44 protein-coding genes are annotated in these 43,741 nt (G+C 72.6%); 25 read left to right on the top strand and 19 right to left on the bottom strand.

What is annotated here, in order from left to right; translation table 11 throughout:
• Positions 1-123: 123 nt before the first annotated feature.
• From paaE to paaA, 5 genes are read right to left on the bottom strand one after another with little or no spacing between them, the layout of a single operon-like run.
• Positions 124-1,185, bottom strand: a complete 1,062-nt coding sequence (paaE, locus tag K8U61_RS23255; protein ID WP_224125397.1) for a 1,2-phenylacetyl-CoA epoxidase subunit PaaE — start codon at positions 1,183-1,185, stop codon at positions 124-126.
• Positions 1,186-1,671: a 1,2-phenylacetyl-CoA epoxidase subunit PaaD gene (gene paaD / locus K8U61_RS23250; RefSeq protein ID WP_224125396.1), complete on the bottom strand. Its 486-nt coding sequence runs from the start codon at positions 1,669-1,671 to the stop codon at positions 1,186-1,188. It lies immediately after the preceding gene.
• A complete protein-coding gene (gene paaC, locus K8U61_RS23245) occupies positions 1,668-2,402 on the bottom strand; it encodes a 1,2-phenylacetyl-CoA epoxidase subunit PaaC (protein WP_224125395.1) in 735 nt (244 codons plus the stop codon). Before paaC ends, paaD begins: the two co-directional genes overlap by 4 nt.
• Positions 2,399-2,686: a 1,2-phenylacetyl-CoA epoxidase subunit PaaB gene (gene paaB, locus K8U61_RS23240; RefSeq protein WP_224125394.1), complete on the bottom strand. Its 288-nt coding sequence runs from the start codon at positions 2,684-2,686 to the stop codon at positions 2,399-2,401. Before paaB ends, paaC begins: the two co-directional genes overlap by 4 nt.
• On the bottom strand, positions 2,683-3,597 hold the full coding sequence (gene paaA / locus K8U61_RS23235) for a 1,2-phenylacetyl-CoA epoxidase subunit PaaA (protein ID WP_224125393.1): 915 nt from the start codon (positions 3,595-3,597) through the stop codon (positions 2,683-2,685). The genes paaB and paaA overlap by 4 nt, the downstream gene beginning before the upstream one ends.
• An 85-nt stretch (positions 3,598-3,682) precedes the next feature.
• On the opposite strand from paaA, the gene K8U61_RS23230 reads away from it, so the two are divergent.
• The 4 genes from K8U61_RS23230 to K8U61_RS23215 all read left to right on the top strand — a co-directional run bounded on the left by K8U61_RS23230 (position 3,683) and on the right by K8U61_RS23215 (position 5,521).
• On the top strand, positions 3,683-4,237 hold the full coding sequence (locus tag K8U61_RS23230; RefSeq protein WP_224125392.1) for a GNAT family N-acetyltransferase: 555 nt from the start codon (positions 3,683-3,685) through the stop codon (positions 4,235-4,237).
• A gap of 81 nt (positions 4,238-4,318) precedes the next feature.
• Entirely contained in the window at positions 4,319-4,525 is a 207-nt protein-coding gene (locus K8U61_RS23225) for a hypothetical protein (RefSeq protein WP_224125391.1), read from the top strand.
• Positions 4,526-4,535: 10 nt separating this feature from the next.
• Positions 4,536-5,225, top strand: a complete 690-nt coding sequence (locus tag K8U61_RS23220) for an AzlC family ABC transporter permease (protein WP_224125390.1) — start codon at positions 4,536-4,538, stop codon at positions 5,223-5,225.
• Positions 5,222-5,521, top strand: coding sequence for an AzlD domain-containing protein (locus K8U61_RS23215; protein WP_224125389.1), 300 nt, complete (start codon positions 5,222-5,224; stop codon positions 5,519-5,521). The genes K8U61_RS23220 and K8U61_RS23215 overlap by 4 nt, the downstream gene beginning before the upstream one ends.
• Positions 5,522-5,534: 13 nt before the next feature.
• On the opposite strand, the gene K8U61_RS23210 is transcribed toward K8U61_RS23215, so the two are convergent.
• Positions 5,535-7,553 carry a PTS mannitol transporter subunit IICBA gene (locus K8U61_RS23210; RefSeq protein WP_224125388.1) on the bottom strand — a complete coding sequence of 673 codons (2,019 nt, stop codon included), beginning with the start codon at positions 7,551-7,553 and terminating at the stop codon, positions 5,535-5,537.
• A 212-nt stretch (positions 7,554-7,765) separates the two neighbouring features.
• Between K8U61_RS23210 and K8U61_RS23205 the strand changes: the two genes are divergently transcribed.
• A complete protein-coding gene (locus K8U61_RS23205; RefSeq protein WP_224125387.1) occupies positions 7,766-8,824 on the top strand; it encodes a zinc-dependent dehydrogenase in 1,059 nt (352 codons plus the stop codon).
• Positions 8,825-9,113: 289 nt separating this feature from the next.
• Here the strand turns inward: K8U61_RS23205 and K8U61_RS23200 are convergent, their stop codons facing one another.
• Together K8U61_RS23200 and dapB are read right to left on the bottom strand one after the other, a co-directional pair.
• On the bottom strand, positions 9,114-10,727 hold the full coding sequence (locus K8U61_RS23200) for a M4 family metallopeptidase (protein ID WP_224125386.1): 1,614 nt from the start codon (positions 10,725-10,727) through the stop codon (positions 9,114-9,116).
• 133 nt (positions 10,728-10,860) lie between these two features.
• A complete protein-coding gene (gene dapB, locus K8U61_RS23195; RefSeq protein ID WP_224125399.1) occupies positions 10,861-11,604 on the bottom strand; it encodes a 4-hydroxy-tetrahydrodipicolinate reductase in 744 nt (247 codons plus the stop codon).
• Between the two features lie 39 nt (positions 11,605-11,643).
• Here dapB and K8U61_RS23190 point away from each other — a divergent pair, with 39 nt between their 5' ends.
• From K8U61_RS23190 to K8U61_RS23180, 3 genes are read left to right on the top strand one after another with little or no spacing between them, the layout of a single operon-like run.
• On the top strand, positions 11,644-12,159 hold the full coding sequence (locus K8U61_RS23190; RefSeq protein ID WP_224125385.1) for a class I SAM-dependent methyltransferase: 516 nt from the start codon (positions 11,644-11,646) through the stop codon (positions 12,157-12,159).
• Between the two features lie 54 nt (positions 12,160-12,213).
• On the top strand, positions 12,214-12,813 hold the full coding sequence (locus tag K8U61_RS23185) for a SatD family protein (RefSeq protein WP_224125384.1): 600 nt from the start codon (positions 12,214-12,216) through the stop codon (positions 12,811-12,813).
• Positions 12,810-13,367, top strand: a complete 558-nt coding sequence (locus K8U61_RS23180) for a hypothetical protein (RefSeq protein WP_224125383.1) — start codon at positions 12,810-12,812, stop codon at positions 13,365-13,367. The genes K8U61_RS23185 and K8U61_RS23180 overlap by 4 nt, the downstream gene beginning before the upstream one ends.
• Positions 13,368-13,374: 7 nt before the next feature.
• Here the strand turns inward: K8U61_RS23180 and K8U61_RS23175 are convergent, their stop codons facing one another.
• The 3 genes from K8U61_RS23175 to rpsO form a co-directional block, all read right to left on the bottom strand.
• On the bottom strand, positions 13,375-14,733 hold the full coding sequence (locus K8U61_RS23175) for a M16 family metallopeptidase (protein ID WP_224125382.1): 1,359 nt from the start codon (positions 14,731-14,733) through the stop codon (positions 13,375-13,377).
• A 7-nt stretch (positions 14,734-14,740) separates the two neighbouring features.
• Positions 14,741-16,981 (bottom strand): polyribonucleotide nucleotidyltransferase, encoded by a 2,241-nt coding sequence (locus K8U61_RS23170; RefSeq protein WP_224125381.1) that lies wholly within the window; start codon positions 16,979-16,981, stop codon positions 14,741-14,743.
• A gap of 246 nt (positions 16,982-17,227) precedes the next feature.
• Positions 17,228-17,503 (bottom strand): 30S ribosomal protein S15, encoded by a 276-nt coding sequence (gene rpsO / locus K8U61_RS23165; RefSeq protein ID WP_224125380.1) that lies wholly within the window; start codon positions 17,501-17,503, stop codon positions 17,228-17,230.
• Between the two features lie 161 nt (positions 17,504-17,664).
• Here rpsO and K8U61_RS23160 point away from each other — a divergent pair, with 161 nt between their 5' ends.
• Positions 17,665-18,372: a L,D-transpeptidase family protein gene (locus K8U61_RS23160; RefSeq protein WP_224125379.1), complete on the top strand. Its 708-nt coding sequence runs from the start codon at positions 17,665-17,667 to the stop codon at positions 18,370-18,372.
• A 19-nt stretch (positions 18,373-18,391) separates the two neighbouring features.
• Here K8U61_RS23160 and K8U61_RS23155 read toward each other — a convergent pair whose 3' ends face one another.
• A complete protein-coding gene (locus tag K8U61_RS23155; RefSeq protein ID WP_224125378.1) occupies positions 18,392-18,634 on the bottom strand; it encodes a DUF6458 family protein in 243 nt (80 codons plus the stop codon).
• 182 nt (positions 18,635-18,816) lie between these two features.
• Here K8U61_RS23155 and K8U61_RS23150 point away from each other — a divergent pair, with 182 nt between their 5' ends.
• The gene (locus K8U61_RS23150) at positions 18,817-19,209 is read left to right on the top strand and encodes a hypothetical protein (protein ID WP_224125377.1); all 393 of its coding nucleotides are present in this window, start codon (positions 18,817-18,819) and stop codon (positions 19,207-19,209) included.
• Between the two features lie 53 nt (positions 19,210-19,262).
• Here K8U61_RS23150 and K8U61_RS23145 read toward each other — a convergent pair whose 3' ends face one another.
• A complete protein-coding gene (locus K8U61_RS23145; RefSeq protein ID WP_224125376.1) occupies positions 19,263-21,389 on the bottom strand; it encodes an MMPL family transporter in 2,127 nt (708 codons plus the stop codon).
• A 179-nt stretch (positions 21,390-21,568) separates the two neighbouring features.
• Between K8U61_RS23145 and K8U61_RS23140 the strand changes: the two genes are divergently transcribed.
• The 10 genes from K8U61_RS23140 (at position 21,569) to K8U61_RS23095 (ending at position 32,909) form a co-directional block, all read left to right on the top strand.
• A complete protein-coding gene (locus K8U61_RS23140; protein ID WP_224125375.1) occupies positions 21,569-22,717 on the top strand; it encodes a sensor histidine kinase in 1,149 nt (382 codons plus the stop codon).
• Entirely contained in the window at positions 22,669-23,310 is a 642-nt protein-coding gene (locus K8U61_RS23135) for a LuxR C-terminal-related transcriptional regulator (protein WP_224125374.1), read from the top strand. Before K8U61_RS23140 ends, K8U61_RS23135 begins: the two co-directional genes overlap by 49 nt.
• Positions 23,311-23,645: 335 nt before the next feature.
• A complete protein-coding gene (locus K8U61_RS23130) occupies positions 23,646-24,959 on the top strand; it encodes a hypothetical protein (protein WP_224125373.1) in 1,314 nt (437 codons plus the stop codon).
• A gap of 58 nt (positions 24,960-25,017) precedes the next feature.
• Positions 25,018-25,983, top strand: coding sequence for a hypothetical protein (locus tag K8U61_RS23125; protein ID WP_224125372.1), 966 nt, complete (start codon positions 25,018-25,020; stop codon positions 25,981-25,983).
• Complete coding sequence (locus K8U61_RS23120; protein WP_224125371.1) at positions 25,967-27,304, top strand: hypothetical protein; 1,338 nt, start codon at positions 25,967-25,969, stop codon at positions 27,302-27,304. The genes K8U61_RS23125 and K8U61_RS23120 overlap by 17 nt, the downstream gene beginning before the upstream one ends.
• Before the next feature lie 2 nt (positions 27,305-27,306).
• Positions 27,307-27,828, top strand: a complete 522-nt coding sequence (locus K8U61_RS23115) for a hypothetical protein (protein ID WP_224125370.1) — start codon at positions 27,307-27,309, stop codon at positions 27,826-27,828.
• Entirely contained in the window at positions 27,825-29,843 is a 2,019-nt protein-coding gene (locus K8U61_RS23110) for a hypothetical protein (protein ID WP_224125369.1), read from the top strand. The genes K8U61_RS23115 and K8U61_RS23110 overlap by 4 nt, the downstream gene beginning before the upstream one ends.
• Position 29,844: 1 nt before the next feature.
• On the top strand, positions 29,845-31,089 hold the full coding sequence (locus K8U61_RS23105) for a hypothetical protein (RefSeq protein ID WP_224125368.1): 1,245 nt from the start codon (positions 29,845-29,847) through the stop codon (positions 31,087-31,089).
• A gap of 18 nt (positions 31,090-31,107) precedes the next feature.
• Positions 31,108-32,493 (top strand): M20/M25/M40 family metallo-hydrolase, encoded by a 1,386-nt coding sequence (locus K8U61_RS23100; RefSeq protein WP_224125367.1) that lies wholly within the window; start codon positions 31,108-31,110, stop codon positions 32,491-32,493.
• A 2-nt stretch (positions 32,494-32,495) separates the two neighbouring features.
• Positions 32,496-32,909, top strand: coding sequence for a helix-turn-helix transcriptional regulator (locus K8U61_RS23095; protein ID WP_224125366.1), 414 nt, complete (start codon positions 32,496-32,498; stop codon positions 32,907-32,909).
• 21 nt (positions 32,910-32,930) lie between these two features.
• On the opposite strand, the gene ptsP is transcribed toward K8U61_RS23095, so the two are convergent.
• A complete protein-coding gene (ptsP, locus tag K8U61_RS23090) occupies positions 32,931-34,613 on the bottom strand; it encodes a phosphoenolpyruvate--protein phosphotransferase (RefSeq protein WP_263427630.1) in 1,683 nt (560 codons plus the stop codon).
• Between the two features lie 89 nt (positions 34,614-34,702).
• On the opposite strand from ptsP, the gene K8U61_RS23085 reads away from it, so the two are divergent.
• From K8U61_RS23085 to K8U61_RS23070, 4 genes are read left to right on the top strand one after another with little or no spacing between them, the layout of a single operon-like run.
• The gene (locus K8U61_RS23085) at positions 34,703-35,470 is read left to right on the top strand and encodes a DeoR/GlpR family DNA-binding transcription regulator (RefSeq protein ID WP_224125364.1); all 768 of its coding nucleotides are present in this window, start codon (positions 34,703-34,705) and stop codon (positions 35,468-35,470) included.
• Entirely contained in the window at positions 35,467-36,426 is a 960-nt protein-coding gene (locus K8U61_RS23080; protein ID WP_224125363.1) for a 1-phosphofructokinase family hexose kinase, read from the top strand. Before K8U61_RS23085 ends, K8U61_RS23080 begins: the two co-directional genes overlap by 4 nt.
• 2 nt (positions 36,427-36,428) lie before the next feature.
• Entirely contained in the window at positions 36,429-38,456 is a 2,028-nt protein-coding gene (locus tag K8U61_RS23075; RefSeq protein ID WP_224125362.1) for a PTS fructose transporter subunit IIABC, read from the top strand.
• Between the two features lie 13 nt (positions 38,457-38,469).
• On the top strand, positions 38,470-38,730 hold the full coding sequence (locus K8U61_RS23070; RefSeq protein WP_224125361.1) for an HPr family phosphocarrier protein: 261 nt from the start codon (positions 38,470-38,472) through the stop codon (positions 38,728-38,730).
• Here the strand turns inward: K8U61_RS23070 and K8U61_RS23065 are convergent.
• Positions 38,716-39,423, bottom strand: coding sequence for an aspartate/glutamate racemase family protein (locus tag K8U61_RS23065; RefSeq protein WP_224125360.1), 708 nt, complete (start codon positions 39,421-39,423; stop codon positions 38,716-38,718). The two genes, K8U61_RS23070 and K8U61_RS23065, sit on opposite strands and share 15 nt — an antisense overlap.
• Before the next feature lie 80 nt (positions 39,424-39,503).
• Here K8U61_RS23065 and K8U61_RS23055 point away from each other — a divergent pair, with 80 nt between their 5' ends.
• Positions 39,504-40,454, top strand: a complete 951-nt coding sequence (locus tag K8U61_RS23055; protein ID WP_308043320.1) for a LysR family transcriptional regulator — start codon at positions 39,504-39,506, stop codon at positions 40,452-40,454.
• Here the strand turns inward: K8U61_RS23055 and K8U61_RS23050 are convergent.
• Genes K8U61_RS23050 through rbfA form a run of 4 tightly spaced genes read right to left on the bottom strand, consistent with a single transcriptional unit; the run spans position 40,387 to position 43,641 of the window.
• On the bottom strand, positions 40,387-41,361 hold the full coding sequence (locus K8U61_RS23050; protein ID WP_224125359.1) for a hypothetical protein: 975 nt from the start codon (positions 41,359-41,361) through the stop codon (positions 40,387-40,389). The two genes, K8U61_RS23055 and K8U61_RS23050, sit on opposite strands and share 68 nt — an antisense overlap.
• Positions 41,358-42,290, bottom strand: coding sequence for a bifunctional riboflavin kinase/FAD synthetase (locus tag K8U61_RS23045; RefSeq protein WP_224125358.1), 933 nt, complete (start codon positions 42,288-42,290; stop codon positions 41,358-41,360). Before K8U61_RS23045 ends, K8U61_RS23050 begins: the two co-directional genes overlap by 4 nt.
• 20 nt (positions 42,291-42,310) lie before the next feature.
• Complete coding sequence (gene truB / locus K8U61_RS23040; RefSeq protein WP_224125357.1) at positions 42,311-43,171, bottom strand: tRNA pseudouridine(55) synthase TruB; 861 nt, start codon at positions 43,169-43,171, stop codon at positions 42,311-42,313.
• Positions 43,168-43,641: a 30S ribosome-binding factor RbfA gene (gene rbfA / locus K8U61_RS23035; RefSeq protein ID WP_224125356.1), complete on the bottom strand. Its 474-nt coding sequence runs from the start codon at positions 43,639-43,641 to the stop codon at positions 43,168-43,170. The genes truB and rbfA overlap by 4 nt, the downstream gene beginning before the upstream one ends.
• Between the last annotated feature and the right edge of the window lie 100 nt (positions 43,642-43,741).

The raw sequence follows: 43,741 nt of genomic DNA, 5'->3' as shown, positions 1-43,741 counted from the left end.
GGATCCTGGCCCAGGGCTGGACCAGAATCCTCTGGCGATGCTGGCACGACCACGTGCCCTACAACCCCGACCTACACGGCCGGCTCAACACCCTCCTACCGGAGGCTGCTTGACATAGGGCTCTCAGCCGTCGAAGTCCAGCTCGACCTCGGCGGAGGTCGGGTGGGCCTGGCAGGTGAGCACGTAGCCGCGCTCGACCTCATCGGGCTCGAGCGCCCAGTTGGCGTCCATCGCGACGGTGCCCGTGACCAGCCGGGCCCGGCAGGTGCCGCAGACGCCGCCCTTGCAGGCGAAGGGCAGGTCGGCGCGGACGGCCAGCGCGGCCTCGAGCACCGGCTCGCCGTCGGGCCGCAGGTCGAGCTCCGAGGACCGGCCGTCGAGCCGGATGGTCACCCGCGCCGCACCCTCCGGCGCGCCGGAGAGCTGCGCCACCGGAGCCCGCGGGACCGGGTCGGCGTGGAAGAGCTCGGTGTGCACGGACCCGGCGGCCACCCCCGCTGCCGCGAGCGTCCCGCGGAGCTCGGTCACCATCTGCTGCGGGCCGCAGAGGTACCACGCGTCGACGTCGGCCGCGGGCACCAGCGCGTCGAGGATCGCGGTCAGCCGCGGGCCGTCGAGCCGCCCGGAGAGGAGCTCGACCTCCTGCGCCTCCCGCGAGAGCACGTGCACCACCTGGAGCCGGGCCGGGTAGCGGTCCTTGAGGTCATGGACCTCGTCGAGGAACATCACCGAGCGGTGCGTGCGGTTGGCGTAGACGAGCGTGACCGTCGAGCCCGGCTCCTCCTCGAGGACCGCCGCGACGATCGAGAGCACCGGCGTGATGCCGGAGCCGGCCGCGATCGCGACGTGGGTACGCCGCGCTGCCGGGTCGAGGCGCGGCGTGAAGCGACCGGCGGGCGTCATCACGTCGAGCGCGTCGCCGACGCGGAGCCGCTCCACGACGCCCTCGCTGAACGCGCCGCCGGGCAGCCGCTTGACCCCGATCCGCAACACCCCCGAGGTCGGTGGCGTGCAGATCGAGTAGGAGCGGCGTACGTCGTCGCCGCCCCGGATCGAGAGGTGCTGCCCGGCGGCGAACGCGAACTCGTCCGCCAGCTCGGGCGGCACCTCGAAGGTGAGCGCGACCGCGTCGTCGGTGAGCTCGTCGATCGCCGCGATCCGCAGCGAGTGGAAGGCTGCCGACACCTAGATGGCCTTGAAGTGGTCGAAGGGCTCGCGGCAGCTGCGGCAGACCCACAGCGACTTGCACGCGGTCGACCCGAAGCGGCTGGACTCGCGGGTGTCGGACGAGCCGCACTGCGGGCAGCGCACCGAGAGCGCGAGGGGCACCGGACCCGAGGCGGGGCCGGGCGGCGCGACGCCGTACGCCGCGAGCTTGGCCCTGGCCTCCTCGGTCATCCAGTCGGTCGTCCAGGCCGGCGAGAGGACGTACTCGACGTCGACACTCTGGTAGCCCGCAGCGGTCAGGGTGGCGACGAGGTCGTCGGTGATCGTCTGCATCGCCGGGCAGCCGGAGTAGGTCGGCGTGATCGTCACGTGCACGCGCCCCTGGTCGTCCTCGGTGACGTCGCGCAGGATGCCGAGGTCGGCGATGGTGACCACGGGGAGCTCGGGATCGGGCAGGTCGGCGGCGATCTTCCAGGCGGACCCGCCGCCCGCGCTGTCCCTCACCAGGTCACCCCCGGGTGGGAGCGGTGGAGGTGCTGCATCCCGGCGAGCAGGTGGCCGAGGTGCTCGGTGTGGAGGCCGCGCCGGCCACCGCCGACCGAGGGCGCCACCTCGGGCACGGTCAGCGTGGCGGCGGCGACCACCTCGCCGACCCGGCCGAGCACGGCGTCGCGCAGGGTCGCGGGGTCGATGGGGGCGTCCGGGTCGGCGACGAAGAGCTCCTCGACGTACGGCCACTCCGCGTCCAGCGCGTCCTGCATCCGGCGGTGGGACTCCTCGGTGCCGTCGCCCAGCCGCAGCGTCCAGAGGCGCGCGTGGTCGACGTGGTAGGCCACCTCCTTGACCGCCTTGCCGGCCACGCCGGCGAGGGTGAGGTCGGCGCTGGACGCGAGCGCGGCGTAGAGCTCGGACTGCCAGGTCGCGAAGACCAGCAGCCGGGCGATGGTGACGCCGAAGTCGGTCTGCGGCCGCTCGACCAGCCACACGTTGCGGAAGTCGCGGTCGTCGCGCAGGTAGGCGAGGTCGTCCTCGGTGCGGCCCGTACCCTCGAGCTCGCCGGCGTAGGTCAGGAGCGCCCGGGCCTGGCCGAGCTGGTCGAGCCCGATGTTGGCGAGCGCCAGATCCTCCTCGAGCTCGGGAGCGCGGCTGATCCACCAGCCCATCCGCTGGGCCGAGACCAGCGCGTCGTCGGCGAGGCCGAGCACGAAGCCGGCAGGGGTCACGGGGGTCGTCACAGGTGCTGCACTCCCTCGGGTACGTCGTAGAACGTGGGGTGCCGGTAGACCTTGTCCTCCGCGGGGTCGAAGAACGCGTCGCGCTCGCCCGGGTCGGACGCGACGATCTCCGCGGACGGCACCACCCAGAGCGACACGCCCTCCTGGCGACGGGTGTAGACGTCCCGCGCGTTGCGCAGCGCCATCTCGGCGTCGGGCGCGTGCAGCGACCCGGCGTGGACGTGCGAGAGCCCGCGACGGGGGCGGACGAAGACCTCCCACAGCGGCCAGTCGCGGCTGCTCATGCGGCACCCGCCTCGCGCTTGGCGGCGTAGGCGGCGGCCGCCTCGCGGACCCAGGCGCCGTCCTCGTGGGCGCGCACCTTGTGGGCGATGCGGTCGGCGTTGCACGGGCCGTTGCCGCGGACCACCTCGTAGAGCTCGGTGAAGTCGATCTCGCCGAAGTCGTGGTGGCCGCGCTCGTCGTTCCAGCGGAGGTCCGGGTCGGGCAGGGTCAGGCCGAGCGCCTCGGCCTGCGGCACGGTCATGTCGACGAAGCGCTGCCGGAGCTCGTCGTTGGAGAAGCGCTTGATCCCCCACGCCATCGACTGGGCGGAGTTGGGCGAGTCGTCGTCGGGCGGCCCGAACATCATCAGCGCCGGCCACCAGTAGCGGTCGACCGCGTCCTGCGCCATGGCGTGCTGGGCCGGCGATCCGTGCGCCAGGGTGTGCAGGATCTCGAAGCCCTGCCGCTGGTGGAAGGACTCCTCCTTGCACACCCGCACCATCGCGCGGGCGTAGGGGCCGTAGGAGCAGCGGCACAGCGGCACCTGGTTGACGATCGCGGCGCCGTCGACGAGCCAGCCGATGGCGCCCACGTCGGCCCAGGTGAGCGTCGGGTAGTTGAAGATCGAGGAGTACTTCTGCCGGCCGGTGTGGAGCTGGTCGAGCAGGTCGGCCCGGTCGACGCCGAGGGTCTCGGCGGCGGCGTAGAGGTAGAGACCGTGGCCGGCCTCGTCCTGCACCTTCGCCATCAGGATCGCCTTGCGACGCAGGGACGGCGCCCGGCTGATCCAGTTGCCCTCGGGCTGCATCCCGATGATCTCGGAGTGGGCGTGCTGGGCGATCTGCCGCACCAGCGTCCGGCGGTAGGCGTCGGGCATCTCGTCGCGCGGCTCGACCCGGCCATCACCGGCGAGCAGGTCCTCGAAGCGCATGTCCGGACGCTACCAGAATTGTTACAGAAGGGCGCCGTTCGACGCATGTTCTGTAACAGATCGTCCGGCTGGCAGGATCGCGGTCATGAGTGATGTGTCGGTCCGTGTCGCCTGGGCCGACGACGCCCGTGCGATCGCCGAGCTGCAGCTGCGCACCTGGCGTGCCGACTACGCCTCCCTGCTGCCGGCCGAGGCGCTGCCCGGCGCGGAGGCGGTCGAGCCCGCGGCCGCGGCCTGGCACGCCTCGCTGACCCGGCCGCGAGACGCCCGCAACCGGGTGCTCGTGGCCCTGGAGCGCAACCGCGTCGTCGGCTTCGCGATCACCTCCCCCGCGAGCGACCCCGACTGCGACCCGGTCGCGGACGCGGAGATCGTCGAGCTCGGCGTCGACCCCGACGAGCGGACGAAGGGGCACGGCTCCCGGCTGCTCCAGGCAGCGGTCGACACCCTGGTGGCCGACCGGTTCACACGCGCCGTCCACTGGGCGATCGCCACCGACGACGAGCGCCGCGCCTTCCTCACCAGCGCCGGCTGGGCGCCCGACTCCGCGCACCGTGAGCTCGACCTGGACGGCTCCGGCGCCACCACGGTCAAGCAGGTGCGGTTGCACACCGCCCTCACGGACACAGCGCTTTCGTAGTTTCCCCACCTTGATTTCCGGGGACAAAGGGCGACGATGGAAGCCCGCTCCCCGATCGGAGGAAGCACCGTGTTCGGTCCGTTGCCTCGTCTTCACCGACTGCTCGTCCTGCTCGTCGCTCTCGCGGTCGGCGTCCTCAGCGGGGTGTGGGTGGTGCAGGTGACGGGCGTCCCCGCCCTGGGCGGCACCGGGATCGGCTGGGGCTTCCTGGCGGGCATGCTCCTCGACTTCGTCCTGGTCGCCGACTTCCACCACCGGCCGAAGCCGGCGAGGGTGCGCCACCAGTAACGTTCCCGGCGTGACCGACGCGCCGCTCGACCCCCGCGAGCGGTCCGCGATCATCCGCGACAGCCTGGGCGTCGGCGTCGCCACCGGCGCGTACGGCGTGGGCTTCGGCGCGGTCTCGGTGGCCGCCGGCCTCTCCGTCGCCCAGACCTGCGCCCTGTCGCTGCTGGTCTTCACCGGCGCGAGCCAGTTCGCGCTCGTCGGCGTGGTCGCGGCGGGCGGTGCGCCGATCTCCGGAGCGCTGACCGCGCTGCTCCTCGGCACCCGCAACACCCTCTACGGGCTGCGGATGGCGCCGCTGCTGCGCTTCACCGGGTGGCGCCGCGCGACCGCAGCGCACGTGCTCATCGACGAGTCGACCGCGATGGGCGTCACGCGGGAGACGACGGAGGCGGCCCGGGTCGGCTTCCTGACCACCGGCGTCTCGATCTTCGTGCTGTGGAACCTCGCGACGTTCCTCGGCGCCGTGGCCGGCAACGCGATCGGCGACCCGCGCCGCTACGGGCTCGACGCCGCGGTGGGCGCGGCCTTCCTCGCGCTGCTCTGGCCGCGCCTGCACGGCCGGCGCAACCAGCTGGTCGCCGTGGCGGCGGCCGCGGTCGCGCTGGCGACCGTGCCCGTGGTCCCGGCCGGCGTACCCGTCCTGGCGGCCGCGGCCGTTGCCCTGCTCGCCGGGCTGCTCACGCGCGGTGAGCCCGCATGATCTGGGTCGCGATCGTCGCGGCCGGGATCGGCTGCTACCTGCTCAAGCTGGCCGGGCTGTCGGTGCCGCCGCGCGTCCTCGAGCGTCCGCTCGTCGAGCGGGTCGCCGACCTGATCCCGGTCGCGCTGCTCGCGGCGCTCATCGCCGTGCAGGTATGCGCCCGAGGGCACGAGCTCGTGGTCGATGCTCGCGCCCTCGGGCTGGGTGTCGCGGTGGTGCTGCTGCTCCTGCGGGCGCCGTTCCTGGTCGTGGTGTTCGGCGCCGCGCTCGTAGCAGCGTTGGTGCGGTTGGCCTGACCTAGTGCATGTCCTAGGCGTGCTGGGCGGGCCGGCGGACCTGACCGAGGACGCCCATGACGTCGAGCGGCGAGTTGGCCCGCTCGAGCTCCCGGACGCGCTCGGGGTTGACGAAGACCTCGGCCAGCTGGGCCATCAGCTTGAGGTGCTCGTTGCCGAGGGCGGCGACGCCGACGACGTACTTGACCTCACGCCCGTTCCAGTTGATGCCCTGCGGGTAGTGCACGAACGAGAGCGCCGTGCGCCGGATGTCGGCCTTCGCCTCGTTGGTGCCGTGCGGGATCGCGAGCATGTTGCCCATCGCCGTGCTCACCGAGGCCTCACGGGCGTGCATCGCCGCGACGTACGACGCGTCGACGGCGCCGGCCGCGACCAGCAGCTCGCCGGCCCGGGTGATCGCGTCGTCCCGGGTCGCCGGACCGCCGTCGAGCACGATCGACTCCTCCGCGAGCAGCGGTCCCGAGTCCGCCTGCTCCTCGGCCACCGCCACGGGTGCCCCGCTGCCGGCGCCGTTGCGCTCGCGGACGAGCTCGACGACCTCGTCGTACCGCGGACTCGACATGAAGTTGTCCACCGACACGTGCACCGCGGACGGCGTCTTCTGCGTGGCTCGGTCGGTCAGGTCCTGGTGGGTCACCACCAGGTCGTAGGTGTCGGTCAGGCTCGAGATCGCCTTGTTGACGACCGTGACGTCGCCGTAGCCGGCGTCCTGGATCTTCTTGCGGAGCACCGAGGCGCCCATGGCCGAGGAGCCCATGCCGGCGTCGCAGGCGAAGACGATGGAGCTGATCGCGCCGGTGTGGCCGGTGGCGAGCACCGAGGAGGCCAGGGACTTCTTGCCCTTCATCGCCTCCATGGCCGCCGTGGCGCCGGTGAGGTCACCCTCGTCGTCGCCCTTCTCCATGCGGAGCAGGAAGCTGGCGACCAGGAAGGTCACCGCGGCCGCGAGCACCACCGAGAGGGTGACGCCGAAGAGGCTGCTCGCCGGGGCGGAGAGCCAGACCGCGATGATCGATCCCGGCGAGGCGGGGCTGCGCAGGCCGGTGTCGAGCGCCTGGTTGGTGGCCACGCCGGTCATGCCGCCGAGGATCAGCGCGACGATCAGCTTGGGCTTCATCAGCACGTAGGGGAAGTAGATCTCGTGGATACCGCCGACGAACTGGATGAGGATCGCGCCCGGGGCCGAGGCCTTGGCGAAGCCCTTGCCGAAGAAGGTGAAGGCGAGCAGCAGGCCGAGACCGGGGCCGGGGTTGGCCTCCACGAGGAAGAGCAGCGAGTGGCCCTTCTCCGCCGCCTCGTTGATGCCGAGCGGGGTGAAGACGCCGTGGTTGATCGCGTTGTTGAGGAAGAGCACCTTGGCCGGCTCGACGAAGATCGAGGCGAGCGGCATCAGGTTGTGGCCGACCAGCCAGTCGACCGCGTGGCCGGCGCCCTTGGAGAACTGCTCCACGAAGGGTCCGGCGACCGCGAAGCCGGCGAGCGCCAGGATCATGCCCCAGATGCCGGCGGAGAAGTTGTTGACCAGCATCTCGAAGCCGGGCTTGATCTTGCCCTCCCACGACTCGTCGAGCTTGCGCATCGACCAGCCGCCGAGCGGACCCATCACCATCGCGCCGAGGAACATCGGCACGTCGGCGCCGGTCACCGCGCCCATGGTGGCGATCGCGCCGACGACGCCGCCGCGGATCGCGTCGCCGCCGTAGGCCATCCGGCCGCCGGTGTAGCCGATCAGGATCGGCAGCAGGTAGGTGATCATCGGCCCGACGATGCCGCCGCCGTCGGCGTCCCAGCCACCGAGCTTGGAGACGAAGCCGTAGTCGTACTGGCCGGCGTCGAGCCCGGCCGGGTAGCCGAAGATCTTGTCGCCGATGAGCGTGATCCAGCCGGTCTGGATGAACAGCGCGGTGATGAAGCCCCAGGCGATGAACGCGCCGATGTTGGGGAGCACCATGTTCGACAGGAACGTGCCGAACCGCTGCACGTGGACACGCGCACCGCCCGGCGATCGGGGAGCACCTGTGGTGGAGGACATCGAACCTTCTCTCGGACGGCCGGCGAGCCGGCGCGAACGTGGGGCTGGCCTGTGATGCCAGTCACCCGAATCTGTGAATGCGTTTATATGCCGCCTCGTTTGCCTCAGTCAAGGGGTCAATCCAACATGAACGGACATGTCTCCACAGACATGCGGTACGCTCCGACGGATGTGACGACCCATTCACGAGCTCCCGGGAGAGGACAACGACGATGAAGGCCCTGCGCTTCTACGCACCCGAGGACGTCCGGCTCGAGGACGTCCCCGAGCCCGAGTGCGGCCCCGACGAGGTGAAGCTCCGGGTGCGCAACTGCTCGACCTGCGGCACCGACGTGAAGATCTTCTACAACGGTCACCAGAACCTCACTCCCCCGCGGACCATCGGCCACGAGATCGCCGGCGAGGTCGTCGAGGTCGGCGCCGACGTCAACGCGACGTACGGCAGCGACTGGAAGGTCGGCGACCGCGCCCAGGTCATCGCGGCCGTTCCGTGCGGCGAGTGCTACGAGTGCACCAAGGGCTGGATGGCCGTCTGCCAGAACCAGACGTCGGTCGGCTACCAGTACGACGGCGGCTTCGCCGAGTACATGATCGTGCCGAAGCAGGTGCTCAAGGTCGACGGCCTCAACCGCATCCCCGACAACGTCGGGTACGACGAGGCGTCGGCCGCCGAGCCGTTCGCCTGCGCGATCAACGCCCAGGAGCTGCTCGGCATCGAGGCCGGCGACACCGTGGTCGTCTTCGGTGCCGGCCCGATCGGCTGCATGCACATCCGGATCGCCCGCGGCGTCCACCAGGCCGGCCCGGTCTACCTGGTCGACGTCAACGCCGAGCGTCTCAAGATGTCCGCCGACGCGGTGCAGCCCGAGGAGACCATCAACGCCGCCGAGGTCGACGTGGTCGAGCGGGTCATGGAGCTCACCGGCGGGCGCGGCGCCGACGTCATCATCACGGCGACCGCCGCCAACATCACCCAGGAGCAGGCCATCGCGATGGCCGCCCGCAACGGCCGCATCTCCTTCTTCGGCGGACTGCCGAAGACCAACCCGACCATCACCTGCGACTCCAACGTCGTGCACTACCGCCAGCTGCACATCCACGGTGCCAACGGCTCCGCACCCGAGCACAACAAGCGGGCCCTGGAGTACATCTCCACCGGCCAGGTGCCGGTCAAGGACCTCATCACCGAGCACGTCCCGCTCGAGCGGGTGCTCGACGCCTTCCAGATCGTCAAGAACGGCGAGGCCATCAAGGTCACCGTCGAGCCGTGACCTACGGAGGAGGTCACGGCGTGGCGACGGGGAGATTGAGCAAGCCCCACGGCTGAGCTTGCGAAGCCGTGACGGGCGCGTCGAACTTCGGTGAGTGAAGGCAGGGCACCGACCCCGCCGCGCTCACGGGGTTTCGAGGCTCGCTGCGCTCGCACCTCAACCGCCGTGAGCGCACGGTGGTTGAGGTGCGAGGAGCGCCAGCGACGAGCCTCGAAACCACCTCCGGACAAGGCACAGGGACCCGCGCGATCCGTGGTCGACGCGAGCCCCTGTGCGGCGGGGTGGCGGATCAGTTCACGTTGACCGCGCTCCAGGCGGCGGCGACCGCGGTGTACTGCGTGCTGCTCGCGCCGTAGAGGTCCTTGGTGGCGTTCAGCGTGGCGGTGCGCGCACCGGCGTAGTTGGTGCTGGAGGTCATGTAGACCGTGAGCGCGCGGTACCAGATGGCCGCGGCCGCGTCGCGACCGATGCCGGTGACCGTCGAGCCGTTGCAGGTCGGGCTGTTGTAGGAGACGCCGTTGAGCGTCTTCGCGCCCGAGCCCTCGGACAGCAGGTAGAAGAAGTGGTTGCCGATGCCCGAGGAGTAGTGGACGTCGGAGTTGCCCGCGGTGGCGGACCAGCAGTTGAGCGACGAGCCGTCCGAGGCGGGGTTGTCCATCCGGCGCAGGCCGACGTGGTTCTTGAGGTCGAACTCCTCGCCGATCAGGTAGTCGCCCGGGTCGTTGCCGTTGGCGGCGTAGAACTCGACCATCGTGCCGAAGATGTCCGAGGTCGCCTCGTTGAGGCCGCCGGACTCACCGGAGTAGTCGAGGCCCGCGGTGTTCTCGGTGACGCCGTGGCTCATCTCGTGGCCGGCCACGTCGAGGGAGACCAGCGGACCGTAGCTGGTGCCGTCGCCGTCGCCGTACGTCATCTTGGTGCCGTCCCAGAAGGCGTTGACGTAGTTCTTGCCGTAGTGGACCCGGTTGTAGGAGCCGGCGCCGGTGCCGAAGATGCCGTCGCGGTTGAACGTGGCCTTGTAGAAGTCCCAGGTCTCGTTGCTGCCGTACTGCGCGTCGGCGCCGGCGCTCGCACGGTTGCTGGTCAGGCCGTTGCCGAAGGTGGTCGTCGTCGAGGTGATCAGCGTCCCGGTCGCGCAGTTGCGGCCGAAGAGCTGGCAGACGAGCGAGTCCTCCTTGTTGTTGAGGTCGGTCGTGTAGGTGTTGCCGCGGATGCCGTCGTTCTTGAGCTGGTAGGTCGAGCCCGACTTGGTGACGCTGAGCGGGACCGTGCCGCTGTAGAGCGTCTGACCGGAGCCGTCGACGGTCTCGATCTGCTGCTCGCGCCAGAGCACCCGGCCGCTGGCCGCGTCGACGTACGTCGCGAGGCGGCTGGGCGTGCCGTCGGCCTGGGTGCCGCCGGTGACGACCTCCCACGCGAGGCGCGGGGTGCCGGTGGTGGCGTCGACGACCAGACGACGGGACTCGCGGGTCGCGCCGGTGATGGTGCGGGTCGCGGGGGCCTTCGCGAGCGCCGTGGTGGTCGCCGCGGCGGCGGTGAGGTCGGGTGTGGTGCTGAGACGGACGGACTTCACGAGGGTCTGGCTCACGCCCTCCCACGCCGCCTGCGGACCCTGGTGGACGACCAGGTCGCCGCCGAGGACCGGCAGCCCGCGGTAGGTGCGGGCGAGGCGGGTGTGGGTGGTGCCGTCGGCGTCGACGATCCGGTCGGTGACGGCGTACGTCGTGCCGGCGGTCGTGCGACCGGCCGGGTGGGCCTCGAGGGCCGCGACGGCGTCCTTGACCGTGATCCGCTGAGCCGCCGGTGCGGCTGCCTGGCTGGCCGAGGTCTGGAGCGCGACCTGCGCCCCGACCGTGGTGAGCGCCAGGACCGCCGCAGCGGCGATCCCCGAGATTCTGCGCATGGAAGGTCCCTCTCGTCGTGAAGTGGAGGCTGCGGGTCACGCAGCCGTGCCACCCTCAACGACCTGCCCGGCGTGGGGCTACCCGCGACTTCCTGCAATGCACGAACGTGCAGGACGGAGGTCTTCCGGCGGCTCAGTCGAGATCGAGGAAGTGCTCCAGCCCGACGGTGAGGCCCGGGTGGGTGTCGATCGCCCGCAGCCCCGCGAGGACGCCGGGGGTGAAGGACGCGCGGTCGAGGGAGTCGTGGCGGATGGTGAGCGTCTCCCCCGGTCCGCCCAGGATGACCTCCTGGTGGGCGACCAGGCCGCGCACCCGCAGGCCGTGCACGTGGATGCCGTCGACCACGGCGCCGCGAGCCCCGTCGAGGCCCGTCGAGGTCGCGTCCGGCACCGGGCCCAGCCCGGCGTCGTGGCGGGCCGCCGCGATCAGCTCGGCGGTCCGGCGGGCGGTGCCGGAGGGGGCGTCGGCCTTGGTCGGGTGGTGCAGCTCGACGACCTCGACCGACTCGTAGAACGGCGCGGCCGCGGCCGCGAAGCGCATCATCAGGATCGCGCCGATGGAGAAGTTGGGGGCGATCAGCACGCCGACCGACGGCGCGTCGGCCAGCCAGCCGCGCAGCGTGTCGAGCCGGGCGTCGTCGAAGCCCGTCGTACCGACGACGGCGTGGATGCCGTGGTCGATGCAGAACTCGAGGTTGTCCATGACGACGTCGGGGTGCGTGAAGTCCACCACCGCCTGGGCTCCCGCGGTCACGAGCGTGTCGACCGCGTCACCGGCGTCGACCGCGGCGACGAGCTCCATCCCCTCGGCGGCCTCGACCGCGCGACACACCTCGGACCCGACCTTGCCCCGCGCCCCGAGGACGCCGACTCGCACCTGACTCACGAACGTCAACCTATCTGGCAGTCTTGCCCCATGGTGTTGCAGACCATCCCGCCACGGATCCGCTGGGCGGTGGACCTCATGGACGTCCAGCCGAGCGACAGCATCCTGGAGATCGGATGCGGTCCGGGTGCCGGAGCGGAGCTCATCTGCGAGCGCCTGGAGACCGGGAAGCTCTTCGCCATCGACCGGTCCGAGTCCGGCGTCGACCGCACGAAGCGGCGCTGCCAGCGCCACGTGGACGCCGGGCGGCTGACGGTGCGGCAGATCGACCTGGCCACGCTGCGGGTGCCGGTCAAGCGGCTGAACAAGGTCTTCGCCTTCAACGTCAACCTCTTCTGGGTGCGCTCCTGCGCCGACGAGATCGCGCTGCTGCACGAGCGCGTGCTGCCCGGCGGCGCGGTCTACCTCTTCTACGAGGCCAACCGTCCCGAACTGGTGCCGAACATCGTGCGCAAGGCGTCGCAGGCACTGCAGGAGGGCGGCTTCCGGGTGTCGGTCGTCGATCAGAAGGCGCCGCCGGTGGTCGGCATCATCGGCCGCCGTTAGGCTATTTCCTTCATTGTTCTTGCATTAGGTTATTCCCTGAACTAGCCTCGGAGCATGTCCGGGTACGTGGTCCTCACCGTGGACCAGCGCGGCAGCCGCACCGGGAGCGACCTGATCCCCGAGGCGCTCACCGCGCTCGCCGACGTGCCCACCCGGCTGCCGTTCGAGCGGACCGTCGGCGACGAGCTCCAGGGCGTGCTCGACTCCCCCGAGGCGGTCGTCGACGCCGTCGGGCTGCTGCTGCGGGCGGACACCTGGAACATCGGCGTCGGCGTGGGGCCGGTCGAGGAGCCGCTCCCCGACCACGCCCGCGCGGGCCGTGGCACGGCCTACCTGCACGCCCGTGCGGCGGTCACCGCCGCCAAGACCAGCCCGTGGCACACCCGGGTCGCGGGCGACGACCCCGGCACCCGCGCCCTGGAGACCGTGCTGTGGCTCTGGGCGGCCGTGCTGGCGCGACGTACGGCTCGGGGCTGGGAGGTCGCCGACCTCGTCACCGAAGGCCGGTCGTACGACGAGGTCGCACAGCGCCTCGGCATCTCCCCCTCGGCGGTGAGCCAGCGGGCCGCCGCGGCTGGCATCGTGGAGTCGCGCCGGGCCCGCGAGCTCGCCACCGACCTCACCGCCCACCTGCTCGGGAAGGAGCCGACATGAGCGCCTCGGACCGGACGTTCCTGGTCATGGCCCTGGTCGCCTTCGGCGTGCTCGCCGCGGGCGTGGCGTGGACCTCGCCGCTGGCCCGCCGGATCTGGGCGCCCGCCTCGCTGGCGCTGCTGCTCGCCGCGGGCGCGACGGCCGCGACCGTCGGGCCGGAGCTCGACATGGGCGACGGGCAGACCATCCTCGTCGTCGCGCTCGGCGGCCTGCTCGCCATCGCCGGCGGCGGCCCCCTCACCTCGCTCGTCTTCGACCTGGTCGACCGTCGCGAGCCACCCGCCGAGTCCCTCGAGCACGCCGGCCACGTGCTGCGCGGCGGCGCCTGGATCGGCGGCCTCGAGCGCGCCGCCATCTACGCCACCCTCGTCGCCGGCTGGCCCGAGGGCCTGGCCATCGTGCTGGCCGTCAAGGGCCTCGGCCGCTACCCCGAGCTGCGCGCCGCCGAGGACGGCATCCGCACCGGCGCCGCCGAGCGCTTCATCATCGGCACCTTCGCCTCGGTCCTCTGGGCGTGCGCGGCCGCCGGGGTCGTCGTCCTCGTGCGGCCCTGAGATCGGGTCAGGCCGGGCCGACCACCGCGAGGACCTCGGGGCGGGACAGCAGCTCGGCGGCCACGTCACGGACCTCCTCGAGGGTGACACCTTCGATCCGGGCGAGCACCTCGTCGATGGCGAGCAGCTCGTCGTGGACGAGCTCGGCCTTGCCGATCCGGGACATCCGGGAGGCGGTGTCCTCGAGACCGAGCACCAGGCCGCCGCGCAGCTGGCCCTTGCCCCGCTCGAGCTCCTCGGCGGTGATGCCGTCGCGGGCGACCTTGGCCAGCTCCTCCCGGACGACGGCGAGGACGTCGTCGAGGCGGTTGGGCAGGCAGCCGACGGAGACGCCGACCAGGCCGGAGTCGGCGTGGTGTGCGGCGAAGGAGAAGACCGAGTAGGCCAGGCCGCGGTGCTCGCGCACCTCCTGGAAGAGACGCGACGACGTGCCACCGCCGAGGGCGGTGTTGAGGACGCCGAGCGCGAAGCGCCGCGGGTCGTCGCGGACCAGGCCCTCCATCCCGAGGACCACGTTGACCTGCTCGAAGGGCCGGGTCGCGGTGAGGACGCCGGGCATCACCTTCTTGCGGCGGCCGTGCCGCGGCGGGACCGGGGTGGCGGTGCCGTCGAGCCAGCCGTTGCGGCCGAACGCGGCCTTGACCTGGCGCACCAGTGCGGCGTGGTCGACGTTGCCGGCGGCAGACACGACGATGTTGTCGGGCCGGTAGTGGCGGCGGTAGAAGCGGTGCACCTGCGCCCGGGTGAGCGCGGTGATCGACTCCTCGGTGCCGGCGATCGGCCGGCCCAGCGGGGAGTCGCCCCAGGCCTGGGCGGCGAAGAGGTTGTGCACCACGTCGTCGGGGTCGTCGTCGTGCATCGCGATCTCGTCGAGGATCACGTCGCGCTCGGCCTCGACGTCGTCGGGGTGCAGCGTCGAGCTGGTGATCATGTCGCCGAGCACGTCCACCGCGAGCGGCAGGTCCTGATCGAGGACCCGCGCGTGGAAGCAGGTGTACTCCTTGGCGGTGAAGGCGTTGAACTCGCCGCCGACCGCGTCGAGCGCGATCGAGATGTCCAGCGCCGACCGCTCGGGCGTGCCCTTGAAGAGCAGGTGCTCGAGGAAGTGCGAGCAGCCGTGGAGCGCCGGCGACTCGTCGCGCGAGCCGACCCCGACCCACACGCCGACCGCGGCGGACCGGACACCGGCCTGCTGCTCGGAGATGATGCGGAGCCCGCTGGGCAGCGTCGTACGACGCACACGCGCGGTCACCTGCCCGGCGCCGTCGCGCTCGGTGTGGAGCGTGACGGTCGTGGCCTTGCCTGAAACGGCCGACCGGCCAGCAGGAGCCTGCTGGCCGGTCGCCGTGGTGCTACGTGGTGACACCGGTGGGTCAGTCCTCCTCGGACGCCTCGGCCTCGGCGGCGTCGGCGCCGCCCTCGGCGTCCTCGACCACCGGGACCAGCGACAGCTTGCCGCGGTCGTCGATCTCGGCGATCTGGACCTGGACCTTCTGGCCGACGGCCAGGACGTCCTCGACGGCCTCGACGCGCTTGCCGCCGGCCAGGGCGCGCAGCTTGCTGATGTGCAGCAGGCCGTCCTTGCCCGGGAGCAGCGAGACGAACGCACCGAAGTTGGTCGTCTTCACGACCGTGCCGAGGTAGCGCTCGCCGACCTCCGGCATCGTCGGGTTGGCGATCGCGTTGATCGCGGAACGGGCGGCCTCGGCGGCCTCGCCGTTCGTCGCACCGATGTAGATGGTGCCGTCGTCCTCGATCGAGATCGACGCCTCGGTGTCGTCCTGGATCTGGTTGATCACCTTGCCCTTGGGGCCGATGACCTCGCCGATCTTGTCGACGGGGATCTTGATGGTGATGATCCGCGGCGCGTGGATCGACATCTCCTCGGGCTCGCTGATGGCCTCGGCCATCACGTCGAGGATGGTCATGCGGGCGTCACGCGCCTGCTGGAGTGCCTGCGCGAGCACCTCGGCGGGGATGCCGTCGAGCTTGGTGTCGAGCTGGAGCGCGGTGACGAACTCACGCGTGCCGGCGACCTTGAAGTCCATGTCGCCGAAGGCGTCCTCGGCACCGAGGATGTCGGTGAGCGCGACGTACTGGGTCTGACCGTCGATCTCGCCGGAGACGAGGCCCATCGCGATGCCCGCGACGGACGCCTTCAGCGGGACACCGGCCTGGAGCAGCGCCAGCGTGGACGCGCAGACCGAGCCCATCGAGGTCGAGCCGTTGGAGCCCATCGCCTCGGAGAGCTGGCGGATCGCGTAGGGGAACTCCTCGCGGTCCGGGAGCACCGGCAGCAGCGCGCGGCGCGCGAGCGCCCCGTGGCCGACCTCGCGGCGCTTGGGCGAGCCGACGCGACCGGTCTCGCCCGTGGAGAACGGCGGGAAGATGTACTTGTGCATGTAGCGCCGGTGCTTCTCCGGCGACAGCGTGTCGAGCTGCTGCTCCATCTTGAGCATGTCGAGGGTGGTGACGCCCAGGATCTGGGTCTCGCCACGCTCGAAGAGCGAGGAGCCGTGGACCCGCGGGACCACGCCGACCTCGGCGTGCAGCGGCCGGATGTCGGCCAGGCCGCGACCGTCGATTCGGACCTTGTCGCGCAGGATGCTCTCGCGCACGACGGCCTTGTTGACCGAGCGGAAGGCCGCGCCGAGCTCCTTCTCGCGGCCCGCGAACTGCTCCTCGAAGTGGCCGAGGACGCTGTCCTTGAGCTCGTCGGTGCGGTCCTGACGCTCCTGCTTGTCGGCGATCTTCATCGCGGCGGCCAGGTCGGCCTTCACGAAGTTCTCGACGGCCTCGAAGACGTCGTCCTCGTAGTCGAGGAAGACCGGGAAGTCCTGGACGGGCTTCGCGGCGACGTTGGCGAGCTCGGACTGCGCCTCGCAGAGCTGCTTGATGAACGGCTTGGCCGCGTCGAGGCCGCCGGCGACGATCTCCTCGGTGGGGGCCTGCGCGCCCATCTGGATCTTGGCGACGCTGGTCTCGGTGGCCTCGGCCTCGACCATCATGATCGCGACGTCGCCGGTCTCGGTGACGCGACCCGCGACCACCATGTCGAAGACGGCGTCCTCGAGCTGGCTGTGGGTCGGGAAGGCGACCCACTGGCCCTCGATCAGGGCGACGCGGACGCCGCCGACCGGGCCGGAGAACGGCAGGCCGGAGAGCTGGGTGGACATCGACGCGGCGTTGATCGCGAGGACGTCGTAGGGCTGGTCCGGGTTGAGCGCCATCACCGTGATGACGACCTGGACCTCGTTGCGCAGGCCCTTCTTGAAGGTCGGGCGCAGCGGGCGGTCGATGAGGCGGCAGGCGAGGATCGCGTCCTCGCCCGGCCGGCCCTCGGACCGGAAGAAGGAGCCGGGGATCTTGCCCGCGGCGTACATCCGCTCCTCGACGTCGATCGTCAGGGGGAAGAAGTCGAAGTGGTCCTTGGGGTGCTTGCCGGCGGTGGTCGCCGAGAGCAGCATCGTGTCGTCGTCGAGGTAGGCGGTCACCGAGCCGGCGGCCTGCCGGGCGAGCAGCCCGGTCTCGAACTTGATGGTGCGCTGGCCGTACTTGCCGTTGTCGAGAACCGTCTCGACAGCGGAGATCACGGGCTCGTTGGATTCAGTCAAGGGTCGTTCCCTGTCTGGTCGCGGAGCGGCGCGCCCGCCGGATGGAGCCGGTCTTCGATCGAGATCCACGCTGCTGCGCAGCGGAGACCACTACCGAGGACCGGGCTGGGCGAGGCGGTCGCTCCTGGTTGCTGATGTGTTCAGTTGTCGGACGGGGCGAGCCTATCGGCGGCGCCCCTGATATGCGGAAACGCGCTGGACACCGCCCGAGAAGGCGATGCCCAGCGCGTCACGCGAAGAGCTCGATCAACGGCGCAGGCCGAGGCGCTCGACGATGGAGCGGTAGCGCTCGATCTCGGTCTTCTGCAGGTAGTTGAGCAGACGACGGCGCTGGCCCACGAGCAGGAGCAGACCACGACGGCTGTGGTGGTCGTGCTTGTGCTGCTTGAGGTGCTCGGTGAGGTGGCTGATGCGGTGGCTCAGCAGCGCGATCTGCACCTCGGGCGAACCGGTGTCGCCCTCAGACTTGCCGTACTCAGCGATGATCTTCTTCTTGGTCTCCGCGTCGGTACCGATCGACATGCGGGCTCCTTCCGGTGGGTTCGTTGCGCGGCGCGCCGGGGCCTGTTCACCCGGGCACTCTGGTTCCGCGGCCGTTGGACGGCGTGTCGCCCCTGGAGGCAACCTGAGAACTCTAGCGCGGGCCCGCTCACGCCACCCAATCCGCATGTGATCATCGGGGGGTGCTGCGCCGTCTCGGATCACTGCTGCTCGCCCCGCTCCTGATCGTCGCTCTGGTGGCGGTGCTCGACGCCGGACCCGCGGGCGCCGCGGCCGATGCCGCGGCGCGCGCGCCGCGCTGGGCTCGTGGGCTCCCCGACCAGACCGAGCAGGTGGTGCGGACGATCTCCAGCCGGGAGTACTGCCGCCAGGTCTGGTGCACGGTCACCCAGGCGTGGGAGCGGGTCGACGGCACGTGGCGGCTGCGCCGGGAGTTCCGCTCGACGATCGGCTCGAACGGCTGGGGCAAGCAGCGGGAGGGCGACGGCCGCTCCCCCATCGGGGTCTACCGGATCAAGGTCACCTTCACGACCCAGGCGAGCAACCCCGGCAAGATGCGGTGGCGGCAGCGCAAGGCCACGTCGATCGTGTCCTCCTCCGCGGGCCGCACCTACAACACCTGGCTCGAGGTCCCCGGCGTGACGTCGGGCAACCGGCCCTCGATGCGCTCGGGCTGGGTCGTGGACTTCAACCACGTCCGGCTGCGGCCCGGCGCGGGACGCGCTCCTGTGCAGGGGAAGGGCAGCGGGATCTTCTACCACACCTCGAAGCCCGGAGCCCGTTGGGCGCCGACGGCGGGGTGCACCCAGGTCGGCAACCCGCGCCAGATGCGCTGGCTGCTGACCTGGCTGCGGCCCGCGGCGTGGCCCCGCATCGTGCAGGACCGCTGAGGCGCCCTCAGCGCGTCGGTCAGTACGCCGGCGGCGCGTCGTTGCGCTCGCTGACCGTGCGGCTGCCGTCGGCGTGCGTGGTCACCGTCGACGAGCGACGGCGGTTGTTGGCCGTGACGGCCGTGAGGACGAGGAGCAGCACTCCTGCGGCGGCGATGATCCAGCCGACCATCGTCAGGTCGACGTTCGCCAGGTTGTCGGTCACCGCGAGGGCCAGGATGAGGCCCACCGCGAGCAGAAAGACACCGAGTCCGTATCCCATGATCTCTCCCTCTGACTGACGGCCGGGTGCGGCCGTTCCTCCGGAGGGTCTCCGCCGCAACGCCTCCCGAAACCCGTCCGGGAGCGGGTCCGCTCCCACGTAACGTCCGACCGCGCTCGCGACAGGAAGAGGTCGAGACGTCGCCGGGAGAGGCCCGCAGCGCGTCCGACAGGGAGGGACCCATGAAGCAGATCCGCACGACCACCGCCGCGCTCGCCTCGGCCTTCGTGCTCGGCATCGTCGCCGCGCCGGTGGCCGCTCAGGCGACGACCCCGGACTCCGAGCCCTGCGCCGCGCAGCAGACGAAGGTCGACAAGGCCACCGACGCGCTCGCCCGGGTGTCCGCGGTCTTCGAGCGGCAGCACGAGCGGGTCGCCGACGCGCGCCACGACGTGAAGCACGCCGACAGCCGGTCCGACCGCGCCGCGGCCCGGGCCGAGCTGGCCCAGGCCACGGCGAAGCTGGACCGGGTGGCGAAGGACAAGAAGGCCCAGCAGCAGCGGCTCGCGAAGGCCGAGGACCGCCTCGACGCCTGCCAGGCCGCCCAGAACGACGGCGGGACGCCCGCCGCCTGAGCCGCCGCGGTGGCGGGGACCACCTGGCTGTCCCCGCCACCGTCGGTGTCCGCCTACGAGCGGGACGCGGCGTACGCCGGCTCGCGCTCGACGACCGGCTCGCCGCGCGGCCCACGGGGCCTGCGCGGCCACCAGACCTTGTCACCGAGCAGGACCAGGATCGCCGGCAGCATGACCAGGCGGACCAGCGTGGCGTCGAGGAGGATCGCGGCGGAGAGGCCGACGCCCATCATCTTCATCTCGATCATGGACAGCGTCGCGAAGATCGCGAACACCGAGACCATGACCGCGGCGGCGCTGGTGACGACGCCGGCGGTGTCGGTGATGCCGCGCTCGACGGCCAACCGGGTCGGCAGGCCGCGGTCGACGTGCTCACGGACCCGGCTGAGCACGAAGACGTGGTAGTCCATCGAGAGACCCACCAGCACGACCAGCACGAACAGCGGCAGCCAGTTGATGACGAAGCCGGGCGAGGTGAAGCCCAGCGGGCCGCTGAACCATCCGTGCTGGAAGACGAGCGTCAGGACCCCGAACGCCGCACCGACCGAGGCCAGGTTGAGCACGCTCGAGACGATCGCGAGCACGCCGCTGCGGAAGGTGACCGCCATGATCAGCATCGTCAGCAGGAGCACGAACCCGATCACCAGTCCGAGTCGACCCTCCTGGTGCACCATGTAGTCGACCTCCTCGGCCGCTCCCCCACCAACTGCGTGGTCGACGTGCAGGTCGCCGAGCGCGGTGGGGACCAGGTCGTCGCGCAGCTCGTGCACCGCGGCCGGGACGCGGTCGTCGGTCTCGTCGTACGGCATCCCGAGCACGATCATCGAGGTGGTGCCGTCGGTCGACGTACGCACGCCCTCACCGGAGGCCACGAAGGTGCCCGTCCCGACGGCGTCGTGGGTCAGCTGCTCGAGCGCGGCCCGCACCTGCGCCCGCTCCCCCGGATCGGCGGTGACGACGACGGTCGCGTTGGCGCCCTCGTCGGCCGGGAACTGCTTGCTGATCGCCTTGACGGTCTGCACCTCGGGGATCGAGGTGGGCAGGGTGTCGAGCGTGCCCGAGTGGGTCTTCATGCCCAGGGCCGGGATCGCCAGCCCGAGGACCACGATCGCCGAGAGCGCGAGCGCGACGACCGGGTGCCGGGCGACGGGGCCGAGCAGCCGGCGGCTGATGCCGCCCTGACCGATACGGCGGTTGAGCCGCCACAGCAGCGGAACGCGGGGACGGTCGGCCCACCGGCCGAGCTTGACCAGCAGGGCGGGGAGCACGGTGATGGATCCGAGCACGGCCACCGCGACGACGAGGATCGAGCCGATCGCGAGGGAGTTGAAGGTCGCGTCGCCCACCACGAACAGGCCGGCCATCGCGGCGATGACGGCGCCGCCGGAGACGAGGATCGAGTGGCCCGACGTCTGCGCGGCGACCTCGACCGCCTCGAGGTGGGTGCGCCCCTTGGCCCGCTCCTCGCGCTCGCGCTTCAGGTAGAAGAGCGAGTAGTCGACGCCGACGGCCATGCCGATCAGCACGATCATGCTGGAGACCGTCGAGTCGGACGGGACCAGGTGGGACAGCGGCGCCATCAGGCCGAGCGTGGCCGCGACGCTGGTGGCTGCGAGCAGCACCGGGATGCCGGCCGCGATGAGCGCGCCGAAGGCGAGCAGCATCAGCACCAGCGTGATCGGCAGGCTGATCGTCTCGGCCGAGCCGAGGTCCTCGGCGACGCGGTCGTTGATCGCCGCGTCGATGCTGAGGTCGCCGGCCTCCCGGATGGTGAGGTCGGGGTGGTCCGCGGCCACGTCGGCGGTCGCGGCCTCGAGGTCGCTCGCGTCGTCGACGCCCTTGTCGAGCTCGACCGACACGAGCAGCGCCGTACCGTCCTCGCTCGGGTGGGGGTCGCTGACCGAGGCGACGCCCGGCACGGCCTTCGCCGCGCGGACCACCTCGGCGGCGGCCGGGCCGCCGTTGGCGCCCTCGATGAGGATGTTCTCGGTGTCGGGGGTCGTGAGGCCGGCGTCGGCGACCATCGCGTCGGCGCGGCCGGACTCGCCGACGCGGTAGTCGGCGTCGGAGGTCTCGTGGGTCGGGATGGCGACCGCGAGCCCCACCGCGAACGCCACGAACGCGATCCACGCGAGGATCGCCCTCCAGGGGTGCAGGGCGCTCCAGCGCGCCGCTCTCATCGGTACTGCTGTCAGTGGGTTGCCCATGGCCGTCTCTTTCCTCGGGTCCTCGACGTGCGGAAGTTGGTAGGTGCTTCCAGCGTCGGGTCGCGCGCGGAGAAGATCAGGGGCGTGGACACCCGAGACGTGGTGGTGCCAGCACCACTGCGGAGGTCGGGCCCACCCGAGAGGATGGTGGCGTGGAACGCCTTCGCCTGACCGGGTACGCCGTGGCCCAGCTCTTCCTGGCCTTCGTGCTCATCGTGCTGCTGGTCCTCTGGATCGTCGGCGGGGTGCTGGTCGTGGTCTGGATCGGGCTGCCGATCCTGGCCGGCACGGTCGTCGCCACCCGGGCGATCGCGAACCTGCACCGCACGATGGCCGCCCGCACGCTCGGCACCCCGGTCCCGGTCCCCTACCGGCCGCTGCCCGACGGCGGCTTCTTCGCGAAGGCGCGCACGGTGCTCGCCGACCCGATGACCTGGCGCGACCTCGCCTGGCTGTTCGTGGCGCCCGTGGTCGGCATCGTCGTGTCGATCCTGGTGATCGTCCTGCTGCTCGGCGTGGTCACCGGCTTCATCTGGTGGTTCGCGACGCCGCCGATCATGGCGGGGCGTGCGATGTTCGACCGGTTCTTCCTGGCCTACAGCCGCACCGAGGTGCTGGAGCGGCGGGTGCAGGCGCTGGCCGAGAGCCGGGCCGAGGTGGTCGACCACAACGCGACCGAGCTGCGCCGGCTGGAGCGCGACCTGCACGACGGCGCGCAGGCCCGGCTGGTCGCGCTGTCGATGAGCCTGGGCATGGCCGAGGCCGCCTTCGACGAGGACCCCGAGGCCGCCCGGCGGATGGTGCAGGACGCGCGCCAGACGACGAGCGCCGCGATCGGCGACCTCCGCTCGGTGGTCCGGGGCATCCACCCGCCGGTGCTCGCCGACCGCGGGATCGGCGGCGCCGTGCAGGCCATCGCGCTCGACATGGCGATCCCGGTGCAGGTCGACGTCCGGCTCCCGGGCCGACCGCCCGCACCCGTCGAGTCCGCCGTCTACTTCGGCGTCGCCGAGTGCCTCGCCAACATCGGCAAGCACTCGGGCGCGCGGCACGCCTGGATCGCCCTCAGCCACGAGCAGGTCGCCGGGCGCGGCACCCTGCGTGCGGTCGTCGGCGACGACGGGCGTGGCGGCGCCGATCCCGGCACGGGCACCGGCATGCTCGGGGTGATGCGGCGCCTGGCGGCGTTCGACGGCACGATGTCGGTGTCGAGCCCACCCGGCGGCCCGACCCTGGTCACCCTGGAGGTTCCGTGCGACTTGTCCTCGCCGAAGACCACGCCCTCCTCCGCGCCGGCCTGATCCAGCTGCTCGAGGGCAACGGCTTCACGATCCTCCACGCGGTCGACAACGCGCCGGCGCTCGACCAGGCGCTGCGCGACCCGGACGCCGATGCCGCGGTCCTCGACGTACGCCTGCCGCCGACGCAGACCGACGAGGGCCTGCGGGCCGCGATCGCCGTACGCGCGGAGCGGCCGGGCTTCCCGGTCATGGTGCTCTCGCAGTACGTCGAGCAGCTCTACGCCCGCGAGCTGCTCGCCAGTGGCGTGGGTGCCGTCGGCTACCTGCTCAAGGACCGGGTCTCGGACGTGGCGGAGTTCGTCGACGGCGTACGCCGGGTCGCCGCGGGCGGCACCGTCCTCGACCCCGAGGTCGTCGCAACGGTGATGGCCCGCCAGCACGACGAGCCGCTCGACCGGCTCACGGCGCGGGAGCAGGAGGTGCTCGCGCTGATGGCCGAGGGCCGCTCCAACGGCGCCGTCGCCGCGCACCTGCACGTGTCGGAGAAGGCCGTCGCCAAGCACATCAACAGCATCTTCGCGAAGCTCGACCTGCCCCTCGACGAGGACGACCACCGCCGGGTGCGCGCCGTCCTCGCCTGGCTGCGCCTCTGACGCTCGGCCCGCGAGGCGTCCCGGGCCTGCTTCTCAGGCGACCCCGTCACTTCTCAGGCGCTGCATCCCCTGAGGAGTGCGGGATTCACCGGTGCACCGGTGAATCCCGCATGGCACCGGACCCGCGCCAGTCGCACGTTCGGGGTCGCCCGCAGGGGTGAGACGCCGATGCGCGAGACGCGTCGGGAGGACCCCGGACCGGTGACCCGACGTCGGCGACCCCGGCCGCGCGACGCCCGCTCGTGGGACTGCCGCGCCGGACGACGCTGCCCGTTCACTGGTCGCCACACAGGGCTTCCAGGGCACGGGGGCTTCCGGGCAGAGAGGACAGTGCGATGACCCAGGCGTCGACCGAGTTCGAGGACGAGTACGAGCTCGAGGAGGAGTACGAGGACGAGGCGTTCCTCGGCGGGATCGCCAAGCTCGCCGGGTCCCTCCTCGGCGAGGAGGAGTACGAGTTCGAGGACGAGCTGGAGGGCGAGTTCGAGGACGAGTTCGAGATGGAGCTCGAGTCGGAGTTCGAGGACGAGTACGAGGGCGAGTCCGAGTGGGAGCTCGAGGACGAGTACGAGTCGGAGGACGAGTCCGAGTGGGAGTACGAGGGCGAGTTCGAGGACGAGTACGAGGACGAGGCCTTCCTCGGCGCGATCGGCAAGATCGCCGGGTCCCTCCTCGGCGAGGAGGAGTACGAGTTCGAGGCCGAGTCCGAGGAGGAGTACTTCTTCAAGCGGATCGGCCGGGCGCTGCGCAAGGTGCCCTGGAAGAAGGTGATCAAGTTCGCCGCACCGAAGCTCGCGACCGTCCTCGGCGGACCCGCCGCCGGCATGCTCGCGAAGGTCGTGACGTCCCAGCTCGAGGGCGAGTTCGAGGACGAGCTCGAGGGCGAGCTGGAAGAGATGGCGACCGCGCCGGTGTCGTCGGCGCAGGCCGAGGCCGAGTACCTCGCCGCGCGGGCGACCGTGACCGAGTCCGAGTCCGAGGCGGAGAGCTTCATCGGGTCCGCCGTGTCGCTGTCGATCAGCCCGCGCGAGCGCCAGGAGCTGGAGCAGCTGCTGCCCAGCCTGCTGCGCGGCGCCTCGGTGCTGACCCAGGTCCTGCACCGCAACCGCAGCTCTCGCCAGGGCCTGCGCCTGGTGCCCGGCATCGTCGGCTCCACGGCCAGCACCCTCGCCCGCCTGCAGGCGTCCGGCCGCCGCCTCACCCCGGCGGACGTCGGCACCGTGCTCGGCGCCAGCGCCGACCGGGTGATGACCGACCCGCGCTGGCAGCGCGCCGTCGCGCGTCGCCACGCCCGCGGCCTGGCCCACGTGCACCGCCGTCGTCGCGGCGTCCGCCACGGCCGCCCGCGCGCCTACCGCGGCCGTCCGCGGACCGGCTACCGCCGCCCTGGCTACCGCCCCGCCAACGTCGTCCGCCGCGGTCGCCCGGTCACCGTGCGCCGCCGGCCGACCAACGTCCGCACCGTCCGTGCCGGTGCCCCGGTCGGGCGGCCGCGTCCCGGCGTCGTCCGGGTCGTCACCCCGGTGCGCGTCCCTGCGCGAGGCGGTCGACCGGCCCGCACGATCAAGGTCGTCAGCGACGTCAAGGTCCCGAGGGGTGCCGTCCCCAGCGGCCGCCCCGTCCCCGTGACCGCCAGGAAGCGGCGCTGAGCCCGATCTCAGCGCCGCCCGGAACCCGACACGAGTCGATCTAGGAGCAGGAGCCGACATGACCACGTTGAACCACCGCTACCCCGCCATCCAGGGCGAGTACGAGGACGAGTTCGAGTACGAGGACGAGCTGGAGGAGGAGTACGAGGACGAGGCGTTCCTCGGCGCGCTCGGCAAGATCGCCGGCTCCCTCCTCGGCGAGGAGGAGTACGAGGACGAGTACGAGCTCGAGTCGGAGTACGAGTTCGAGGACGAGTTCGAGGACGAGGCGTTCCTCGGCGGCCTGGCGAAGATCGCCGGCTCCCTCCTCGGCGAGGGCGAGTACGAGGGTGAGTACGAGGACGAAGCCGAGATGGAGTTCGAGTTCGAGGCGGAGGCCGAGGCCGAGATGGAGTCCGAGATGGAGCTCGAGGACGAGTTCGAGGACGAGGCCGAGGAGGAGGCGGAGGGGTTCGTGAACCCGGTCCGCCGGATCTACCGCGACGCCGAGTCGATGGCGCACCTCGCCGTACGCGCCGAGCGGGCGCAGAGCGAGGCGGAGGCCGAGGCCTTCGTCGGGGCGCTGGTGCCGCTCGCCTCCAAGCTCATCCCCCGCGCGGCGAAGCTGATCGCCCGCAACGCCCCGACGCTGGTCAAGGGCGCGAGCCGGATCGTGCGGCAGCTGCGGCGCAACCCGCAGACGCGCCGGATGGTGCGCGCGCTGCCGGTGGTGCTCCAGCGCACCGCGCAGAGCCTCGCCGACCAGGCCGCGAACGGCCGCGACATCGACGCCACCACGGTGGTGCGCACGCTCGGGACGATGACCGGGCGGGTGCTCGGGCCGCGCCGCCGGCGGCGCGCGATCCGCGCGGTCAACCACTGGGACCGCCGCTGGCACCGCCGGGCCCGCTGGGCCCGCGGCCGCGGTCGTCGCTACCGGGTCCACGGTCGTGGCGTCCGGCGCCCCTATAGCTCGTACAACCGGGGCATCCGTCGCCCGGTGACCCGGCGGCCGCAGGCGGCCCGTCGTGTCCGCCGTCGCTGAGCGGGTGGTCGGACCCCCCGTACCTGTCGTCACCCGGGTGCGGAGGGCCGACTCCGCACCCGCCCGTCACTCCCCGTTGGAGTCCTTCGCCACCGGCCAGGGCGTCAACGTCCGCCGGCACCTCGAGGCGCTGCGCGACTTCCGTCGCACCGAGTTCGGTACGTCGATCGCCCGGCCCTCCGAGGCGCACATCCAGGCCGTCAACGAGCTGCTCGCCCGGCTGCGCAAGCCCCTCGAGCGGGCCGTCGTCGAGGTCGAGCGGTCCGGCCGGTCGGCCGTCCGCAACCCGGGCGCCGTCGACCTCTCCGAGCTGCTCCGGAGCAAGGCGAAGGCCCACGACTGGGTGCGGGCCACCGAGCGGGTGTGGGACTTCTACTTCGAGCTCTTCGGCCAGCGGCAGGGCGCCTTCGGTGACTGGCTCTACGCCTGCGACAAGATCGCGCTCGACTGCTACCAGCACGTGCACATGCACCTGGGGAAGCCGCGGTCGATCCCGAGCCCGGCTCCCTTCGCCTACATGCGGACCGGCTTCTCGCCCGCGACGTACCGGCGCAACATCCCGCTGCGCAAGCTCGGCCGGCAGCTCAACCCGTTCCCGCTCGTGCAGCTGCCCTACCACCGGATGGTCAACCCCTGGACGATGGGCGCGATCCTCCACGAGGTCTGCCACAACCTGCAGAACGAGCTCGAGCTGGAGAACGCGATCCCGCGCACGATGTACCGCGCGCTGATCGCCGGCGGCCTGCCGCGGCCGGTCGCGCGCACCTGGGCGCGGTGGAACCGCGAGATCTTCGCGGACCTGCTGGGCTGCATGCTCGGCGGCGAGGCCTTCGTCGCGTCGCTGATGGACGTGATCGGGCGCAGCCCCGAGCAGGTGCTCGCCTACTCCCCGCACGGGGTGCACCCGACGCCGTACCTGCGGACCGGGCTGTCGACCCACCTGCTGCGCCGGATGGGCTTCGAGAGCATCGCGACCGACTACGACCGGCTCTGGCGCCGCCTCTTCCCGTCCACCGCGGGCACCACGATCCCACGCGCGATGCTGGCCACGCAGAAGGAGGCGACGCAGATCGTCGTCGACTCGATCTGCTACACGAAGTTCCCCTCGCTCGGCGAGAAGTCCCTGCGCCAGGTGATCACCTTCGAGCCGCGCCAGCAGGCCATGATCGAGGAGGCCGCGGGCCGGCTCGCCAAGGGCATCGACCCGGGCGTGGTCCCCGAGCGCTTCCTGATCGGCGCCGTCCGGATCGCCGTCGACCGCGGGCTCACCACGCCCGAGACGGCGATGCGCAACTTCTACCAGGCCCTGACGGGGAGCTGACCATGACGATCTCCCACGCCCTCCAGGACCTCCGCGACTCGACGGCGCGGCTCTCCGAGGCCGTCACCGAGCTGGTGATGATCTCCCACGAGGACCGACCCCGAGGCAGCGAGACCGCGGCGGTCGACGCCTTCGCGGAGCAGGTATCGGAGCTCCAGGCCTCGGTCGTCGAGGTCGGCGAGGAGCTGACGAGGATCGACAGCACCGTCCGGGCCGCCGACCGGATGGCCTTCGTGGACCGGGCGATCGCGTCGGCCTGGCTGCGCTACTGGCGGGACCTGCGCTCGTACGACGCGACCGCGACGATGCGCCGGGCCGCCCGCCGCGGCGGGCCGGACTGGCGGGCCTGGCAGGTCACCGTCGAGCAGTCCCAGCAGCGGTGCGAGCAGCCGCTCATCGACGCGACCACCGGGGCCCGAGCGGTCTGGATGGAGCTCGCCGAGCTGGTCTCGATCTGGCTCACCCACCCACCCACGCACGACGCCGGCGTCCCGGCAGCAGAGAACACCAGGAGGAGCACATGAGCTCGAAGTCATCCGGCCAGATCCCCGTGGTCGACGTCGACCAGGCCTTCCCGACGCTGGTCGGGACGACCACCGGGTCCACCGCGGTCGCGCCGTTCGACCAAGGTCCGCAGGTCCGGGCCGCGATCCGGGACGTGCTCGGGGTGCGCAGCCGCGTGCAGGACCCCAAGGCGTTCACCGACGCGCTCACCGCCGCCTTCCGGCTGGTCCGGTTCGAGGGGCATGTCGAGTCCGAGTTCGTGCCGCGCGGCTACGCGGTCCAGGCCGACCTCGGTGCGGTCACCGGCGGCCAGGCCTCGCTCTACCGGCGCGCGTCGCTCTCCCGCACCGAGATCCTCCGGATCCTCGACGGGCTGACGCCGCTGCGTGTCGACGGCGACCCGCAGGACATGGACGCCTACCGCACCATCGTGCGGAACGCCGTGCAGAACCTGGTCGACGAGCTCGGCGCCCCGGGCGGACCGCGCGTCGCGATGGTCGACTCCTACCTGACCGGGCTGCTCGGCACGAGCCCGAACCGCGACCCCGACCGGATCGGCGGTCAGCTCGGTGCACTGCGGGACCGCTTCGGCCTCGTCGACGACAACGTGAACTCGATCGAGGAGGAGGGACTGCGGACGGCGTACTGGACCCTCGTCGACATGGTCCGTGACCTCCACCGGTCGTGGGGCGCCCAGCGCGAGCACTTCACCGGCGGGGCGGGGGCCGGCTTCCTCGGCACCGAGCTCATCGTCATCAGTCGCCTCATGGAGGCGGCGAGCGACCAGGTCGACGAGCTCGAGTCGGTGCTCGACTCGGTGCTGATCCCGCAGTCCGAACGGCAGACGATCATGCTCCACGACGAGTCGAACCTGTCGCTGGACGGGCTGATCACCTGGCTGCACACCTTCCTCGCCGAGGAGGGCCGCCACCTGGCGCAGGACGCCGGGCGGGACGGGATCGTCGCCGCGCTCGCGCCGACCGCGGTCGCGCTCGCCGAGACCTTCAAGCACGCGCTCGCCGATCCGATCGTGCCGGGCAACGCCGTCGAGGGCCTCGTCCCGGTCCGCTACCTGCGGGCCGGCTGCTGCCGCAGCTGGCCGCCGGGGATGCGGTCCGCCCGGGTCGCGATCGCCGTGTCCAGCCTGTGCCGACTGCTCATGGAGCTCGCGCGTCGGACGCAGCGGATCGGTCGCTGGGCCGGGGTCGTCGTCATCGACGTGGCGGTCACACGGCTGACCCACCTCATCGACGCGGCCACGCTCGTCGAGGGCGTCAACGTCGAGTTCCGCGGCCTCAACATGCGCCGCAACTTCATCCCGGCGTTCGTGACCCGCAAGGCGCGCAACCGCGGTGAGGACGGCTGCCGCGCCGAGGAGCTCGGCCTCAAGGACATGGTCCGGCCCCTGGAGTACTCCGCCAGCGCGGACGGCGAGAGCGTCTCCGCGATCTTCGACCTCGCGAAGGTGCGGAAGATCTTCGCGGAGGCCGACATCGCCCAGATCCCCGACACCGGGTTCGTGCTGCCGGCCACCGACGTGCCGATCGCGCTCATCGACTCCGAGACCGGACGGGTCGTCCACGCACCGTGGCCGCGCTCGTGGCCGCGACTGGTCCGCGCCGACCACCCCATCCCGCCGAGCTCGAAGGGGCTGCGGTCCAAGGTCATCGACGGACGGGGGCGTCCCGACGTCCACGACTACCGCTTCCGCGACCCGGCCCTCGGCATCCTCGACTCTCTCGACGACCCGGACGGCCCCGACGGCGCCGGCGGTCCGCTCGACACGGTGTCCGACGCGGTCGACGACCTGCTCGACCGGCTCGACGACCAGCGCCAGCGTCGGGCGGCCGCGCCGTTCGCGGCACCCCCGCCGCCTCCACCGCCTCCGCCGGTCGCGAAGGCCGCCGCGCCGGCGCCGCCCGCCACGAGGGCTCCGGCGAGGAAGGCCCCCGCGAAGAAGGCCGTGGCGAAGAAGGCCCCGGTCAAGAAGGCCCCGGCGAAGAAGGCCCCGGTCACGAAGCAGGGAGGCCAGTGAGATGTTGACCGAGAACGAGTACCAGGAGCGGATCGACCGCATCCACGCCCTGCGGGAGCAGGTGGCCGACCGGCTGTCCGGGAGCCTCGTGTCGAACCCGGCCCTGGCCGAGGAGATCAACGGCCAGATCGACGACCTCGTCGACGCTGCCGTCCGGGCCGACGACGGCACCTCGCCACCCGACCTCGGCCTCGCGTCGCTGGTCGGCATCGGGCCCGAGGCCGCCCAGACCCTGGGTGAGACGCTGACGACCCAGGGCGTCACGCCGTACGACGACAACGTCAACTCCGAGCGGATCGTCGCCGTCGGCGACCTCTACTACCTCTACCAGCACGAGGCCATCGGGGTCTTCAAGGTCGTGCAGAAGCTGAAGGAGCTCTTCGAGTCCGGCGCGGTCCGCCTCTCGAGCGGGCCCGGGGCCTACCGGCTCTACCAGTTCGACCGGCGCGACGTGCTGCGCTACACCCGCAAGGACCGGTGGGACGCTTACCGGCGGGTGCTGGGCTACGGGAAGGGCCTCGGCTCGGCGCAGAGTCGGCCGAACACGGACTTCCACCTGCTCTTAGCGCACTTCGTCAACCAGGTCACGCTGTTCTGGCGCGACAAGCGGATCTCGGACGTGATCCGGGAGCGCGCCCTCGACCCGAGCTTCGGCTCGATCGCGGTCGTCCGGCGCTCGGGCCTCGACCTGCGCAACAACCTGAAGTTCACCTCGTTCGGTCACCTCAACGTGATGCGCATCGAGGTCATGCAGGTGCTCGAGGAGTGCTTCCGGATCCTGGGCGCCGAGGACGTCAAGGACCTGTTCGGCGCCGACAACGCGTGGGACGTCGTGGACGAGGTCCTGATCCGCTACTTCGACGAGCGGCTCCAGAGCTCGCCGCGGCAGCGGATGGCCGTCACCGGCCGGGAGGTGCTGCGCTGGCTGGCCGGCCCGCACATCCTGGAGACCTCGCGCGGCGAGTTCGAGACGCTGCTGATGGACATCGCCGAACCCGCCGAGGAGTGGCTGACCTCCGCCCAGGCGATGAGCCTGGCCCGGCGTACCGGCACCGACCGCGTGCTCCCCTGGGAGCAGCTGGGGCAGTCGGGCGTCGCCGTGCCGGTCGCCGAGCGGAGCCCGGTCACCGTGCCGCCGATCGTGCAGCCGCGCCGGGTCGCGTCGCCGGTCTACCCGCGACGTGGGGGGCGCGGGACCTACCGCGGTGGCCGGGGCGGCGTCCCGCGCCGCCGGGTCCCCCGCTGACCGGTCGCCCGGATCGTGATGGACGGGCGGCTCGCGTCGGTCCGCCGTGCCGCCGCGCGGGCCGCCCCGGCCGCCCTCGACGACCTCGAGGCGTGGCTGCGGATCCCGTCGGTCAGCGGCACGCGTGACGTACGACGGGCGGCCGCGTGGGTCGAGGCGTACCTCCGTCGGGGTGGGACCGAGGTACGCCGGCTCCCGGGGCCGGTCGTCGTCGGCCGCACGCGCGGCCGAGGTGGGGCGACGACGGTCGTCTACGGCCACCTCGACGTGAAGCCGCCCGGCCCGGGCTGGACCACGCCGCCCTTCCGGCCGGTCCGGCGGGGGCACCGGCTGCAGGCGCGGGGGGCGAGCGACGACAAGGGGCAGGTGATGTCCCACCTCGTGGCCCTCGGCGCGTGGGCGCGGGCGGGCGGCCCGCCGGGCGACGTGGTCACGATCATCGACGGCGCCGAGGAGGTCGGCAGCCCGGGCCTGGCGACGGCGCTGGCCGGACTCCGCGAGCCCGTCGCGGGCGTGGTCGTCGTCGACACCCGGTCGGCCGGGCCGCGGCGGCCCACCGTCACGCTCTCCCAGCGCGGCGCGGTGCCGGTGCGGCTCACCGTCGACGTCGGCGGCCGACCGGTGCACGCGGGCCGGCTCGGCGGCGCGGTCGTCGACCCCTCGCTCGTCCTCGCCCGGCTGCTGGACCGGGCGACCCGGGTGCTCGACGACCTCCCGCTGCCGCCACCGCCCTGGCCGGCCCACCCCACCGCGACCGATCTCCGGGCGGAGTCCCGCGGTCGGGCGGTGCACGCCGACGACCCGGTGGGCCGCGCGACCAGGCGCGGGGTGCTGACCATCAACCGGCTCCAGGCGTCCGCGGGCGCGGGCGCGGTGCCGACCCGGGCGACGGCCGTGGTCGACGTGCGGGTGCCACCCGGCGTCTCCCCCGGCGCCGCCCTCCGGCGGCTCGCGGCCGACCTCCGGCGCCGGGTGCCGGCCGGGGTGCGCCTGGAGCTCCGGGCCGGGCCCGGTGCGGCGGGCGCGCTGCTCGCCCCATCACCCCGGATCCGAGCGGCGGTGGACGCGGCCTGCCGTGCGTCGTACGGGCGACCGGCGACGACGGCCGCGTCCGGTGGCTCGATCCGCGCGGTCGGTGTCCTGCGCCGGGTCTTCGGGGTGACGCCGGTGCTGCTGGGGCTCGGGCCGGAGGACGACGGCGCGCATGGCCCCGACGAGCACCTCGACCTGCGGGAGTGGCCAGTCCAGATCGATGTCCACGTGATCCTGCTGGACCGGGTTGCCGCCCTCGGAACCACTCAACTGGGCCACGGAATGCCAGCGTTTGACGGTGCTACCGTCCGAAATGCCTGCCGAGACATGGGGCGTGGGACGCGGGCACTGAGGACTCGGGAGCCCGGATGACCATGCCGACCAGGATCGGCGACGTCGCACCGACGCCGCCACGCCCGCCCACCCCGGAACGCCTGGACGCGCTGCTCGCCGAGGTCGCCGAGCACCTGCGCTCCGGTGACTACGTGACCGACGAGCGGGAGGGGATCCTGCTGGACGTCACCGTCGGCCACGTCCGCTGCCTGCTCGTGCACCAGGAGCCCGCGCTGCGGGTCACGCTGTCCCCACGGGAGCGCCAGATCGCGCTGATGGTGGCGCACGGCCGCACGAACCAGGCGATCGCGACCTCGCTCGACATCAGCGTGTGGACGGTCTCGACGCACCTGCGCCGGATCTTCGCGAAGCTCGCGGTCTCCTCACGCGCGGAGATGGTCGCGCGACTGCTCGCGGACCACGACTACTCGCCGCTGGTGGCGCCGGAGCACTGAGCCACTGGCCACTCGGTGCGGTCAGCCCAGAACGGCGCGGGCGGCGTCGCGGGCGGCCACCGGGTCGGCCGCCGCGAGCGCGGCCTCGGCCGCTTCCTCGCACTGCTGGTGGGTGACGCCGGCGAGCTTCGCACCCACCGGGCGTACGGCGGCCGCGGCCATCGACAGCGAGGTGATGCCCATGCCGACGAGCACGCAGGCGAGCAGCGGATCGGCCGCGGCCTCGCCGCAGACGCCGACCGGCTTGCCGGCGTTGCGGCCGGCCTCGGCGGTGATCGCGACGAGCTGCAGCACGGCCGGCTGCCAGGGGTCGGTCAGGTGGGCGAGGTCGGAGGCCATCCGGTCGGCGGCCATCGTGTACTGCGTGAGGTCGTTGGTGCCGATCGAGAGGAAGTCGACGGCCTCGAGCATCCGGTGGGCCAGCAGCGCGGCACTCGGCACCTCGACCATGACGCCGGCCTTGAGACCCCGGGCCCGGACACCGGCCGCGAAGTCCTCGGCCTCCGCCACCGTGGCGACCATCGGCGCCATCACCCACGCCTCGGTGCCGGTCTCCTTCGCCGCGGCCGCGACCGCGTCGAGCTGCCGGTCGAGCAGGCCGGGGTTGTCGAAGGAGAGTCGCAGGCCGCGGACGCCGAGGGCGGGGTTCTCCTCGCCCTCGTGGGTGGCGAAGGCCACCGGCTTGTCCGAGCCGGCGTCGAGGGTGCGCACCACGACGTACCGGCCATCGCCGAAGGCGGCGAGCACCTCGCCGTAGATCCCGGCCTGCTCCTCGACCGACGGCTCCTCGCTGCGGTTGAGGAAGCAGAGCTCGGTCCGGAAGAGACCGACGCCCTCGACCGGCGCGCCGCTCGCGGAGCGCGCGGACTCCCCGTCGGCGACGTTGGCGAGGATCTTGACCGGCCGACCGTCGGCGGTCGCGCCCGGGCCGCTCCACGACGCGAGCGCCTCGCGCTCGGCGGCGTCGGCCTCGACCCGCTCGTGGGCCGCGTCCGGGTCGGCGGCGAGCTCGACGGTGCCGGCGGCGCCGTCGACCAGCAGCGGGGTGCCGGCATCGAGGCCCATCGCACCGGTCACGCCGACGACGCAGGGGATGCCGAGCTGGCGGGCGATGATCGCGGTGTGGCTGGTCGGGCCGCCGCGCTCGGTGACCAGGGCGCGCACCAGCTCGGGGTCGAGCCCGGCGGTGTCGGAGGGCGCGAGGTCCTCGGCGACGAGCACGCACGGCTCGGCCGGGACGCCGACCCCCGGCTCCGGCTCGCCGACCAGGTGGGCGACGACGCGGCGCTCGATGTCGCGGAGGTCGGTGACCCGCTCGGCCATCAGCCCGCCCATGTTGCTGAAGATCGTCACGAACTGCTCGACGCCGGCGTGCACCGACCCGAGCAGGCTCTCCCCGGCCTTGAGGTGCTTGGCGACCGCGGAGCGCAGACCCTTGTCGCGGGCCAGGCCGGCGCTCGCGGTCAGCACCTGGGTGGCCGCGCCCGAGACCTTCTCGGCCCGCCGGACGAAGGCGTCGGCGACGGCCTGCGAGGCCGCGTCGTACGCCGCGAGGGTGCTGTCGACATCGGCGTACGCGCTCTCGTCGAAGCGGGCGATCGCCTCCGGGGAGACCTCGCCCCGCACCAGCAGGGCGGGCGCGAAGGCGACGCCGGGGACGACCGGCGTGCCGCGCAGTGAACCGGGTGAGGAGCTGGTGACCATGACCACATCGAACACCCGACGACCCTTGACAGTCAACAAAAACGGGTCTAAAACAACAGGAACGCAGATCGGGAGGAGCGGCACCAGCAATGTACGCCGAGGAGCGCCAGCAGGCCATCGCCCAGCTGGTCAGCGACCGCGGCCGGCTCTCGGTCGCCGCCATCGCCGAGCAGTTCGGCGTCACCACCGAGACCGTGCGGCGCGACCTCTCGACGCTCGAGCGGATGGGCCTGGTCCGGCGGCTGCACGGCGGCGCCGTGCCGGCCAGCTCGCTGGCCGTCATCGAGTCCGGGCTCGGTGAGCGCGACCAGGCCAACACCGCCCAGAAGGAGCTGATCGCCAAGGCGGCGCTCGAGGAGCTGCCACCGCCCGGCGGCATGGTGCTCGTCGACGCCGGCTCCACGACCGGCCGCTTCGCCGCGATGCTCCCCCGCGACCTCCGGCTGACCGTGATCACCCACGCCGTGCCGATCGCCGCCCGGCTGGTCGGCTTCCCCTCCGTCGAGCTGCACCTCCTGCCGGGGCGGGTGCGGGCCACCACGCAGGCCGCCGTCGGCGCCGACACCGTGGGCGCGCTCTCGCGGTTGCGGGTCGACCTCGTGCTCCTCGGCACCAACGGCATCACCCCCGGTCACGGCCTCTCCACCCCCGACCACGAGGAGGCGGCCGCCAAGCGGGCCATGCTCCAGGCCGCGCGGCGGGTCATCTGCCTGTCCGACTCCAGCAAGTTCGGGACGGAGACCGCCGTCCGCTTCGCCGCGCTCGACGAGATCGACGTGCTCATCACCGACAGCGGGATCAGCGACGAGGACCGCGCGGCCGTCGAGGACGCCGGCGTCGAGGTCGTGATCGCATGATCCTCACCCTCACCGCCAACCCCAGCCACGACCGCACGGTCGAGCTCGGCGGCCCGCTCGAGCGCGGCGCCGTGATCCGCGCCGAGTCGGTCACCTCCCAGGCCGGCGGCAAGGGCGTCAACATCGCCCGCGCGTCGGTCGCCGCCGGCGTGCCCTCGGTGGCGGTGCTGCCCGCGCACGGGGACGACCCGTTCGTCATCGAGCTGCTCGCCGCGGGCATCGACTGCCGGCCCGTCCCCCACGACGGGACGCTCCGGGTCAACATCACCATCACCGAGCCCGACGGCACGACCACCAAGCTCAACAGTCCGGGCCCGCACCTCGGCGAGGCGGTGCTGCGCGACCTGGGCGACGCCCTGCGCCGGCGTACGGCGGGCGCGGACTGGACCGTCCTCGCCGGCTCGCTGCCGCCGGGCGTCCACCCGGAGTGGTACGCCGAGCTGGCGGTGATGCTCCGCGACGCGGGCGGCCGGGTCGCGGTCGACACCAGCGACGCCCCGCTGCAGGCGCTGGTGGCCGCGCTGCCCGCAGCCGCGCCGGACCTGATGAAGCCCAACGGTGCGGAGCTCGCCTCCTTCACCGGGGCCGATCCCGACGTGCTCGAGGCCGACCCGGAGGCAGCGGCGGAGGCCGCACGCACCCTCGTCGACCAGGGCGTCGGTGCCGTCCTGGCCACGCTCGGACCGCACGGCGCCGTGCTGGTCACCACCGGCGGCGCCTGGCACGCCGCCCCGCCGCCCACGACCGTGGTCAGCACGGTCGGCGCCGGCGACTCCAGCCTGTTCGGCTACCTGCTCGGCGATCTCCGGGGCCTCCCCCCTGCCCGCCGTCTCGCCCTGGCCGTCGCCTACGGCAGCGCCGCCGCCGGCCTGCCCGGCACCACCATCCCGCGACCCGACCAGGTCAACGTCGACCTGGTCGCCGTCCGCGAGCTCGACCTCTTCTCGGGAGTATGACCATGTCCGACCTGATCACCGCCGACCTCGTCCGCCTGGACGCCGACCTCGGAGCCGACAAGGACGCGGTGATCCGCGCACTGGCCGCCACGGTCGGTGACGCCGGTCGTGCGGCCGACGTCGACCAGCTCGTCGCCGACGCCTTCGAGCGGGAGAGCAAGACCGGCACCGGCCTCCCGGGCGGCATCGCGATCCCCCACTGCCGCACGACCGGGGTGGACGAGCCGACGCTCGCCTTCGCCCGGCTCGACCCCTCGGTCGACTTCGGCGCCAAGGACGGTGCGGCCGACCTGGTCTTCCTGATCGCGGCACCGGCGGGCGGGGACAACACCCACCTGCAGCTGCTGACCAAGCTGGCGCGCGCACTGGTGAGGAAGCCCTTCACCGACGGCCTGCGCGCGGCGAGCACACCGCAGGAGGTCGTCGACCTCGTGCTCGAGGCGGTCGGCGAGGCGCCGGCGTCCGCGCCGGCGCCCGTTCCCGCGGCGAGCGAGACCGGCGGTACGACGCGGCACCTGGTCGCCGTCACCGCCTGCCCGACCGGCATCGCCCACACCTACATGGCCGCCGAGGCGCTCGAGGCCGCGGCCGCGAGGGCCGGCGTCGACCTGCAGGTGGAGACCCAGGGGTCGGCCGGCGCCAAGCCGCTCGCCCCCGAGACCATCGCCGCCGCGGACGCCGTGATCTTCGCCGTCGACGTGGGCGTCCGTGACCGCGGCCGCTTCGCCGGCAAGCCGCTCGTCTCCTCGGGCGTGAAGCGCCCGTTCGACGAGGCCGACCAGATGATCGCCGAGGCGCTGGCCTTCGCCGAGGACCCGAACGCCCCGCGCGTCGAGGGCTCCGGGGGCGGCGCCGACGCGTCGACCACGAGCGGCGCCGGCGAGAGCTGGGGCGGCCGCACCCGCCGCGTCCTGATGACCGGCGTCTCCTACATGATCCCGTTCGTCGCCGCCGGCGGCCTGCTGATCGCCCTGAGCTTCCTCTTCGGTGGCTACGAGATCGTCAACCCGGCCGGCGACATCGTCGCCCACAACACCCTGTGGGACCTGCCCTCGACCGCCGACCTCCCGCACGCGCTCTTCGACAGCGGCTTCTTCGCCTACGTCGGCGCGGTGCTCTTCGTGCTCGGCTCCACCGCCTTCAAGTTCCTGGTGCCGGCGCTCGCGGGCTACATCGCCTACGCGATCGCGGACCGTCCGGGCATCGCGCCCGGCTTCGTGATGGGTGCCCTCGCCGTCGACCTCGGTGGCTTCGGGATCGCGCAGAGCGGCTTCCTCGGCGGCATCGTCGGCGGCGTGCTCGGCGGCCTCCTCGCCCTCTGGGTGTCGAGCTGGGGCGTTCCGTCCTGGGCGCGTGGCCTGATGCCGGTGATGCTGATCCCGCTCGTCAGCACCCTGATCGCCGGCATCCTCATGGTCGTCGTGCTCGCCCGGCCGCTCGGCTGGCTGATGGGCCAGCTCACCGACGGGCTGAACAGCCTCAACGGCGGCTCGGCGATCTTCCTCGGCGTCATCCTCGGGCTGATGATGGCCTTCGACATGGGCGGCCCGCTCAACAAGGTCGCCTACGCCTTCGCGACGACGGGCCTGGCCACCGCCGGCACTGCCTCCGACTCCCCTGAGCTCAAGGTGATGGCCGCCGTGATGCTCGCCGGCATGGTGCCGCCGATCGCCCTGGCCCTCGCCACCGTGGTGCGGCCCGGTCTCTTCAACGCCCCCGAGCGCGAGAACGGCAAGGCCGGCTGGCTGCTCGGCGCCTCGTTCATCACCGAGGGCGCTATCCCGTTCGCGGCCGCCGACCCGCTCCGCGTGATCCCGGGGATCATGCTCGGCTCCGCGGTCACCGGCGGCCTGTCGATGGCCCTGGACGTCGCGGTCCGGGCCCCGCACGGCGGCATCTTCGTGCTCTTCGCCGTGCACAACATCCTCGGCTACTTCATCGCCCTGGTCGCCGGCGTCGTCGTCGGCGCGATCGCCGTCATCGTCCTGAAGTCCCTCGGGGTCAAGGACCCCGAGCCCGTCACCGCCTGAGAAGGAGCAGTACATGCCCAGCAAGACCGTCGCCGTCGGGTCCGCCGTCGGCCTGCACGCCCGCCCCGCCCAGCTGATCGCCGAGGCCGCGGAGGCCCTCGACGCCGAGGTGCTCATCGGACTGCCGGGCGACGACCCGGTCGACGCCAGCTCGTCGCTGATGATCATGACGCTGGGAGCCGGCAACGGTGACATGGTCGAGGTGAGCAGCGACGACCAGGCCGCGCTGGACGCCATCGTCGCGATGGTCGAGCGGGACCTAGACGCGGAGTGACCGCTCGCCGAGGGCCGCACGGGCGAGCTCGCGCGCGTGCACCTCGGCGCTGTCGATGATCGGCAGGGCGCTGTCGTCCGGCCCGACCAGGAGGCCGATCTCGGTGCAGGCGAGGACCACTGCGTCCGCGCCCGCCCCGGCCAGCCCGTCGATCACCTCGACGTACCTGGCCCGGGAGACATCGCGCACGACGCCCTGGGTCAGCTCCTCGAAGACGATCGTGTCGACGACTGCGCGGTCCGCCTCCGGCGGGACGACCACGGAGATCCCGTGTCGCGCGAGCCGGTCGGCGTAGAAGGACTCCTCCATCACCCACCGGGCGCCGAGGATCCCGAGCGTGCGCCAGCCGCGACGCTCGGCCTCGGCGGCGACGGCGTCCGCGATGTGCAGCAGCGGGACGCCGATCGCCGCCTCGACCTCCGGTGCGACCTTGTGCATGAGGTTGGTGCAGATCGCCACCGTCGCGGCGCCGTCCGCCTCGCACCGTCGTGCGGCCTCGGCGAGCAGCGCGGCGGCCCGGTCCCAGTCCCCGGCCACCTGGCACGCCCGGATCTCGGCGAAGTCCAGTGACTGCAGGGTGATCGGCGCCGACGCGTGGCCGCCGCGCGCGGCGGCCACCTCCTCGTTCACGATCCGGTAGTACGTCGCGGTCGAGTGCCAGCTCATGCCGCCGATCAGGCCCAGGGTCTCCATGCCGTCCATGCTGCGCGCCGGAACCGATCCGAGGTAGACGCGAGTTTCCGAAGCCTTCTCTTAGCTGGTCTAATGGCCGGGTGGACCCTCGGCGTGTGCTGCTCTTCCGCACCGTCGCGCGCGCCGGGTCGCTGAGTGCCGCCGCTCGCGACCTCGGCACGACGCAGTCGGCGGTCAGCCAGCAGCTGGCGCAGCTCGAGCGCGAGGCCGGCGGCCCGCTCCTGGTCCGCACCACCCGCGGCACGACGCTGACCGAGGCAGGGGCGACCCTGCTCGCCCGCGCGGACGCCGTCCACAACGCCCTCCACGACGCCCGCGAGGAGCTCAGCGCGCTCGCGGACCTCCGGGCGGGCACCGTCCGGCTCGCGGCGTTCCCCTCCGCCGCGGCCACCCTGGTGCCGACCGCCGTCCGTGCCCTGCACGACCGGCACGCGGGCGTCCAGGTCACGCTGGTCGAGCAGGAGCCGCCCGAGGCGGCGGCCGGCGTCCTCGCCGGCGACGTCGACGTCGCGCTCGTCTTCGGGTACGACGGACCACCCGCCGACGACGGCTCGCTCGCGTGGGTGCCGCTCGGCGTCGAGCCGCTGCACCTGGTCCTCGCCCGGGACGCCGGCGCACCGGCGCGGACGACCCCGACCTGGCTGGCCGCGCAGGACTGGGTGGCGGGGTGCGAGCGCTGCCGCCAGCACCTGGTCGCGAGCTGCCGCACGGCCGGCTTCGAGCCGCGGCTGCTGCACGAGAGCGACGACTACGTGGTCGTCCAGAACCTCGTCGCCCACGGCCTCGGCATCACCGTGCTCCCCCAGCTGGCGCTGACCGCCTTCCGCCACCCCGACGTCGACGCCCGCCCGGCCACCGGCTTCGGCGAGCGGCACGTCGGGATGGTGCACCGGCCGGGCGCCGAGTCGGTGCCCGCCGTCCGCGCGCTGATGGAGCGCCTCCAGGAGGCGGCGGCCGAGGTGCTCAGCCTGCGGAGCGGAGCGCGAGGTAGACCGCGCGCATCCCGACGGCCCGCTCCAGCTCGCGGGTGACGCCGCCGAAGAACTGCGCCCGGTAGTCCTCGTCGGTCACGGTCGAGACCATCAGGTAGAGGCCCGAGAAGGCGGAGAGGAAGACCGACACCTGCAGCAGGGCCTGGTTGAGGTCCATCGAGCTGCCGTCCGTGTTCGTCGTCCAGGCGGTCAGGACCGGCTCGGTCATGATGATCCAGCCGAAGACCATGAGGAAGGCGAAGACCGTCAGCGACAGCAGCACCACCTGCACCGTCTGGACGATCATCAGCACCAGGATGAGGTTCCAGCGCGCGTAGCCGGTCACCTCGGCGTACGCCGCCGGGTCGGCCGTGGGGTCCTCGACGAGCGCGCGGCACGGCTCCTCGAGCGGGGTGCCCCGGCAGGCGCGCAGCAGGAAGGCGTCGTCCACGTCGTCGTCGGTGCGGTCCACCTCCTCGGGGAGGCGCACCAGCAGGAAGAGGATCGCGAGGATCGAGAAGAGCGCGACCACCAGCCACAGCGACGCGACCGAGAGGTTGGACGCGACCTGCCACACCTCGGTGTTGATGAAGAGGAATGTGATCGCGAGCAGCAGCAGGGGCAACGCCCGGGTGGTCATCGGCAGCACCCGCCGCAGGCTGCCGAGGGTGCGACCGAGGCTCCAGGTCACGATCTGGCGGGCGTGCAGCGCGGTGAGGGCGTACCAGAGGACGGCCAGTCCGCCGAGCGCGACCAGCGTGGCCGGCGCGGCGCTGAACTCCCCCGTCGCCCAGGCGAGCACGCCCCCGGCGCCGGCGGCGACCAGCGCGACGAGGACCACGAGCGGCACCGTGCGCTTGAGCCGCAGCGCGTTGCGGACGTCGGCCCGACGCTCGGGCACGAAGTAGGACAGCCCGTGCTGGAGGAACCACTCGTCCGTGGCCGCGAGGGTCTCCGCGCGGGTCACGCGAGCAGCTCGCGGGCCCGGTCGACGTCGTCCTTCATCTGCTCGACCAGCGCCTCGACCGAGGAGAAGGCGACCATCCCGCGCAGCCGCTCGACGAAGCTGACCTCCACCTCGACGCCGTAGAGCTCGAGGTCGGTCCGGTCGAGCACGTAGCTCTCGACGCGACGGTCGCGCACGCCCTCGAAGGTCGGGTTGGTGCCGACACTGATCGCCGCCGGCAGGGTCTCGCCGGTGTCGAGGCGCCGGAGCCGGCCCGCGTAGACCCCGTCGGGCGGGGCCGCGGTCGTCACCGGTGTCGGGACGTTGGCGGTCGGGAAGCCGAGCTCGCGACCGCGCTGGTCGCCGCGGACGACCACGCCGCGCACGGCGTACGGCCGGCCGAGCGCCTCGGCGGCACCGGCGACGTCACCGGCGGCGAGGCTCATCCGGACGTACGTCGAGGACCACACCTGCGGGCCGCCGTCGAGCGGGATCCCCTCGGCGGTGAAGCCGAGCCGCTCCCCCACCTCGCGCAGCGTGGCGACGTCGCCCGAGGCGCGGTTGCCGAAGCGGAAGTTGGCGCCGACGACGACCGTGGCGGCGTGGAGCGTGTCGACCAGCACGCGCCGGATGAAGTCCTCGGGCGACCAGGACGCGACGTCGCGGTCGAAGGGCACCGCCAGCACCGCGTCGGCGCCGGCGTCGCCGAGCAGCTCGGCGCGCACCTCCAGGGTGGTCAGCGTGGTCGGGGCGTGCTCGGGCCGCAGCACCGCCATCGGGTGCGGGTCGAAGGTGACGGCCACGACCTGCAGGCCGCGCTCGTCGGCGATCTCCCGCGCCCGCGTCAGCACGTGCCGGTGGCCGAGGTGCACGCCGTCGAAGTTGCCGATGACCACGGCGGTCGGACCGAGATCGGCCGGGACCTCGTCGAGGGAGCGCCACATCTGCACGGTGGGAGCCTATAAGGCGCTCAGCCGGTGAAGACGGCGACCGCCCGGGCCACGCCGTCACGAGGCTCGTAGAGCGCGAGGAACTCGCCGTCGGGGGCGAAGACCGCGGTCAGCCCGTCGAGGTCGACGTCGAGCGCGCGGCCGACGCGGACGTCGCCGGCCTGCCGGTCGTCGAGCTCACGGGCCGGGAACGCGGCGCGGGCGGCGTCGGCGATCGGCAGCACCGTGAAGGCCTCGGCCAGCTCGTCCACCGTGCGAGCGGCGTCCAGGTCGTAGGGGCCGACCGCCGTGCGCCGCAGCGCCGCGAGGTGGCCGCCGACGCCGAGGCGCGCGCCGAGGTCGCGGGCGATCGCGCGGATGTAGGTGCCGCTGGAGCAGCGCACGGACACGTCGAGCTCCGCGGTCTCGCCGAGCCGGACGTCGTGGACGACGAGCTCGTGGACGGTCACCGGCCGCGCCTTCAGCTCGACCTCCTCGCCGTCGCGCACCCGCTGGTAGGCGCGCTTGCCGCCGACCTTGATCGCCGAGACGGCGGTCGGGACCTGGAGCAGGTCGCCGACGAACTCCGCCGCGGCCGCCCGCACCGTCTCCTCGTCGAGGCCGTCGGTCGCGGCGGTCGCCGTGACCTCGCCCTCGGCGTCGTCGGTGGTGGTGACGACGCCCAGGCGGAGGGTCGCGTCGTACGCCTTCTCGGTGAGCATGAGGTGGCCGAGCAGCCGGGTCGCCCGGTTGACGCCGAGCACCAGCACCCCGGTCGCCATCGGGTCGAGCGTGCCGGCGTGACCGACCTTGCGGGTGCCGGCCAGCCGACGCACCCGGGACACGACGTCGTGCGACGTCATCCCCCCGGCCTTGTCGACGACGACGAGACCGTCGGTCACTCGTCGTCGAGGTCGTCGTCGAGGTCGTCGTCGAGGTCGTCGTCCTCGACCTCGCGCGGCTTCTTGTACGGGTCGGCCTCGCCGGCGTACGTCGTGCCGCGCTGGGCGGCCACGGCGTCGTCCTGCTCCTTGGCCCGGGCCAGCACCTCGTCGAGGTGGCGGGCGCTCTCGGGCAGCGCGTCCGGGATGAAGGCGAGCGTCGGCGCGGTGCGGGTGCCGAGCTGCTTGGCGACCTCGGAGCGGATCAGCCCCTTGGCCGACTCGAGCGCGGCGGCGGTGCTCGCCATCGCGGTCTCGTCGCCGCCGTCCAGGACGGTGTAGAAGATCGTCGCCTGCTGGCTGTCGCCGGTGACGCGCACGTCGGTGACGGTGACGAAGCCGAGCCGCGGGTCCTTGATCCGGCGCTCCAGCATCTCCGCGACGATCACCTGGATCCGGTCGGCGATCTTGCGGACGCGAGGGTTGCTCATGTTCCTACTCTCTCAAACGGCGAGTCGGGGGGGGGGGGGGGCCCCCGGGGGGGGGGGGGGGGCCGGACCGGCGCGCGGCCCACACGGGGCCGGGGGGGGC

It is taken from the genome of Nocardioides mangrovi, from assembly GCF_020073815.1.
Lineage (GTDB): Bacteria > Actinomycetota > Actinomycetes > Propionibacteriales > Nocardioidaceae > Nocardioides > Nocardioides mangrovi.
The sequence above is the reverse complement of the archived record's forward strand: the minus strand, read 5'-3'. Positions and strand labels throughout refer to the sequence as shown.

What these genes read in the sequence shown, in the direction of transcription:
- K8U61_RS23080 (WP_224125363.1), top strand. Translation starts at nt 35,467, where the DNA reads ATGATCCTCACCCTCACCGCCAACCCCAGCCACGACCGCACGGTCGAG.
- K8U61_RS23095 (WP_224125366.1), top strand. Translation starts at nt 32,496, where the DNA reads ATGCCGACCAGGATCGGCGACGTCGCACCGACGCCGCCACGCCCGCCC.
- K8U61_RS23075 (WP_224125362.1), top strand. Translation starts at nt 36,429, where the DNA reads ATGTCCGACCTGATCACCGCCGACCTCGTCCGCCTGGACGCCGACCTC.
- rbfA (WP_224125356.1), bottom strand. Translation starts at nt 43,641, where the DNA reads ATGAGCAACCCTCGCGTCCGCAAGATCGCCGACCGGATCCAGGTGATC.
- K8U61_RS23145 (WP_224125376.1), bottom strand. Translation starts at nt 21,389, where the DNA reads ATGAGAGCGGCGCGCTGGAGCGCCCTGCACCCCTGGAGGGCGATCCTC.
- K8U61_RS23070 (WP_224125361.1), top strand. Translation starts at nt 38,470, where the DNA reads ATGCCCAGCAAGACCGTCGCCGTCGGGTCCGCCGTCGGCCTGCACGCC.
- K8U61_RS23065 (WP_224125360.1), bottom strand. Translation starts at nt 39,423, where the DNA reads ATGGAGACCCTGGGCCTGATCGGCGGCATGAGCTGGCACTCGACCGCG.
- K8U61_RS23110 (WP_224125369.1), top strand. Translation starts at nt 27,825, where the DNA reads ATGAGCTCGAAGTCATCCGGCCAGATCCCCGTGGTCGACGTCGACCAG.
- K8U61_RS23155 (WP_224125378.1), bottom strand. Translation starts at nt 18,634, where the DNA reads ATGGGATACGGACTCGGTGTCTTTCTGCTCGCGGTGGGCCTCATCCTG.
- K8U61_RS23210 (WP_224125388.1), bottom strand. Translation starts at nt 7,553, where the DNA reads ATGTCCTCCACCACAGGTGCTCCCCGATCGCCGGGCGGTGCGCGTGTC.
- K8U61_RS23115 (WP_224125370.1), top strand. Translation starts at nt 27,307, where the DNA reads ATGACGATCTCCCACGCCCTCCAGGACCTCCGCGACTCGACGGCGCGG.
- K8U61_RS23185 (WP_224125384.1), top strand. Translation starts at nt 12,214, where the DNA reads ATGTCCGGGTACGTGGTCCTCACCGTGGACCAGCGCGGCAGCCGCACC.
- K8U61_RS23100 (WP_224125367.1), top strand. Translation starts at nt 31,108, where the DNA reads ATGGACGGGCGGCTCGCGTCGGTCCGCCGTGCCGCCGCGCGGGCCGCC.
- K8U61_RS23190 (WP_224125385.1), top strand. Translation starts at nt 11,644, where the DNA reads ATGGTGTTGCAGACCATCCCGCCACGGATCCGCTGGGCGGTGGACCTC.
- paaA (WP_224125393.1), bottom strand. Translation starts at nt 3,597, where the DNA reads ATGCGCTTCGAGGACCTGCTCGCCGGTGATGGCCGGGTCGAGCCGCGC.
- rpsO (WP_224125380.1), bottom strand. Translation starts at nt 17,503, where the DNA reads ATGTCGATCGGTACCGACGCGGAGACCAAGAAGAAGATCATCGCTGAG.
- K8U61_RS23215 (WP_224125389.1), top strand. Translation starts at nt 5,222, where the DNA reads ATGATCTGGGTCGCGATCGTCGCGGCCGGGATCGGCTGCTACCTGCTC.
- K8U61_RS23180 (WP_224125383.1), top strand. Translation starts at nt 12,810, where the DNA reads ATGAGCGCCTCGGACCGGACGTTCCTGGTCATGGCCCTGGTCGCCTTC.
- K8U61_RS23150 (WP_224125377.1), top strand. Translation starts at nt 18,817, where the DNA reads ATGAAGCAGATCCGCACGACCACCGCCGCGCTCGCCTCGGCCTTCGTG.
- K8U61_RS23130 (WP_224125373.1), top strand. Translation starts at nt 23,646, where the DNA reads ATGACCCAGGCGTCGACCGAGTTCGAGGACGAGTACGAGCTCGAGGAG.
- ptsP (WP_263427630.1), bottom strand. Translation starts at nt 34,613, where the DNA reads ATGGTCACCAGCTCCTCACCCGGTTCACTGCGCGGCACGCCGGTCGTC.
- K8U61_RS23200 (WP_224125386.1), bottom strand. Translation starts at nt 10,727, where the DNA reads ATGCGCAGAATCTCGGGGATCGCCGCTGCGGCGGTCCTGGCGCTCACC.
- K8U61_RS23205 (WP_224125387.1), top strand. Translation starts at nt 7,766, where the DNA reads ATGAAGGCCCTGCGCTTCTACGCACCCGAGGACGTCCGGCTCGAGGAC.
- K8U61_RS23125 (WP_224125372.1), top strand. Translation starts at nt 25,018, where the DNA reads ATGACCACGTTGAACCACCGCTACCCCGCCATCCAGGGCGAGTACGAG.
- K8U61_RS23230 (WP_224125392.1), top strand. Translation starts at nt 3,683, where the DNA reads ATGAGTGATGTGTCGGTCCGTGTCGCCTGGGCCGACGACGCCCGTGCG.
- paaB (WP_224125394.1), bottom strand. Translation starts at nt 2,686, where the DNA reads ATGAGCAGCCGCGACTGGCCGCTGTGGGAGGTCTTCGTCCGCCCCCGT.
- K8U61_RS23085 (WP_224125364.1), top strand. Translation starts at nt 34,703, where the DNA reads ATGTACGCCGAGGAGCGCCAGCAGGCCATCGCCCAGCTGGTCAGCGAC.
- K8U61_RS23105 (WP_224125368.1), top strand. Translation starts at nt 29,845, where the DNA reads ATGTTGACCGAGAACGAGTACCAGGAGCGGATCGACCGCATCCACGCC.